The following is a 53,438-nucleotide window of genomic DNA, read 5'->3' as shown; positions in this document are numbered from 1 at the left end:
CCGCTCGTGCCGCCGGTGATGAGGGCGCGCTTGCCCGCAAGACGAGTCATGTTCATGGTTCCTTGCCGAGTAGTAAGGTAAGTCGTTGGACTCACGTCTCCGAAGGTAGCCCCCGGGCCACCCTCATGGCAAGTCGATCCACTTACCTTTCATTCCCGGAGTAGCCCGACACCGCCGGAGGGGATGTCAGCGAGCTATGGCGGTCTCCCGTTTGAGGGTCTTGCCGCTGGGGCCCTTGGGCGGTGCGTCCAGGCAGGAGGATCGCTGGATGGGGCAGTGATCAGGTCGTCAGGCAGGGGTTGGTCAACCTGGGCGAGTGCCGGCGTTCGGTTTCACAAGGCTGCCTGCAGGCACCCCGTATTGTTGGCGTGACCGGCAACGTGGATTTCCTGCAACTTGCGGGCCGGGGCGCCACTATCGCGGAAGAGGGCTTTCCGCTGGGCTTGGCTGAGAATCATCACCCAGAGCCGGGTCTCGACGACGGCTGAACGCGGTTCTGGATCACTTTCAGTGCCAGGGCCACGGAGGGTCACCGAAACCGCGGTCATGAACGGCCTCGCGCGCTGAGGAGGACCCGCTTGCGGAGCAGGTCGAAGTTGGCGCGGCCGAACATCTGCCGCTTCAGCATTTTGATCTTGTTGTTGTGGCCCTCGACGGCGCCTGAGCTGTAGCGGAGGCTGAGGCCGGCGACGACGGCGTCGAGGTCCTGGCCGAGGCCGGTGACGAAGGTGTGCAGGGCGGGGAGGTCGTCGCCTTGAACGCGCGTGATCCACTGGTCCAGGTTGCGGCCCTGACGGTTGTTCATGAGCCCAGCGAAAGCTCGCACATGATGGGCTGTGCGATCGAGTGCGGGGCAGCGGGCCAGGATCTCCTTGAGCCGCCCGGTCTGGTCGTCGGTGAGACGGTCGGGGTGGCGGGTGAGCCAGCCGGTCACGTCGCGCACGGACGGTGTCTTGCGGGGAGGACCGAGGGGAAAGGGCTTCACGGAGCCGGTGCACGTACTTCTTCACGACGCTTTCGCCGCCGGTGTACACGATGCTGGACGACGGTCTTCTCGACGGCCTCGGCGAGATTCGACCAGATGTGCCACCGATCCGCGACATGGACCGCCTCCGGGGCGCCGATTCGCCCGGCCTCGGCGTAGGCAGCGGAGCGGTCTCGGCGGATCACTTCGACGCCGGGGTGATCGGCGAGCCACCTGGCCACCGTCGATGTCGTGCGGTCCGGCAGCGGGTCGATGGGCTGGCGGGTCTCGATGTCGATCAGGATCGTGCCGTAGTTGTGCCCCTTGCGCAGCGCGAACTCGTCCACCCCCAGCACCCGGGGCCTAGGTGGTTTCGGGCTTCGGCAGTCGGCGGATCAGCCGCAGCAGCGTCGACCTGCTCACCCCGGCTGCCAGGGTTTGGGACAAACGGGAGCCGGCCCGACCGGCCAGCATCACCGCCAGGTGTTCAAGCACCGTTTGCAGACCGGTACTTCGCCGCCCGTGCCGGAAGGTAAGCCCGGCGACCTGCTCGGCGAAGGTTGCCTGCGGGCAGGCACGTTCACCGCAGCGGAACCGGCTCACCTGTAACTCGATCAGTACCCGACGGCCACCGACCGCGCTGTCAGCGAGCTGGCGCACGTACCGGCTGTGAACCCGGGACGACAGCGTCCCGCACGCCGGACACGCGGCATGCTCCGCACCGGTCCGAGCCCGAACGGTCACCAACTGGCCTTCGGACACGGCGTTTTCGACCTCGACACCCTCGACCTGGTGAAACCACAGGTCCTGGAGGAGCACCTCACCCACGGCCGTTCATGATCGTGGTTTCGGTGACCCTCCGTGGCCCTGGCACTGAAAGAAGTGATCCAGAACCGGAGTTCAGCCGACGCCGACACCGGGCAGGACGGCTGCCCCTGCCGCGGGTTCCGCAGCAGGGGCAGGACGCATCCGCCTCACTCGTCCGGATGGTCGCCTCGATCAAACGGCACTATCCGACTCGTCTCCCCAGTCGACACGATGCGCTCCGTCATAGCGTGTGCATCGAGCTCCCATGGGCGGATGTGGTCTCGTCGCGGCTCGTTTTCGCGGACATCGAAGCATTGACAAGACCGAGAAGCTGACAGGTTGGATCGCATGCACTCGGTCCCCTGCTGTGCGTCTTGATCAGATGACCGGCGCGGCTCAGCTTTTTCATGACGCGGGCGCCTTGCAGCGGTCCAGTCGCGTGGCGAATTCGCTCAGGTACTGCTGACGCCACTGGCTGACGTGCTTGGCGCCGACCCAGACACCCTCGGTGAAAGCGGGGTCCTGGTCGTCGGTCCACCAGTAGGGGTGCTGGTTCGACGACGTGCCGGCGCGTTCGGCGGACGGTGGGGCGGCCGTGACCGCACCGGACAGGCCGTCGAGGGCAGGGTGATCGCTTTGGATCACATACGGCCACACCTTGGTATCGCGGGGGGAGAAACGGAACCGCAGCACGTGCCCCTCGTTAACGGCAGTCGGGAACGGGCCGCCCGTCCGGTTGTCGATCACCATGCGCGCCGTATTACTCGTGCTGTAGCCCTCGGGGACCGGGAGTGCGAACTCGACGACACCGTAGACCTCTGAAGTGTCCTGCGCCGTGGTCAGACGGTTGAAGATCGTCTTTCTCTTGTCCCACAGGCGGACGTACTGGCCGCCCCAGCTTGGCTTTGCCGGGTCCTGTAAGCCGTTCAGGTACCAGAGTACGGAGGGGGTGTCCCCCATCTTCACCTGTGGGGATTGGGCGGCGAAGAAGTCACCGAGCGCGCCGTGCCCGGTGACGTGCTGCTCCACGAATGTCGTGTTGCCCCACTCGCCGCTCTGCTCGCCGCCGGTGAAGAAGCCGCGGTAGGTCGCGTTGGACTCGATGATCCGCAGATTTGGGTGGTGGGTCTCGATGTAGTTGTAGGCGTCCACGCCCCACAACTTGTTCGGCCCGCCGATGTAGTGGACGCGCAGTTTCGGCAGGATGTCAGGAGCGTCGTGCAGGGCTTGCGCGAGGTCGTCGATGCCTCCCCACACGAGGACGTTCAGCGGACGCTTGTCGTTCCTACGTGCGCACTTAACGATCCATCGGGAGCCTTCGGTCGGCTTGCTGAAGCCTGTACTCGGTGCCGTATCTATCGCGCCTTGCTTGCTGATCGCACGGAGGAGCCCCGGGGACGGGTAATGGGGCGAGTAGGTCTTGAGGTTGCGGTGGTCGTGTTCGTAGGCGTCGATGACGCGGAGGATGTCGGCCTTGGTGCCCGGGCCGAAGGGCGACGACACCAGCCCTTCGATGTCCAGTCGCTCGGCGTACAGCAGAAGATGGACCATCGACTGGAAGTCGTCGAAGTCCGTGCCGCCGATGTCCGACGAGATGAGCACACGTGGGTGGTGCCGGTCGCGGCCGGTATCTGCACGGGGTTCCGGCTCCGCCGCGGCGAACGCGTTTGATGCGGTTCCAACTCCGGTGCCCGAACCTATCAGGGCACCTGTTGCTGACCAAGCCGCTCGGTCGAGGAACTCTCGTCGCTTCATTTCCATGCCGACGCCCTCCCTGAAGGGGTCAATGTTGATGTGGATGTGGATTGGTGGCACGGCGGCATGCGGCAGGCAGGCGTCTGCCGCCCAGGCGTGGTCGCTCGGGCAGGTTTCGGCAGAGCGCAGCTGCCCTTCGCTGACTGTGAGTTAGGGCGCCAGGCCGCCCACCGTCACTTCGCGGACATGACGGCTTTTGGGTAGGAGGTGAGGGCGTGCGGTCCGTTCGCCTCACCTCTGGGACGAGGCGAACGGCCTGGCTGCGGCCGTGCTCAGGCTGGTGTAGCCACTTTGGTTCTGATGGCGCTCGGGGACTGGGTGGTGGCCAGACCGTTGCAGGTCCCCGCATCATGGTGCTGTCATCAGTGCGCGGTCAGCTGCCTGCCGTTGGGGGAGTGGCCCCGGCCGGTCAGATGGAAAGGATTCCGGGCCTGCGCCGAGACCGCTGTCCCCGGTGGTGATCCTTACGGTCGGCTCGTGCCCGGTGACCGCGCACGTGATTGTGGCGCCCCGCTGCAGGCGGCCGGTGAGGCCGAGCGGCGGCGTGACGCACCATCGGCTTCCGTCGGTTTGGTCTTGGGCGTGCCGTCGGTGCGGGTGTCCGAGGGGGCGGCGGGCGCAGTAGCCGCGATGAGGACGTCTGCAACGGTCATCAGCAGGTGAGCACTCAGTCGGGTGGCAGCCGGATGCAGTTGGGTGGACGGGGTCAGGGCACTGCTTGAAGCCGTCTGTCCAAGTGACACCTTTCTGAATGGAAGTTCACTAGCGCCCAGATGTGCTTTGTCGGTCGAAAGGTTTACTCCGTCGGGCGATGGCCGTCAACGGTTCGAGACCGGCCATCCGGCTCGAGGCCCTCGCGGGCGGGCGCCGCTGCTCCCTGAAGCAGGTCCTTGCAGATCAATCAAGTGCGCGCATATGCTCCTATTGGTCGGTGGTCGAGCCTGCCGCAGTCGATCGGAGGACTACTATGCCCGTCTTTGAGGTCCACGTTCCCGCCGGACGCTTCTCCGTCGAGAAGAAGCGCGCCCTGGCCGACGCTCTGAACCAGTCCCTTGTCCAAAGTCTGGGGATCCCCGCTGGGGACCGGTTCATCGCGATCACCGAGCACGGTGAAGGAGAGCTGTATCTGCATCCCTCTTTCATGGAGATGGAGCGGACGGCGGACGCGATGATCATCTCCGTGCTGATCGGGGCGCACCGTCCGCTCTCGGATAAGGAGAAGGTGGTGTCCGCGATCAACCGGCTCGTTGTGGACGCGCTGGGCGTATCACCCGACGACATCTTCGTGGCGCTCGTCCCTGTACCGAACGAGAACTTCTCCTTCGGCCGCGGAGAGCTGCAGCTTGCGATGGGGACACCACGGTGGTGACCAGATCATTTCGTCGGCCCAACGGGATCCGACACGGGGTGCGGAAGCACCCTTGCGGACTTGCACCCGTAGCGGTCCACCTCTGGCATGACGCCTTCAGTCACCAGGGCGCAGTCGTGACCTGGCGGTACGACGTCGAATTCCTGCGGAAGACGGCAGTTCGCCGGCCGCCTGACTCTACTTCCAGCGTGGCCGGGGCCACCAAATCCGGCGGTCACCATGGCCCACGGGTTCTCCGCGCTACGCGATCACGGACTGGATCGGTACGCCCGCATGTTCGCTGATGCCGGGTTCGCCGTTCTCGTCCATGACCATCGTGGCTTCGGTGGGAGTGGCGGCGTACTGCGGCATGACGTGGACCATTCAGAGCGTTCCGATGAGCCAGATTCGAGGAGACCTGATGACAGTACCCATTCCACCCCTTCCTGACCTTTCACTGACCGTCGCCAGCCGGTTCGTCGCGGCGTCTGGATTGGTTGTCGAGGAGGTTACGGATTCCCGTGTGCGCGGGCACGTCGACCTCAGTGAGGATCACCACAGTCCATGGGGTGTGGTTCACGGCGGCGTGTACACCAGCATTGTGGAAAGCGCTGGCAGCATTGGCGCCAGTTACGCGGTCGCCGAGCGGGCAGAGTTTGCCGTCGGGGTGCACAACGCGACCGACTTTCTCCGACCGGCCACCGCAGGGCGCGCGTTGGTGGAGGCCGTGGCCCTTCACCAAGGTCGTACGCAGCAACTGTGGCAGGTCGTGATCACCGACGAAGCGACGAGCAAGATCATTGCGCGTGGGCAGTTGCGGCTGCAGAACGTTGCGCTTCGTGGGGCTCAGCCTTCTTCTCCTGGTGGTGCTGACCGGAAGCGCGGGAACTGACATTGCCACCCCTCAAGTCAACGTCAGATGTGCAGTAGCGGGTGTCGAACGAACGCCGGCATTTCGACCCATAAAGATAAGGCAGGACATTATGCGTGCAGCCCGCTTCCATGAATACGGCGGAGCGGAGGGCCTGGTGATCGAGCAGGCCCCCGACCCACACCCCGGACTTGGTGAGATCCGTGTCCGCGTCGCGGCGGCCAGCGTCAATCCCATCGACTGGAAGCTGCGCGCCGGCATCCTGCACCAGCTGATTCCCTTGGAGCTACCCGCCATCCCCGGGCGCGACGCAGTTGGCGTGGTCGACGAGATCGGTGACGGAGTGCAGGGAGTGAGCATCGGCGACCGCGTCTTCGGGCTGGGTGGTGTCACCGGCGCGAGCGCCGAGCTGGTCATCCTCTCAGCTTGGGCCCAAGCCCCCGACACATGGAACGATGAGCAGGCTGCGGGCGCCGGCCTCGCGTCCGTGACCGCGATGCGTGGCCTGAACGCGCTCGGCTCCCTGGCGGGGCGCACTCTTCTCGTCGAGGGCGCAGCCGGAGGCGTGGGCGGCGCGGCAGTCGAGATCGCTGTGGCACAGGGTGCCACCGTGATAGGAACAGCCAGCGAACGCAACCACGAGTTCCTCACCTCTCTCGGCGCCGTTCCCGTCACCTACGGCCCCGGCCTCGCACAGCGCCTCTCCGCTGTCGCTCCGCATGGCGTCGACATCGCGCTCGACACCGCGGCCTCCGGATCCCTGGACGACCTCGTCGCTATCACGGGCGACCCGACACGTGTCGCGACGGTCGCCGACCACGCAGGCGGGCAGAGTCTGGGCACACATGTGGTCAACGCGGAGAACGACTCCACCCTCCTGTCCGCGGCCGCGGAACTGGGTCGGCAAGGCCGCTACACACCCCGTATCGAACAGACCTACCCCCTGGAGAAGATCGCCGACGCCCACGCGCACGCCGAGCGCGGACGCACACGCGGAAAGATCGTCATCTGCATCTGAAGCGGGGGCGCGGCGCAGATGCGCCAGTCCGCCAGGCGATGATCTTGGTCGGTCGGCACTGGCTGCTCGGCACTGGACGTCTGCTGCTGCCGGATGCACGCGGCCGAGAGAAGCGCGATACGGCGCATCGTCGCCGGGCTGGGCGAGGCCGACCTCCACCAGATAGGCGCCCAGCTTCGCCTCGACGTCCTCCCACGGCAGAAGTTGCTCGCTCCGGTCAGCGTCCTCTTCTGACCCGGCAACCGTGACGTCACCGGTGCGCAGTTCCTCGGAGAGCGCGGCGAAGACCATCGCTTCGAAGTTCCCGCGGATGAAGTCGCCGGGCCGCTTCGTGTCTCGAACGGCCTTCTGCCAGCTCAGCGTGGCGAAGGAGATGCCGACCAGGCGGCCGTCCTCGTGCCGCTCCGGGATGGGATGCAGTCGCGGATTCTTGTACCGGTGGGCGTGCGCGAGGCGTCCAGGACTCGGCTGTCCTCCGACGTGACCGTCTGCTCCAGGCGGCACTCCTGCTGCGGACGGCACAGGTCTCGACGACGGCCGAGTTCAGCCGACGCCGACAACAGGTTTGAAGACGGGCCCTAGCTCCAGCTTGTCTCGGCGATCAGATGAGCCTGCGCGGTGCAGGCAGTGGCATCTCCTGCGACGCCGGGAAGCATGACAAGCGTCGTTGGGCCCTCGTCCATGAGACGAGCGAGGGCCTTATCCCGCGAGGTGACCGACGGGGCATCTCCGATGGTGGGAGGTGAGTCTTCAGTTCTGTGCGGAGCGTGTTTGACAGTCAGCAAGCGTGGCCCGCGGGTACCGGCGCGGCTCCCGGCCTTCCAGCACGTCCCGGCCGCGCGCGGTGTCGGCGTAGAGCCGGCCGAAGATCACCTTTCCGTCTCGCACCTTGAAGAGGAAAAGGTGCTCGTTGCGCATCCGGATGCCGCGGATCGAAAGGGCGTCCGTGCGGACCGGGACGAGGATCGTGTCGCCAGCGTCGATGATCTCGTGGGCCTCGTACCGGAAGTACTGCCACTCCTTGGCGACCTCCTTCCAGAACGCCGCGAACTCGTCCGGGCCGACGTAGACCCCGCCGTACGGCAGCGAGTCCGACATCTCGAAGTGGAAATCGTCAGCCAACAACGCGTCCAAAGGCCCGCGATCGTTCGATTCATAATGAGCGAAGGCGGTCTTCAGCGCCGCCAGGATCCTGTCGTTCTGCATCTCGGTCTCCCGTAAGGGCATTGAGAGAAGGCGCGCACATGCTCGCACTGATGAAAAGGAGCATATACTCGTATTTATTCACCGCTAGCCTCTGAAGTCGCGGGGAAGCCTTTTTGTCCAGATCGCGTCTTTAAGGTTCTGTCTCCTTGAAAGGCTGTAGCCGCCGTTCCTGGTAGTAGGCGAAGTGCTCGGCGTACGGCTGCGAGCAGGCGCGGTACTTTCACGCGATGCCCTCCAAGGTTCGAGGTGACGGGCCCACCGCCGACTGCAGACCGGATCGGCCGGCGGTAGAGGCTCGATCCGGCCCCACACCGCAGAGCGCGCTCTAGCCTCCCCGTTTCGTTTGGGGTGGCTGAGCTGGGCTGATCACGGGGGGCCGCCATTTTGGTTGCTGGTCGAGGGGCGGCATGGCTGGGGCCCGACGCTGGGGTCGGGTGCTCCGGGGTTCCGCGGGTCGCGGATGGCCAGGGACAGTGCTGCGGGTCAGGTGGCTGGCCGGGGCAGGGTTGCGAGTCGGGTGAATGCGCTGGTCAGCTCGTGTCGCCAGGCCAGGTAGCGGAGATCCGGAGGCGGAGTCGGCGGCCTCCGCGGGTGGTGCGGGCGGCGGCGTGCAGCAGCCGGTAGCGGAGCTTCTTCGGCTCGGCGGTGGCCAACTCGCCGTCCAGCAGCAGCGCCTGGGTCCAGACGAGCAGGTCGATGCCGGTCAGAGCGAGTTCGAACTAGGCGGCGTTGATTTGGAAGTGACGGGAGGCGGAGCGGCCGAAGCCGGTGGACTTGCCGCAGCGGATGCGGTCCTCCATGCGGGTATGTGCGCGGTGGCGGACCTCCAGGCGTTGCGCGATCCTCCCACCCGTGACCGGGGTGTCGGCGAGAAGATGCCGGGCGGTGGGTGTGGCGGCGACCGGGCCGAACACTTTGCGCTGGTCGCGCAGGGCAGCGAGGTCAATGATGGTCTCGCCGCCGTCGGCGAGCATCAAGGCCAGGTCGACCGCCACCCGGCCGGGGCCGTGCCCCGCGCCGCGCGGCCGCAGCCGACGCAACGCGCTGGTGAAGGCGCTGGTCGGCCCGGTGACTTCGGCCAGATCGGCCAGCAGACGGGATCCTTCATGGCTGACCACCCCGCGACCGTCGGCCGAGACGACAAGTCGGGGACGGGACCCGGTAGTGTGCACGCAGAAAGTGCCTTCCCCCGCGAGACGACAGAAGCCCTAGACAAGCCCTGTCGTCCCAGGCCAGAAGGCACTTTCACTGTGCCGCTCATGCTCCGGCCGCGACCCCAAGTGAAACGCGCGGGCTAGGGCGTCTTTCCGTGCCCGTTGCCTCGCCTCCGGGCTCAGAACCCGGGGAAGACCCTGCGCAGGTCGTCGAGAGTGATGGTGCCGCCGGTGAGAGTCACGGAGGGCGGGGTGTGGGCAGGGGCGTGCCGGCCGGCGACGAGTCGCAGCCACCACTCGGCGGGGGCCGTCAGCACGGCGTCGGCGTTCTCGGGCTCGCCGGTGAGCGCGACCGTCTCGCCGACCGAGAGTCCGAAGGTGCGCTCGGGTGCCGTGGTGTGCACCGCGACGGCGACGGGGCGGTTCTCCAGGGCGTCCGCCTTGCCGAGGAAGCCCAGCATCACGCCGGCCTGGTCGAGGAGCGGCCCGGTCGCGGCGGACGCCAGGGCCGTCGACGGCTCGAAGGCCACCTCTACGTCCCACGAGTGGTGGGTGAACTCACTGAGCCGGAGCCCCGCCGCGGTCGCGACGTCCACCGGCGCGGGCAGGAAGCCGAGGTCGATCCGGAGGTCGCTGCGGGCCCCCGCGTCGAGGCCCTCGTAACGTTCGACCAGCGCCTGGTTGGCGGTGACGAAGCCTTCTGCGCGCTCGGCCGGGGTCATCGCGTCCCAGCGGGCCCACACCGACTTGTTGAAGTCGCCGTCGGGGGCACCCGTACCGCTCGTCGCGCCCTCCAGTACGGCCAGGCCTATTTCGGCGCCGCTGCCCAGATGGCTGAGCACCTGGGAGACGTCCCACTCTGACGCGCCGGACGGGCGGATGAGATCGGCGGCGGTGAGTTTGTGCACCACAGCAACAAGGTGGTCGTGCCCGCTGCGCAGGGCATCGATGATCCGGTCTGCGGTTTCGGTCATGTTCGTTTCCCCAATGAAGGTGATCTGATTCGGTGCTGTCATCACACGGCTGTCGGTGTCACACAGCGGTCTGGAACGAGCGCTTGGAGAAGCCGGGCGTGTACCCCTCGACTGTGGTCCGCACCGGGCGGTCGGGGTGCGCGGCGGCGCCCAGGGTGATGAACAGCGGGATGTAGTGGTCGACGGTCGGATGACCGTACGGCATACCGGGCGCCCTCGTCCGGAACGCGGCAAGTTCGTCCACCACACCGCGCGCGAGGGCGTCGGCAGCCCAGGCGTCGAAGTCGGCGGACCGGCCCAGGACTTGGCCTTCGAGCATCGACGCTTCAACCACAACCTAGACGGCCTTTACTTGAAGGGTCAAGCGATCACCTAGACATGCGCCCATGTGCGGCGGCCCCGACGAGACGGCGAGCGGGCCCCGCTGGCTGGACGCGGCCGAGCGGGAAGCCTGGCACGCCCTGGTCGGGGTGCCGCTGCGGCTGCCCGCCGCCCTGGACGGCCAGATGCAGCGCGACGCCGGGATCACGCACTTCGAGTACGTGGTCATGGTCGCCCTCTCCGAGTCCCCGCGCCGCACCCTGCGGATGAGCGATCTGGCCTGCCTGAGCACGGCGTCCCGGTCCCGGCTCCCGCGCGTCGTCAAGCGCCTGGAGGAACGCGGCTGGGTGCGCCGCGCCCCCTGCCCCGACAACGGCCGCTACGCCGAGGCCCGGCTCACCGACGAGGGCTACGCCAAGGTCGTAGCCTCCGCGCCCGGCCATGTGGAGACGGTTCGCAACCTGGTGATCGACGCGCTCAGCCCCGAACGGCTGACGCAGCTACGGGACATCGGGTAGACGGTACTGAACCGTATCGCGGCCCAGGGCGTGTCTCGAAAGTAGCCTTGTCTGTCCGAAAAGCGGGCCCCGGCGTCTGGTGCGTGCGATCGCGGCGTTGCCGGGCGTCGAGAGGCAGGCGGGACTTTCGATACACGCCTAGCCTCCCGGTTTCGGGTCGGCCGGCAGACGGGATCCGGCATGGCTGACCACCCCGCGACCGTCGGCCGAGACGACAAGTCGGGGACGGGACCCGGTAGTGTGCACGCAGAAAGTGCCTTCCCCCGCGAGACGACAGAAACCTTAGGCAAGCCCTATCGTCCCAGGTCAGAAGGCGCGTTCGCTTTGTCGCTAGTGATCCGGACACGACCCCAAACGCGCGGGCTAGGCGGCCCGGCGGAAGGGTGTCACTCGGCCCAGGGATCGAAGCCTGTCTCCAACACGGCCCGCAGTGCAGCTCGCAGTTCAGCCGCCTCGGCCGCACCGAACGTGCTCTCGAACTGGTCCTGAGCGGCCTTCCAGAGGGGCACTGCCTCTTCCAGACGGTCCAGGCCGACGTCCGTGATCTCGACTGCGCGAGCGCGCCGGTCCGTGTCCGAAGGCTGCACAATGAGCAAGCCGTCGCGCACCAGCGGCTTGAGGTTCGTCGCCAGGGTGGTGCGATCCATGGCAATCCGCTGAGCCAGTGCCGTGATCGTCGTGCGGCCTTCCAGTGCCAGCCGGTGAAGGATGTTGAACTGTGTCGTCCTCAGCCCCACCGGTGTCAGCGCCTTGTCGTAGGCGGCAGTCAGATATCGGGTCGCCCTCCGGCTGGCTGTGCAGTTGCACCGACCGTCCATCTCGGTGAGGGTCGCGGCGAACGGTGCCTTCGGCCGAGCCTGGCCATCACCGGCCTTCGGGACGGTGCCAGCTGTTGCAGACGCGGTGTCGGTCATGATGGTCCTTCCAGGTGCCACCCTCCAAGATAGGCGCATCTGCGCGAAACCATGAGAACAGCCGTCAACTCGCCGCCTACGCAGAGGCCGCAGTCGAGGTCAGACTGTCCTGCTCATCGCGTGGTCACCACCATCCCCGGGCTCCGCGTCGAGCTCCCGGACCCGAGCCCGGAACGCGTCCACAGCGGCCAGCTTGATGTCCTCGTAGCTGCGGATCATGTCCGGCAGCAACGCAAGTTCGACGCAGCGCGCGTACGTATCGCGGGGGAGCCAGCATGGCGCGCTCGGCCGATCAGGTGGTCCCGCCGAGACTGCGACAACCAGCGGCGGAGCAGAGCAGGTCCGGGGGCGTGAGCCAGCAGCCGTACCACACGGTTACGGTACATGTAGCTTCGGGCTCACCCAGATCGAAAGAAGGCCCCATGAGTTCCCCTCGCGTCGATGGACGCACGTTGCGGTTCCAACACCGGCGCCCAGAGCTCCTGGCAGCGGCAACCGAGTACATCCTCGAACACGGTGTGAACGGTCTTTCCCTTCGGCCGGTGGCCCAGGCCCTTGGCGTCACGCATGCCACACTGTTGCGGCATTTCTCGTCGAAGGACGAGCTGATCATGGCCGTCTTGGAGAAGATCCGGACAGGCCTGGCCGAACAGCTGGCCTCGGAGGCGGAGTTCCGCGAAGCGCGTTCGACGGCCGAACTCCTCAAGGCCTTGTGGCGCCGACTCTGCGAGCCGCGGCAGCAGCGGCAGTTCCTGCTCCTTTTCGAACTCGTCGGCCAGCACCGGTCGAAGCCCGACCGCGACAGGGACCTTACGCAGTCGCTCGTCGAGGACTGGATCGACCTCCTTGCCGACCGTCTCACTCAAGACGGATGGCCTCCCGAGGAAATTTCAGCCCTGGCCACCCTCCTGCTCGCTCAGGTGCGGGGCCTCCAACTCGATCTTCTGGTGTCCGGGGATCGGAAGCGGACCGACCGCGCGATCGACTTCACCATCCACCTCCTCGACCGCCCTGTCGAACCTGGCGCCGTGGACAACCGCGGATAAGGTCGCCCTTGGGATCTTGTCGAGCCGTAATCTCGACACGCGCTCCACCAGACGGGCCAGGCCGCGCTGTCGTCAGCCGCCGATTCCCCCGCGCTCGCATTGCTCAGAACGCGCGATCGCCCGAGGCAGGCCTGGTAGGGGTTGCATGGACGCCGTGGACTGAGCCCCGACCGAACGAATGAAATCGGGCAGGGCCGAAAATTGGCACCTGCCGTACATTGAGGTCATGGCGGCAGACGTCGACGCACTTCTTCGCGATCTCGCCAGAACCCTCAGGCGCCAGGCGGGCCAGCTGACCGACGACATGATACGGGCCTTCCGAAGTGAGCTTCCCGAGTTGTGGCAACACGAGGACCTCGCCGCCCAGGAGCCGGCGACGACGGCCGGACACGTCGCCTCGTTCCTGAACGTGCTGGAACAGGGACTCGATGTGAGCGAGGTCGAGGCACCCCCTGAGGCCATCGAGTCCGCTCGCCGAGTCGCCGGCCACGGGATGCCGATCAGTGATCTGCTGCGCGTCTACCGGCTTGCGCACGCCTCCCTGCTGCAGGTGCTCTACCAGCAGATATCCCGTCTCGCCAAGGACGCGGAGCTGATCCACGAGACGATGAGCGCGCTCATCCGGACGAGCTTCGCATATGTCGACAGTACGTCGGAACAGGTCGTCGCGGCTTACCAGGACGAGCGCGACCGGTGGCTCCAGCGACGGCTGATCATGATCAATGAGGCCGGCAAGCGAATCGGGACCACTCTCGACATCACGCGCACCGCCGAGGAACTGACGGAAGTCGGTACCGACTCGTTCGCAGATCTCGTCACCGTCGATCTGTTCCACTTCGCTCTGACGGGAGAGTCCGCGCGCCCGGAAGCCGGGCCGCCGAGACTGCGCCGGATCGCCCGGTGCTCGGTTCTGGACGGGTCTGTGGACTCAGCGGTGGGCACAGGCCGGACGCTCGTCTACCGCGAGGGGTCGGCGCCCGCTCGCGTCCTGGCCACTGGGCAACCTCTGCGACTTCACTTCACGGCCTCGGAGACCCCCGCATGGCTGATGGAGTCGGCGGAACACACCGACGCCCCGCGCGGCTGCGGTGACCACGACCTGCTGCTGGTGCCGCTCTACGCACGTGGCAGCTCCTTGGGGATCGCTCAATTCAGCCGTCACCGAAACCCGAACCTCTTCGACGACGACGATCTTCTCCTGGCCCAGGAGATCGCTTCCAGAGCGGCGGTGTCCATCGACAACGCCCGCCGTTACACCCAAGAGCGCTCCGTCGCGCTCGTCCTCCAGCGCAGTCTGTTGCCCCAGCAAGCCCCCGCACAGTCCGCGGTGGATACGGCCTCCCGCTATCTGCCCTCCGGGTCGCGCGCCGGCGTGGGCGGCGACTGGTACGACGTGATACCACTCTCCGGAGCCCGTGTAGCCCTCGTCGTGGGCGACGTGGTCGGCCACGGCATCCATGCCTCCGCCACCATGGGCCGACTAAGGACCGCTGTCCGCACTCTCGCGGACATCGACCTGCCCCCCGACGAACTGCTCACCCACCTCGATGACGTGGTCATACGCCTGCAGCGGGAGGAGGGGCAGTCGATGGACGAAATCAGCGCCACCTGCCTCTACGCGGTCTACGATCCCGTCTCTCGCCTGTGCACACTGGCCAGTGCCGGGCACATGCTTCCGGCCGTGGCCACTCCCACGGCCCCCAGCAACGGTGCACCGGGCTTCCGGACGCTCGGCCTTCCCGACCTGCCCATTGGTCCACCATTGGGCCTGGGTGGGTTCCCCTTCGAGGTAGCTCAGTTCGCAGTGCCGGAAGGCAGCCTTCTAGCCCTGTACACCGACGGCCTCGTCCAAAGTCGCGGTCGTGACGTGGACGCCTCACTCACCTTGCTGCACGACGTCCTGGCCACGCAGTCGGCGTCTTTGGAGGACACCTGCGACGCGCTGCTGTCCGCCCTGCTGCCCAGCCGCCCTTCCGACGACGTCGCCCTCCTGTTGGTGCGCACCCGGGCGCTCGACTCCGACCATGTAGCGACGTGGGACATCCCTTCAGACCCCGCATTCGTTTCCAGAGCACGTGCGTACGCATCCGACCAGTTGGCCTTGTGGGGCTTGGACGACCTGTCCTTCACGACCGAGCTCCTGGTCAGCGAGCTGGTGACGAACGCGATCCGCTACGGCGAGGCGCCCATCCGGCTGCGGATGATCCTCCAGTCCACCCTGACGTGCGAAGTTTCCGACGGGAGCAGCACCGCTCCGCACATGCGTCGTGCCCGTGCGTTCGATGAGGGCGGACGTGGCCTGCTGTTGGTGGCCCAGCTCGGCGAGGGGTGGGGCGCGCGGCACAACCGCGAGGGAAAGGTCATCTGGGCGGAACTGCCCCTGAGCGGCGACGAGACCTTCAGCGTGGTTCCCGACGCCGGCCTGCCGCTCTAACCCCGCTCGCGGCCAGGAAGGGCGCTTGCCCGGCACATGAACGTCAAATTACACGTACCAATCGGTTGTGCTAACCATTTGGTATTGATACTTTCGCGGCCATCGGCACTCGAAGCATCCGCATCGGTCAAGGCGCCGACCCCGTCCCGCCCCCTCGCCGGAAGGCCGACGATGACTGATCACAAGCCCAAGACCATGGCCGAGCTCGGACTGTTCAGCGGTGTGCCACAGTACGAGAACTTCTCCCGCATCAAGGACTTGCTGGCGACCCGGGCCATGGCCCCCTCGTCGAACCCCTTGACGTGGCCACAGGGTGGCGCCATCGCGCTGCCGGAGACCTACACGTTCGCCGGCGAGTCCCGATCAGCCGAGCAGTTCCTCAAAGAGACCGATACCGGAGCGCTGCTCGTACTCATCGACGGCGTGGTGCGCTACGAGCGCTATCTGCTGACCGGAGGACCCGAGGTTCAGTGGCTGTCCATGTCGGTGGCCAAGAGCTTCGTCTCCGCCCTCGTCGGCATCGCGGTCGACGAGGGCCACATCGCGAGCATCGACGACGCCATCAGCTCTTACGTGCCGGTACGGCCCGGTTCCGCGTACGACGGCGTGTCCATCCGGCGTGTCCTGCAGATGTCGTCCGGTGCACGGTGGAACGAGGACTACAGCGACCCGGAGTCCGACATCTGGCGGCTCGGCGCTGCCATGGCCGGCATCGGTACGCTCGACGACTTCGTCGCCACCGCCGTCGCAGAGAGCGAGCCAGGCACCGTCTGCCGCTACAACTCCGGGGACACCCAGGTTCTGGGCGCGCTGGTGGCCCGGGCGACGGGCCGTTCGCTCGGCGAGTACATGCAGGAGAAGCTGTGTGAGCCCCTCGGCATGGAATCCACCGGCTACTGGATCGTGGATTCCGCCAGCAGGGAGATGGCCTTCGCCGGACTCAACCTGACCGCACGCGATTTCGCCAGGATCGGCGAGCTGTACCGCAACGGCGGAGTGTGGCAGGGCAAGCAGGTCGTCCCGGCGCAGTGGGTAAGCGACTCTGTGACCGTCGCGGCCGAACACCTTCAGGCCGGCAGGCCGTGGGTCGGTGGGCACACCTTCGACCTCGGCTACGGCTACCAGTGGTGGCTGCCGGCCGGGGATCGCGGTGAGTTCAGCGCGATCGGCGTCTACAACCAGTTCGTCTATGTCGACCCGGCGAGCCGTACCACCATCGTGAAGCTGTCCGCGAACCCCAGGTACGGGACCTCGGAGGAGGAGGCCGACAACCGCGACCTGGAGACGGTCGCTTTCCTGCGAGCGATCGCGTGGGCGGACCACTGACGTACCGGCGTGTCCGGCAGAGCTGGACGGCGACCCACAGTCTGGTGACCGGTGCCGCGTGGCCACCCTCCCGGGTGAGGCTGAGCACACGCATCACGCCCGCGCCCATGGGCACGGTGGTGGCGGCACCGTCGTGCGCCTCGACATGGCCGGTACAACGGCCGAAAAAGCCCCTCGCGGTCAGGGACGCTCAGCCGACTGCAGGCACGAGCCGGAGATCGAGCGTGGGCGGGATACCGCACGCAAGAACCGATTCCACTCATGCGGCGACTCGGGACAGTGCGGGTCGCCCCTTACCAGGAGGTGTGGTCATGCCCAACTTGGCGCACAACGTCGTGCTCGCCGCCGGGCGGTACCCGCACCGCCCGGCCCTGCGGCTGGGCGACCGGATCTGGACGTACCAAGAGGTGGACGCGGTGTCCGCCCGGGTCGCGGCGGCGCTCATCGCCGACGGGCTGCGCCCCGGTGACCGGGTGGGCCTGATGCTGCCGAACGTGCCTTCCTTCGTTTTCCTCTACTACGGAATCCTGCGGGCCGGTGGTGTGGTCGTGCCGATCAACCCGCTGTACAAGGCCCGTGAGGTGGAGTACTACCTCGCCGACTCCGGCGCCGGTCGCCTCTTCGCGGTGGACCAGGCCATGGCGGAGGCGGAACCCGCCACGCGCGCCACGGGCACCCAGCTGCTCCGCGTGGACCCGACCGACGTCACCACGGTGGTGGGAGCGCATGCGCCGCTGCCCGCGGTGTGCGACCGGAGCGGTGACGCGACGGCGGCCATTTTCTACACGTCAGGCACCACCGGCCGACCCAAGGGTGCCGAACTCAGCCACGACAATCTCATCCGCAACATCGACGTCGTCACCCGTCTCCTCGACCTCACCGAGCGGGACGTGGTGCTGGGCTGCCTGCCGCTGTTTCACATCTTTGGCCAGGGCTGTGCGATGAACACCGCCCTCAAGCAGGGTGCGTGCCTCGTACTGATGCCCCGCTTCGAGGCGGCGGCCGTGCTGCGCGGCGTCGCCGAGCACGGGGTGACGGTCTTCGAAGGCGTCCCCGCCATGTACGCGGCCCTGCTGGCAGAGCCGGGCGAGGCGGACACCTCTTCCCTGCGGCTGTGTGTCTCCGGCGGAGCCTCGCTGCCCGTTCCGGTGCTGCATGGCTTCGAGAAGCGGTTCGAGTGCGCGATCCTGGAAGGGTTCGGCATGTCCGAGTGCTCTCCGGTCGTCTCTTTCAACCACCCCGGCCGGCCCCGTAAGGCCGGCTCGATCGGTACACCGGTCGAAGGTGTCGAGGTACGCGTCCTCGCCCCCGACGGCACTCCGGTGCCCCGCGGCGAGACCGGTGAACTCGCCGTACGCGGCCACAATGTGATGAAGGGGTACTGGAACCGCCCTGACGCCACGGCGGAGGCCGTCCCGGACGGCTGGCTGCGCACCGGCGACCTGGTACGCGAGGACGAGGACGGCTACCTCTTCGTCGTCGACCGCAAGAAAGACATGATCATCCGGGGCGGCTACAACGTCTACCCCCGCGAGATCGAGGAAGTCCTCTACGAACACCCGGATGTGCTGGAGGCGGCCGTCCTGGGCATCCCGCACGACACCTTGGGCGAGGACGTCGCCGCCGCCGTCGTGCTCCGGCCCGGCGCCGCGCAACAGCCCGACGAACTCCGCCGATTCGTCAAGGAGCGCGTGGCACCGTACAAGTACCCGCGCACCATCCTCTACCTGGACGCACTGCCCAAGAGCCCAAGCGGCAAGATCCTCAAGCGAGAGATCACCCTGCCCCACTCATGACTCCCGCTCCAGGATCTCCCCAGGGATGGTCATCGGTGATCCAAGGGGAGCCGAACGCTGGGGGGAATACTGAGGTGGTCGTCAGCACCGCCCTCTGAACGGATGGAGCCCTTATGCGCAGCTCGGACGGCGATTCGGTGATCGTCCGCCGGGACGGCCCGATCGGCCGGATCGTGCTCAACCGTCCGAAGGTGCTTAACGCCCTCACCCACACGATGGTCCGCCGCATCGCCGAGACGCTTGACATCTGGGAACACGACGAACGGGTCCGACTGGTCCTTCTCACCGGCGCCGGCGAGCGCGGGCTGTGTGCCGGCGGCGACATCCGGGACGTTCATCGCGATGCCACAGCGGCCGGCGGAGAGGCGACCCGTCGGTTCTGGCGGGACGAGTACCGGCTGAACGCCCGGATCTCCTCGTACCCCAAGCCGTACGTCGCTGTCATGGACGGCATCGTGATGGGTGGAGGGATCGGCCTCTCCGCTCACGGCGCCGTGCGGATCGTCACCGAGCGGACCACCGCGGCGATGCCCGAGACGACGATCGGCCTCGTCCCGGACGTCGGTGGCACCTACCTGCTGTCGCGCGCCCCGGGGGAACTCGGCACCCATCTCGCGCTCACCGCAGGCTTCGTCGGCGCAGGCGATGCGCACCTGTGCGGCCTCGCCGATCATTTCGTGCCGTCGGCCGATCTTGATGCGCTCATCGCTGAACTGGCCGAAGACGACCTCCACCAGGTTCTGGCCCGTCACGTGCTGCCCACACCGTCCGCCGAGCTGGCCGAGCATCAAGGGTGGATCGACGAATGCTATGCGGCCGGAACCGTTGAGGAGGTGGTGTTCCGCCTTGTGCACAGCGGTCATCCCGCCGCCGCGAAGGCCGCCGTTCAGATCAAGGCCAAGTGCCCGACCGCCGTGAAGGTCACCTTCGCCGCGCTGCGGCGGGCTCGCGAGCTCCCCTCCTTGGAGGCGGTACTCGACCAGGAATACCGCGTCTCCTGCCGGGCCCTGGCCACATCCGACCTGGTCGAGGGCATTCGCGCACAGGTCATCGACAAGGACCGCTCCCCGCGCTGGAACCCACCCACCTTGCAGGACGTGAGCGACGCAGCCGTGTCCCGGTTTTTCGCTCCCCTTGAAGATGAGGAACTCGGGCTTTCCGTCACCACCGCCCCAAAGCGAGCCTGACTCCAAGCCCGAACGACCGACGTCATACGTCGCTGGAGCTCGCGAACGCCTTGAGGATGCGTTCGGCGCCGAGCGTGGCCGTCAACTCGCCCTCCCTGACCTGCTGTTCGAGATCAGGGGCGAGCGCGCGTACCGCCGGGTCGGTGTGCAGCCGGTCCAGGAGCTCGTCGCGGACCATGCTCCAGGTCCAGTCGACCTGCTGGTCGCGGCGCTTGGCGGTGAGGCGGCCGGTGGAGTCCAGCAGGGTGCGGTGCTGCTCGATCCGCTCCCAGACGGTGTCCAGGCCGGTCGTCTCACGGGCGCTGCACGTCAGCACGGGCGGGGTCCAGAACGCGTCCTTGCCGTGCATCAGCCGCAGCGCGCCCGCCAACTCCCGTGCCGCCGCCTGCGCGTCCCGCTGGTGCGGGCCGTCCGCCTTGTTGACGGCGATCACGTCGGCGAGCTCCAGGACGCCCTTCTTGATGCCCTGGAGCTGGTCGCCGGTACGGGCGAGGGAGAGGAGCAGGAAGGAGTCGACCATGTTCGCCACGGCGGTCTCGGACTGCCCGACACCGACCGTCTCGACCAGGATCACGTCGTAGCCCGCCGCCTCCATCACGACCATGGACTCGCGGGTCGCCTTGGCGACCCCGCCGAGCGTGCCCGCGCTGGGGGAGGGGCGCACGAACGCCGCCGGGTCCACGGCCAGGCGTTCCATCCGGGTCTTGTCACCCAGGATCGAGCCGCCCGTCCGGGTCGACGACGGGTCGACGGCGAGGACCGCGACCCGGTGACCGAGGCCGGTGAGCAGGGTGCCGAACGCGTCGATGAACGTCGACTTGCCCACCCCGGGCACCCCGCTGACGCCGATCCGCCGGGCCCGGCCGCTGTGCGGGAGCAGCTCGGTGAGCAACTCCTGGGCCAGCGCCCGGTGCCGGGGCCGGGTCGACTCGACGAGCGTGATGGCGCGGGCGACGAGGGCACGCTTGCCGTCGAGCACACCCTTCACATACGCGTCGACATCGATCACAGGTCGTGCCCGAGGTCGTCCGACAGTCGCTTGACCAGGTCGTACGCCGCGTCCGGGATCACCGTCCCCGGCGGGAAGACGGCCGCCGCGCCCATCTCCAGGAGGGTGGGCACGTCCTGCGGCGGGATGACCCCGCCGACCACGATCATGATGTCCTCGCGCCCCTCCTCGGCCAGCTGCTCCTTGAGCGCCGGTACGAGGGTGAGGTGGCCGGCGGCCAGCGAGGAGACGCCGACGATGTGCACGTCCGCCTCGACGGCCTGGCGGGCGACCTCGGCCGGGGTCTGGAACAGGGGGCCGACGTCGACGTCGAAGCCGAGGTCGGCGAAGGCGGTGGCGATGACCTTCTGGCCGCGGTCATGGCCGTCCTGGCCCATCTTGGCGACCAGGATGCGCGGCCGGCGCCCCTCCTCCTCGGCGAAGTCGGACACCAGGGCGCGGGTGCGGTCCACGGACGGGGACTCGCCGGCTTCGTTGCGGTACACGCCGGAGATCGTACGGATCTGGCTCGCGTGCCGCCCGTACACCTTCTCCAGGGCGTCGGAGATCTCCCCGACGGTGGCCTTGGCGCGGGCCGCGTTCACGGCCAGCTCCAGCAGGTTGCCCTCGCCGCCCGCGGCCCGGGTGAGCGCGTCCAGCGAGTCCTGGCAGGCCCGCTCGTCGCGCTCCGCGCGCAGTCGACGCAGCTTCTCGATCTGCTGGGTGCGCACCGAGGAGTTGTCGACCTTGAGCACGTCGATCTGCTCGTCGGTCTCCACGCGGTACTTGTTGACGCCGATGACCGGCTGGCGCCCGGAGTCGATACGGGCCTGGGTGCGGGCCGCGGCCTCCTCGATGCGGAGCTTGGGGATGCCCGCGTCGATGGCCTTGGCCATACCACCCGCCGCCTCGACCTCCTGGATGTGCTGCCACGCCTTGCGGGCGAGGTCGTACGTCAGCTTCTCCACGTACGCGCTGCCGCCCCACGGGTCGATGACCCGGGTCGTGCCGGACTCCTGCTGGATGAGGAGCTGGGTGTTGCGGGCGATGCGCGCCGAGAAGTCGGTGGGCAACGCCAGTGCCTCGTCGAGGGCGTTGGTGTGCAGCGACTGGGTGTGGCCCTGGGTGGCCGCCATCGCCTCGACGCAGGTGCGGGTGACGTTGTTGAAGACGTCCTGCGCGGTCAGCGACCAGCCCGAGGTCTGCGAATGGGTGCGCAGGGAGAGGGACTTGGCGTTCTGCGGGTCGAACTGCTTCACCAGCTTCGCCCACAGCAGGCGGGCCGCGCGGAGCTTGGCGATCTCCATGAAGAAGTTCATGCCGATCGCCCAGAAGAAGGAGAGCCGGGGCGCGAAGGCGTCCACGTCCAGGCCGGCTTCGCGGCCCGCGCGGATGTACTCCACGCCGTCGGCGAGGGTGTACGCCAGCTCCAGGTCGGCTGTCGCGCCGGCCTCCTGGATGTGGTAGCCGGAGATGGAGATGGAGTTGTAGCGCGGCATCCGCTGCGAGGTGTACGCGAAGATGTCGGAGATGATCCGCATCGACGGGGACGGCGGATAGATGTAGGTGTTGCGGACCATGAACTCCTTGAGGATGTCGTTCTGGATGGTCCCGGCCAACTTCTCGGGCGGTACGCCCTGTTCCTCGGCCGCCACGATGTACAGCGCGAGCACCGGCAGCACGGCGCCGTTCATCGTCATCGACACGGTCATCTTGTCGAGGGGGATGCCGTCGAAGAGCTGCCGCATGTCGTAGATGGAGTCGATGGCCACGCCCGCCATGCCGACGTCACCGGTCACGCGCGGATGGTCGCTGTCGTAGCCGCGGTGGGTGGGCAGGTCGAAGGCGATCGACAGGCCCTTCTGACCGGCCGCGAGGTTGCGGCGGTAGAAGGCGTTGGACTCCTCGGCGGTGGAGAAGCCCGCGTACTGGCGGATCGTCCAGGGCTGGTTGACGTACATCGTCGGGTAGGGGCCGCGCAGATACGGGGCCGCGCCCGGGCGGGTGTCCAGGAAGTCCAGGCCCTCCAGGTCCCGCCCGGTGTAGAGCGGCTTGACCGGGATGCCCTCGGGGGTCTCCCACAGCAGGTCGTCGCCGCCGGCCGCCCTCTTGAGCGCGGCCTGCCACTCGTCTGTGGTGCCTGTGGCGGCCGAGGTTCCGAGATCGATCCCGGAGAAGTCGGGGACGGTCATCGGGAGACCCCCAAGCGGTCGAGAGCGTCGGACAGTACGGAGACGGCGTCGCATCCGGCGAAGACATAGGAATCCACGCCGGCATACTGACCACGGCCGGCGAGGAACACATGCCGGGCGCCAGCGGCTTTGAGAGCCTGCGCCTGCGGCTCGGCCCACTCCTCGTACAGCGCGTCGCTGGAGCACAGACAGGCCTCGCTCGCCCCGCTGTCCTCGAAGGTGCCCTCGGTGACGGGCTCGATGCCGCCCGCCTGGAAGAGGTTGGCCGCGAAGGTGAGCCGCGCGGTGTGGGCGGCGGCCGGACCCAGCGCGGCCAGGAAGATCCGGGGCCGGGCGCCGGTCGCGGCCAGATGGGCGTCGGAGCGGGCGCGCAGCGCCTCGTACGCCTCGTCACGCCGGACCCGCGGCAGACCGCCGGACGGCGAAACGGGCGCGGGCTCGCGGACGACCGGCTTCTCCGCCAGGTGCGGGAACTCGCTGACACCGGTGATCGGCTCGCGGCGCTGGGCGAGCTGAATGCTTCGCGCTTCCCAGGTGTCAGCAAGGTCCTCTCTCAGGCGACCCGACCTCAGAGCAGCCGCCTGACCGCCAATCAACTCGATCCATTGGAAGAACTCCCAGCCCGCGTGGGCGAGTTCGTCGGTGAGCCGCTCCACGTACCAGGAGCCGCCCGCCGGGTCGATGACCCGGGCCAGGTGCGACTCCTCGATGAGGATCGTCGAGGTGTTGCGGGCGATGCGGCGTGCGAACGCGTCCGGCAGCCCGAGCGCGTCGTCGAAGGGCAGCACGGTGACCGACTCGGCGCCGCCCGCGCCGGCGGCCAGCGTGGCGATGGTCGCGCGCAGCATGTTCACCCACGGGTCGCGGCGCGTCATCATCACCGGCGAGGTCACCGCGTGCTGGAGCTGTGCCCCCGCGCCCGGCGCCCCGCAGACCTCGGCGACCCGGGCCCACAGCCGGCGGGCGGCTCGCAGCTTGGCGATCGTCAGGAACTGGTCGGCGGTCGCTGCGTACCGGAACTCCAGCTGCCCACAGGCCTGTTCGACGCTCAGCCCGGCCTCGGTCAGCAGCCGCAGATACGCCACTCCGGTCGCCAGTGAGGCGCCCAGCTCCTGCCCGGCCGAGCCGCCCGCCTCGTGGTACGGCAGCGCGTCCACGGTCAGCGCGCGCAGGCAGGGGTACTCCTCGGCGCACAGCTGGGCGAGCCCGGCGACGGGCGTGAAGTCGTACGTCTGCCCGGTACAGGCCTCGTGCCCGAGCGGGTCGGCGCCCAGGTTGCCTCGCGCCGCGTCCCTGGCGACGCCCCGCTCCTCGTACAGCCGCAGCAGCTCCCGCGCGGCGGGCTCCACGTCCCGTCCCGCGTCGAGCGTGACCGGCGCCAAGTCGAGGTAGACGCCGTCGAGAACCCCGGCGAGCGATGCCACCGGGATGCCGCCCTCGCCGACGCCCAGCCACAGCGAGGTGACGCCGTTCTCCAGGTCCGTGAGGACCGCCGGGTTGTCGGCCGCGGTGTGGCGCTGCCGTACGTCCCAGCCGCCGACCGTGTTCCCCTCGGCGCGGCCCGCGCGTACGAAGGGGGCGAAACCGGGGAGACCGGAGGCGGGCGCGGCGTCGAGCGCGGTGTACAGAGGCCGGGTGCGCAACCCGTCCTCCAGCGCGGTGGACAGGGCTTTCTCGGCCTGAGCTCCTTCGACGTCCTTGCCTGTCTTGCGCAGTACGCCCGCGACCAGGAGCTGCCACTGCTCGTGGGTGGGTGCTGGGAAGTCGGCGGCCAGAGAGAGCCTGTCGGGGCCGTGGACCGGATCACCGGCGGACAGCCTGGTGTGACCTGAGTGCGGGGGTCGTTCCATGTCACGTGTCTCTCGTCGCCCGTGTGGCTGTCCCGGCTCGCGGGCTGAAATGTGGCTTCTCCTTGGCGAGGAAGGCCCGGACTCCCTCCCGGAAGTCTGCGCTGCCGTACGCCTCCTCGATGAGTGCGTCGTCGTCCGAAGGGACCGCGTCGAGCGTGTCCGCCCGGTACAGGAGCTGGCGTTTGGTCGTCCGGAGGGTGAGTGGTGCGGCACGAAGCAGCCCCGCCACCACGTCGTCCACCTCTCTGTCCAACCGGTCTCTGGCCACGACGGACATCACGGCTCCCACCGCGTGCGCGCGTGAGGCGTCCACCAACCTCGACGTCAGGAGCATCTCGCGCGTCATCGGTTCACCGAAGACTGCGGCGCAGCGGGACACCAAAGAGGCGGAGAGCACGTTGCCGAGGGTCCGGGCGATGGGGTATCCGAAGCGGGAGTCCCGGGTGGCGATGCGCAGGTCGCAGTGGGTCGCGATGCCGAGCCCCGCGCCGACGCAGACACCGTCGACCGCGGCGATGGTGACCTGCGGCAGTTCGGCGATCGAACGGAGCACCCAGCGGACGCCTGCCTCGTGAAAGACCCCGGCCGCACCGTCCTGCATGGCGGTGAATTGTGCGATGTCGTTGCCTGCGGTGAAGGCTTTGCCTCCCGCACCCCGGATGACCAGGGCGCGCACCGTGGTGTCGCCCCGAAGTTCGGCACAGGTTTCCAGGAGTGCCTCATACATCCGGACGGTCAGGGCGTTGTGCCGCTCGGGGCGGTTGAGTACGAGTTCGACGACTCCTTCCGCCCGCCGTCGCAGCAGGGTGCCGTCGGCCAGCGCCTCGGTCTCCGTGTCATGCATCGTGGCCGTCCAGCCAGACTCGTACGCTGTCGTTGTGCTCGCCCAGCCGCGGCGGGGGGTTGTGCTTGCTGCGGCCGCCCTCGTCGAAGCGGACGGCGGGGCCGGGGAGTTCGATCTGACCGAGCGAGGAGTGGTTCACCTCGATCACGAGTCCCTGCGAGCGAGTCTGTGGGGAGTTGTAGACCTGGTCGAGGGTGCGGACCTCACCTGCCGGTACCCCGGCCGCGTGCAGGCGTTCCAGCCAGTACTCGGGCGGTCGCTGCAGCAGCTGCTTCTCGATCTTCTCGACGAGGTCGTCTCGATGTGCCGTGCGCTGGATGTTGGTAGCGAACCGCGGGTCGTCGGCGTCCAGCCCGACGATCTCGGCGAACTTTGCCCACAGGATGTCGTTGGCGACCGCTGCCTGGATCGCGCCCCCCGCGCAGCGGTAGAGGCCGTACGGGGCGATGGCCGCGTGGTGGTTGCCGGTTGCACGGCCCACTTCGCCTGCCACCGTGTAGCGGGTGCCCTGGAAGGCGTGCACCCCCACGATCGAGGCGAGCAGCGAGGTGCGCACTACCTTGCCGCGGCCGGTCCGCTCCCGTTCGTACAGCGCGGACAGCACACCATACGCACCCCACATTCCGGCCAGCAGGTCTCCGATCGGCACTCCGACCTTTGTCGGAGTGTCCGGATCCGGCCCGGTCAGGCTCATCAGGCCGGCTTCACCCTGGGCGATCTGGTCGTATCCGGGTCGTCCGCCCTGCGGGCCGTCGTGGCCGAACCCGCTGATCGAGAGGATTACCAGGCGGGGGTTGATCTCGTGGAGCCGTTCGTTGGAGAAGCCGAGTCGGTCCATGACACCGGGGCGGAAGTTCTCGACGAGGACGTCGCCGCGCCGCACCAGCCTGGTCAGCAGGTCGGTGCCCTCCGGGGACTTCAGATCCGCGGTGACGGACTCCTTGTTGCGGTTGCAGGACAGGAAGTACGTCGACTCCCGGGCGTCCTCCGGGCCGACAAACGGTGGCCCCCAGCCGCGGGACTCGTCGCCCTTGCCGGGCGCCTCGACCTTGATGACCCGTGCACCCATGTCGCCGAGCATCATCGTGGCGTGGGGGCCGGCCAGTGCGCGGCTGAGATCGACGACGACGAGTCCCTCCAGCGGACCTCGCGTGCCGGGTTCCTGGTGTGCGGTGCTCTGTGTCATGAGTCAGCGCCCCAGATTGACTGAGACGTGCTTGCGCTGTGTGTAGCTGTCCAGCATGCCTTCGAGGGAGAACTCCCGGCCGATGCCGCTCTGCTTGAAGCCGCCGTAGGACTGTCCCAGCACCTGCCCGCCGCCCTGGTTGACCTGCACCCAGCCCGCCTCCAGGGAGTGGGCGGTACGCAGGGCCGCTCCGAGGTCGTGGGTCCACACGAATCCGGCGAGGCCGTAGGAGGTGTCGTTGGCCATGCGAACGACCTCGTCCTCGTCCTTCCACGGGATCGCGCACACGACCGGGCCGAATATCTCCTCGGAGGCGATCCGCCAGTCGTTGGACACGCCCCCGAACACGGTGGGCTGGAAGTAGTAGCCCCGCGTGAGCGGGCCCTCCAGCGGCGGGATCCCGCCCAGGGCGACCTCCACACCCGGTTGCGCGATGCCATCGGACACGTAGTCGCTGACCCGCTCGAACTGCTTGCGGTTGACGATGGTGCCCATGTCGCTGGCCTCGTCGAGGGGGTCGCCGACCTTCAACGCCGCGAGCCTGTCGACCAGCTTGCCGAGGAAGGACTCGTAGATCGACTCGTGCAGGAACAGCCGGGATCCGGCGGTGCACGACTGGCCCTGCCGGAAGAACCGCATCCCGGCGATGGTGCCCTCGACGACCCAGTCCTCGTCGGCGTCGGAGAAGACGATCTGCGGGCTCTTCCCGCCGAGTTCGAGGGAAACCGGCACGATGCGCTCCGAGCCCTTCTCCATCACGCGGCGGCCCACCGCCGTGGAACCGGTGAAGGACAGCTTGGCGATACCCGGGTGCGAGGTCAGCGCCTCGCCCACCTCGGTGCCGTATCCGGTGACGACGTTGAGGACGCCCTCGGGAAGGAACTGCTGGCAGATCCTGGCGACGGCGAGAACAGCGAGCGGCGCGTCCTCCGCGACCTTCAGAACAAGGGTGTTGCCGGTCACCAGCGCGGGTGCGATCTTCAGCGCCGAGAGCATCAGCGGCGCGTTCCACGGCACGATGGCGCCCACGACGCCGTGGGGCTCCCGCCGTGAGTAGTCGAGGATCGTGGCGTTGAGCGGGATGCTCTCGCCCTTGGCTTCGCCCGCCACGCCGCTGAAGTAGCGGAAGGCGTCGACGACGAACTGCATTTCGCCGCGGGACTGGGTCCGCAGGGCGTTGCCGTTCTCCAGCGACAGCAGCCGCGCGATGCGCTCCTGCTCGGGCTCCAGGGCGTCGGCGATCTTCCGGAAGAGGTCACCGCGGTCACGGGGACGGAGGTCGCGCCAGGCGGGGAAGGCACGCCGGGCCGCGGTCACCGCCTTGTCGACGTCCTCGGCCCGGCCGCGCGGGACGCGGCCGATGATCGACCTGTCGCGGGGGCTTTCGACGTCGATCCACTCGCCGTCGCAGGCCGCGGTCCACTCGCCGGCGATCAGCATCTGCTCGTCGCCCACGAAGTACTCGGCTTCTGTCGTGGTCTGTTGCTGCGGGTTCACGGCTCAAGTCCAATCTTTCCGTCTGAGGGTGTGCCGGGTACGGACGTCAGGTCAGGGGACGGAGTCCGGTGCGGCCGGTGAGGCCGGGGCATGAACTCCCGGCAGTGGTGCGGCAGGTGGGCGATCAGGGGTACAGCCCACGCTGCAGATGGGCCTGGGCCACGCGTTCCACGGCGAGAGCGGTCGCCGCGGTGCGCAGTGGTACACCGAGGTGACGGGCGTGCTCGAGAACCTGGTGCCAGGCCTGGAGCATCCGCTCCTCGAGACGCGCCTCCACGTCGTCGGTGCTCCACCAGTAGGCCTGGTTGGCTTGCACCCATTCGAAGTAGGACACGATCACCCCGCCCGCGTTGGCGAGGATGTCGGGGACGACGAGGGTTCCCTGTGCTTCGAGGATCCGGTCGGCTTCGCGTGTGGTCGGTCCGTTGGCGCCCTCCACGACGACCCGCGCTCGCACCTGGTGGGCGTTGCCGGCGTGGATAGTGCCCTCGACGGCCGCGGGCACCAGCAGATCGGCGGGCAGCCCGATGACGGCGTCGCGGTCGAGCTCCGCACCACCGGGGAAGCCGACGACCGTGCCGTGCTCGTCGACATGCGTTTCAAGGGCGGCGATGTCCAGTCCGGACTCGGCGGCGACCGCACCGTACTGGTCGCTGACCGCGAGCACGCGCAGCCCGGCTTCGGCGAGGAAGCGCGCGGCGTGTCGGCCGACCTTTCCGAATCCCTGTACGACGGCGGTGGCCCGAGCCGGGTCGATTCCGCACTCGGCCAGTGCCGCGAGTGCCACGTGCACGACGCCCCGTGATGTGGCGGTCGCCCGGCCACGTGAACCGCCAAGGCTGAGCGGCTTGCCGGTGGTCACACCGAGAACCGTGTGGCCGTGCTGGACAGAGTAGGTGTCCATCAGCCAGGCCATGGTGCGCTCGTCGGTGCCGACGTCCGGTGCGGGGATGTCCCTCTCGGGGCCGATGAGAGGGCTGATCTCACTGGTGTAGCGGCGGGTCACCCGCTCCAGCTCGGCCTGGGAGTAGAGCTTGGGATCGATGCGCACGCCGCCCTTGGCACCGCCGTACGGAACGTCGAGCAGTGCGCACTTCCAGGTCATCCACATCGCCAGCGCGCGCACTTCGTCGAGGGACACATCAGGGCTGTAACGCAGGCCGCCCTTGGCCGGCCCGCGGGAGAGGTTGTGCTGCACCCGGTGGCCGACGAGCACCTCGATCCGGCCGTCGTCGCGACGCAGGGGCACGGCGACGGTCACTTCCCGGCGCGGTTTGGCGAGGAGGTCGAACATCCCGTCGTCGTAGCCGAGAAGTCTGATGGCGGAGGCCAGTTGCGCATGCGCGTCGGCCAGTGGGTTGGCCGTAGCGTCTGTGACAGGTTGCGCGAGCGTGGTCACGGTGTTCCTCCCTCAGGCCGTGACATGGCGGTCGGCGATGTCCAGCGCGGCGTCGATGAGGCGGAGTCCCTCGGCCGCGTCGGCGTCGGGGATGTTGAGGGGAGGCACGACGTGAATGCGGTTGAAGTTGGTGAACGGCAGCATGCCTTCGCCCTTGAGGAAGGCGGTCATTTCCGCCATGGCGGGGCTGGTGCCGCCGTAGGGCGCGAGGGGCTCGCGGGTGGCGGGGTCCCTGACCAGTTCCAGGGCCCACATGGCTCCCGTGCCCCGGACCTCGCCAACGCTCGGGTGGCGGTCGGCTATGACGCGCAGTCCCGGGCCGAAGACCTCCTCTCCCAAGCGTGCGGCGTTCTGCACGATCCCCTCGTCCTCCATCGTGTTGATGGTCGCGACAGCGGACGCCGTGGCGAGGGGGTGTCCCGAGTAGGTGAGACCGCCGGGGTAGGGCCGCTTGCCGAAGTAGGCGGCGATCGCGCGGCTGATCACCACGCCCCCGAGCGGCACGTATCCGGAGTTCACACCCTTGGCGAATGTCAGCAGGTCGGGTACGACTCCTGCCTCGCCGATGGCGAACCAGGCTCCGGTGCGTCCGAAGCCGGTCATCACCTCGTCGGCGATCATCATGATGCCGAACCGGTCGCACAGTTCACGCACGCCGCTCATGTAGCCGGGCGGCGGCACCATGACGCCGGCCGTGCCCGGGATGGACTCCAGGACGACCGCCGCGACGGTGTCCGGCCCCTCGAAGGTGATGACCTGCTCCAGGTGTCGCAGGGCGCGCTCGCACTCCTGTTCCTGGGTCTCGGAGTGGAACGCCGAGCGGTACAGGAACGGCCCCCAGAAGTGCAGCGTTCCGGTGGTGCCGTGGTCGTTGGCCCACCGCCGGGGGTCGCCGGTCATGTTCACCGCGGTCGTGGTGCCGCCGTGGTAGGAGCGGTACGTCGTCAGTACCTTGTGCCGCCCGGTAACCAGTCGAGCCATGCGCACGGCGTGTTCGTTGGCATCGGCGCCGCCGTTGGTGAAGAAGACCCTGTCGAGGTCACCGGGGGCGCGCTCGGCGATGAGCCGCGCCGCCTCACTGCGCGCGTCGTTCGCGTACTGGGGAGCGATGGTGCACAGACGGGCGGCCTGGTCCTGGATCGCGGCGATCACCCGAGGGTGCTGGTGGCCGATGTTGGTGTTGACCAGCTGGCTGCTGAAGTCCAGGTACTTCTTGCCGTCACCGTCCCAGACGTAGGAGCCCTCGGCCTTGGTGATCACCATGGGGTCCAAGGTGTCCTGAGCGGACCAGGAGTGGAACACGTGCTCACGGTCGAGGCGGTAGGCCCGCTGCACCTCGGATTCCGTTGCGACCTGCTGGGCTTCTGAAACGCTCATGGGATGTCCTCACCGGTGAGTCGGGGAACGGAAGGGACTGCTCAGCCCGTCCATGTCGCCGACTCTGCCGGTTGGGCCACCGCCGGAGGACCGACATGGTGTCCGTTCCTGGCGCCCTCTCCTACACGGCGTCGGGCCGGTGCCGCGGACGGCGCGTTTCGCAGATTCACTCGCCGTGCGAGCGATGCGTCTCCTCGTCGGCAAGCGACCAGGCGAGCACGGCGACGTGCAGGGACGTACGGATGTGCGGGTCTTCGAGGTCGACTTCGAGAATCGACTCGATCCTGGCCAACCGCTCGTAGAGCACCGGCCTCGAGAGCAGCAGACGTTTGGCCGCGGCCGCCTTGCCGCCCGGTTCCTCCAGGAAAACTCTCAGAAGAGTCATCAACGACGTTCCGCGATCGGCGTCGTAGGCCTGGAGCGGTCCGAGCTCCCGGCGGACGTACAGGCGGATCCGTTCGTCGTCGCGGAGCAGGTGGACCAGGCCGCGCAGATGGACGTCGGCGAGGGTGATCCAGGGGCGTGGGTCGTCGGCCTCGGCCGCGTCGAGGATGTGCCTGGCGTCGATCAACGTGCGGAAGGTGTCCTCCAGCCGGTCGACGACCTCACTGCGAGCAATCGTCACGCTCGCGGTCTTGCGCACCTCCTGCGCGAGAGCGGCCGTCATCGCGTCCGGCGACATGGTCACGGGCATGCTGGTGAGGGCGATGACGTGATCGGTGTCGAGGCCGACGAGCATGGGCGTCCCCAGGCTTCGAGACGCCTTCACGACGACGGTGGCCAGGTCGGTCAGCGACCACTGCCTCTCGTCCTGCGCGGTCAGCCGTCCTCGCAGGGCGATGGCGACGAACCTTCTGGTCCGCACGGGAAGGTGAGCCGCCTCGCAGCGCACGACCAGTTCGTTCGTAATCCGGCCGGCCCGGAGTTCGCCGAGCAGCGCGGTGTGGGTGTTGCGCTCGGCGCCGTCGCGGGCCCGTGAGCGCATCTGGTGCAGCGCCAGGGCCGCCGCCGCGCGCTCGATCAGGACGTAGTCGCGGCGGTTCGGCAGCGTGTCGGTGAGAAGGACGAGCCGGCCCCAGTCGTCGCCGCGCGACCCGACCACCGTCATCAGCCAGCCGGTGCGGCGGTCGTAACCGGTCCGCCCGGAGGGCACGATCCCACGTGAACGCCGTCCCCAGTCCCCGAGTACCGAGGCGGTGGACCTTCCCGCGGTGTCGTAACCGACCACCTGATGCCGTGACGACTCCAGGACCACGGGGACAGAGGCGATCCGCACGACGGCGGCGAGGATCTCCTCTGGTCGCGCGCCGTCGACGTCCAACCGCGTGAACGTCTCGTGGATGTACTCGCTGGCGCGGAGTTCCTCGATCTCGGTGTCGAGAATCCGTGCTCCGACCTCTTCCACGATCGACGCGAAACGGACCTCGCGGTGCAGCGCGATGAGCACCAGGTCTTCACGTCGGCACGCCGAGATCAGTGCCTCGGGAAGGGACGACCATTTCCGTCCCAGCTCCACGACGACACCGGCTGCGCCGGCGACCGCGAGCGAGCGGACATAGTCGCGGATGCGCTGGGCGTCGTCGCCGAGGATGACACCCGTCATCAGGACGATCTCGTCGCCGCGCAGCAGGTGCGCGATGTCGGCCACCTCGGCCGGGTGCAGCCATCGGACGGGGCGGTCGAGCTGGTCCTGGCCTGCGAGCACCTCGGGATCCGCCGTGGCGAGCACGGGCATGGCCAGGATCTGACGGACGGTGGGGAGCACACTGCCTCCAGGGTTCAGCCGAAGGACGGTGCCGGGCCGTACTTCCTTGCGTGGCGGGCTGGAATCAGAAGATGACGAGGTCCCGCACCGCACGGCCGGCTTCCATGGCGTCGAACGCGTCGTCGATGCCGTCGAGGCCGATCCGTGAGCTCACCATCTCCTCCAGCAGCAGCTGCCCGGACAGGAACAACTCCACATGGCGGGGCATGGCGACGCGGAAGTTCTGCGCTCCCATGTACGCGCCCTGCAGCCGCCGGTCGTCGAGCAGGAGCCTGCCCTGCACGGGGAAGGTCTTGCCCGAGGGCATCAGGCCCACGATGGTCGCGGTGCCACCGACGGCGAGCGACTCCAGCGCCGCCGTCGCGGTGGCGGGCGCGCCCACCGCCTCGATGCAGTGGTCGACACCGCCGCCGGTCAGCTCCCGGATGGCCTCGGCGGCGTCGTACCGAGAGGCGTCCACGACGTCGGTGGCTCCCACTTTGGTCGCCACGTCGAACTTGTCCGGCTGCCGGTCGACGGCGATGATCCGTCCGGCGCCGGAGATCCGCGCTGCCTGGATGGCGCTGAGACCGATGCCGCCGCAGCCGATCACCGCCACCGTCTCACCGGGGCGCACCTGTGCCTTGTTGAAGACGGCGCCGAGCCCGGTGGTGACCCCGCACCCGATGAGGGCGGCCAGGTCGAGGGGCATGTCCTTGGTGATCCGCACCGCGGCGGACTCATGGACGAGGAGCTGCTCGGCAAAGCTGGACACGTTGAGGAACTGGTGAATCTCGGCATCGTCCTGGTGCAGGCGGGGCCTGGCGCCCGGGGCCCGCTGGCTGTGCGTGCCGGCGCAGAGGTAGGAGCGGCCGCTCAGACACCGTTCGCAGCGACCGCAGAACGTCGCCAAGCAGGTGATGACGTGGTCGCCCACGGCAAAGCCCTCGACCTCGCTGCCGACTTCGAGCACGACTCCCGCCGACTCGTGACCGAGGATCGTCGGGCGGGGAATGTCGAACACGCCACGTAGGTGGTAGAGGTCGCTGTGGCACAGGCCGGCGGCCGCGGTCTGGATCAGGAGCTCGTGCGCCCCCACCCCGTCGACCGCGACCTCTTCGACGCTGAACCTTTCCTGGTCGTCCCGCAGAACTGCGGCTTTCATGGCTTTCTCCAGTCTTTGGATGGCGTCCCCCGAACAGGCGGCACGCGCATGCCGTTGCGTTCGACGGACGAGGACGAGGGGGGAGCGACTAGAGCGTCGAGATGAAGACGTTCTTCTTCTCGGTGAACTCAAGGGCCGCGTCGGGGCCGAGTTCGCGGCCGATGCCGGACTGCTTGAACCCGCCGAACGGGGTCTGCAGACGGACCGCGCTGTTGTTGTTGACCGAGAGGTTGCCGGCCTCCACGCCACGTGCCGTGCGCAGCGCTCGGCCGATGTCCCGGGTCCAGATCGAGCCGGCGAGCCCGTAGTCGGTCGAGTTGGCGATGCGGATCGCGTCGTCCTCGTCGTCGAAGGGGATCATCGTCACCACCGGCCCGAAGATCTCCTCCGCCGCGCTCCGGGCCTTCCCGTCCAGCGAGGTGAGCACCGTCGGGGCGAAGAAGAAACCAGGGCCCTGCGGTGCCTGGCCGCGCACGAGGATCTCCTCCTCGTCCGTGACGAACGCGGCGACACGGTCACGGTGACCGGCGCTGATGAGGGGGCCGACCTGGGTGGCCTCCTTCGTCGGGTCGCCCACGGCCACCGCCTGGACGGCCGGCTTGAGGAGCTCGGCGAACTCGTCGAAGACACTGCGCTGGACGAGCAGCCGCGACCTGGCGCAGCAGTCCTGGCCGGAGTTGTAGAAGACCCCCATGGGAGCGGCCGCGGCGGCGGCCTCCAGGTCGGCATCGGCGTAGACGATGTTCGCGCTCTTGCCGCCGAGTTCCAGGGTCACCCGCTTGAGGTGGGGCGCGGCGCTTGCCATGACCCGCCGGCCGACGTCCGTGGAGCCGGTGAAGACGACCTTGGCCACCTTCGGATGGTCCAGCAGGGCCTGTCCGACCACACTGCCCGCCCCGGTGACCACCTGGACCACGTCCTCCGGCAGACCTGCCTCGACCGCCAGCTCACCCAGCCGCATCGTCGTCATGGGTGTCAGCTCGGAGGGCTTGATGACGACCGTGTTCCCAGCGGCCAGGGCGGGCGCCAGGCCCCAGACCGCGATCATGAGCGGGAAGTTCCACGGGGCGATCACGGCGACCACGCCCATGGGCTCGTGGAAGGTGATGTCGACCCCGCCGTCGACCGGGATCTGCTGGCCGATGAGACGCTCGGGCGCGGCCGCGTAGTAGTCGAACACATCACGCACGCGGGCCACCGTGCCGCGCGAGTCGGAGATGGGGTGCCCGCAGTTCTCCGTCTCGAGCTTCGCCAGGTTCTCCAGGTCCGCTTCGACCACGGCCGCGAACCGGCGCAGCAGTCGGGCCCGGTCGGGGGCCGACACCTTGCGCCACTTCTCGAACGCGCGCGCCGAGCGCAGAACGGCCTCGTTGGTGCGCTGCTCGTCCATCTGCTCGATGGTGGCGATCACGCTCTCGGTCGCCGGGTTGATGACCTTGAAACCCATCACTTACATCCTTTCCAGGTTGGCCTGATGCGGGACCGCACCGGCGTGGCTCCGCTCGACGTCCTGCGTGGCGCAGCAGCCGACGAAGTAGCGGAAGATCTCGTCCGAGTCGCCGACCTCGGGGTGCCACTGGACACCGAGAATCCGACCGGCGGAGTCCTCGACGGCCTCGACCGTGCCGTCCTCGGCCCACGCCGCCGCTGTCAGGTCCGGTGCGAGGACCTCAACGGCCTGGTGGTGGTAGGTCGGTACGTCGGCCACGGCACCGACGATCCGGCGCAGCGGGCTGTCCGGTGCCGTGGTGATGCGGTGCAGCGCGAACTCGCCCTTCGTGGGGTTGTGCACGTCGCTGCCGACCTGGTCTGGCAGGTGCTGGGTCAGGGTGCCACCGAGGACGACGTTCAGCAGTTGCATGCCGCGGCAGATGCCGAACACCGGAAGACCCGCCTCGAGAGCGGCTCGCAGCAGGGCGATCTCCCAGCCGTCACGCTCCGGGTCGAACGGGCCAGCCGCCTCGTGCGGGAGCTGACCGTAGAGCCCGGGGTCGACATCGGAGCCTCCGGCGATCATGAGGCCGTCCAGGGAGGCCGCGAGCCGATGCGCCTCATCATCCGACCCGCCTACCGGAAGCAGGACCGGCACCGCGCCCGCCTGCCGCACCCGGTCGGCGTACGAGGTCCCGAGCAAGTGGGCCCTGCCGGCCCAGACACGCCAGCTGGCGTCTTCGACCGGGACCGGGATCCCGATCAGTGATCGCCGGCTCCGATCGTCGGCCACCGGATGCGCAGGGGGTGCCGTGCAGTCACGCATCAGAGATTTGGTCATACCGAAAGCTAATCTGAAGGCCATTGAGGGCGCAATGGTGTGAACAAATAATCTGGGTCACCTAGACTGACGGCAGAACGGGACGGGGAGGGCGTACGTGACTCAGACCAGCGGCGACGAGAGGTCGCTCATGCCGGATTCCGCATCCGAGGCCCCCTCGGACCGGAACCCCTTCGAGGAGGCACTCGCCGGTCTTGTCGCCCAGATCCGCGCCGGGGCTCTGCCTCACGGCACGCGCTTGCCTCCCGAGCGCGACCTGAGTGAGCAGCTCGGCATCAGCAGAACCACCATGCGGGCGGTGATCCGAGCGCTGCAGCAAGTCGGCTATGTCCGTACTCAACGGGGACGGGCGGGCGGCAGCTTCGTCATCTGGGAGCCCTCCGCGAACGCGGACCGGCACGACCGGCTGAGCGAGCAGATGAAGGACCGGCTGAGGGACATGGTCACCTTCCGCTCGGTTCTGGAACCGGGGGCGGCTGCCCTCGCCGCAGAAGCCGATCTGAGCGAGGAACAACGAGGGGAGTTGCGGGAACGCCTGGCAGCGGCCTCGCTGGCGGGCCCGGCGTTCCGGCTCGCGGACGCCGAACTGCACGGGTGCATCGCCCAGTTGTCCGGCTGTCGCGCCCTCGTCGACTCGATCGCGAACGTTCAGCTCATCCTGAACGAGACCCTCCTGCAGGTGGTCCCCGTGATAGGGCCGGCGCTCGAGCACTCCCACGAACAGCATGGAGCGATCGTCGACGCCATCCTGGCGGGAGACCCCGAGCGGGCCCGCGAGGTGATGCGCACCCACGTCGACGCGACCGCCGAACTGGTGCGCAGCTTCCTCAGCTGAGAGGTGGCGCGGCGCGCCCCTGATCCAACTGCCGTGCGCGGCGCCCGCCAACAGCGGCTCGTACCGGGCCGGGTGGCTCGCCGCGCAGGCACCAAGGAACGTTGTCATGCGTTCCAGGAGGGGTCGAGGCGCTGCCCGGCGGCCAGCCGGGCACGCCAGCGGCCATGCTCCTGGGACACCGTGAGCGGCAGCCCGAAGCAGCTGCTCAGGTGGTCCGAGGTGAGAGTGCGCGCGGCCGTGCCGCATGCCACGGTGGCGCCCTTGCGCAACAGCAGGGCATGGCCGAACGACGCCGGAAGTTCCTCCAGGTGGTGGGTGACCAGCACGGTGGCCAGCCGCGGGTACTCCGCGGCCAGGGTGTCCAGCGCGTCGATGAGCCGCTCACGGGAGGGCAGGTCCAGCGCGGCAGCGGGCTCGTCCAGCAGCAACAGACGGGGCTGAGGCACCAGGGCACGGGCGATTCGGGCCCTGCTCTGTTCACCCTGGGAGCAGAGCCGCATCTCCTGGTCGGCCAGCGTCCCAAGACCCATCAGCTCCAGCGCCTCCAGGGCCCGCTTGCGTTCGGAATCGCCGTACTGGCCTGGCAGGGGCTGCACCGTACCGGTGATTCCGGTGAGCACGTAGTCGCGGACCGTCAGCCGGGTGGGGATGGCGGTCGCCGCAGACACATGCCCCACCTCGGTGCGCAGCTCCCGCAGGTCGGCGCGGCCCAGGCGGCGGCCCAGGACCTCCACCGTGCCGTCACTCGGGTGCCGCACCGCGCCGGCCAGCGACAGAAGGGTGCTCTTGCCCGCGCCGTTGTGCCCCAGCAACGCCCACCGCTCGCCGCGCCGGACCTCCCAGCGGATGCCGGACAGCAGGACATGGCGGCCGTGCGGGGTGTGGCGCCACAGATGGACGTCGTCGAACCGCAGAACGGTATCGGAGGCGGCGTGGGTCGCTTCGGTCGCTTCCACAGACGGAATCTCTCTGATCTCGGAGTGGGGGGACGCCGGTGTCGACCGGCGCAGTGATGGGAGTCGGGTGCTTCGGCAGCAGGGCGGGGACCGCCGGAGCCTTGTCGGTGCCAGTGCGGCAGGGCGCGACGTCTTCCTCGGGTCACGACCGGCGCGTCGGGCCGCAGCGAGTCGACTTCGAGGCTTCGGGTAGCGCCCTGCCGCACGGACGGCCTCAGTCGGTCAGGTTCCCGCGTCGTACCAGCGCCACGACTGCTCCCGCGACGAAGAACGCTGCGAGCAACGCCTCGATCGCGATCGCCAGCCCGCTGGAACCCGCGATCAGCAGCTGGAAGTTCATGACGGTGAGGATCAGGCAGACGAGCAGCCCCGCAAGCCCCAGTAGCGGAGCGATCACAGTCGCCCACATGCTTCGGTCGGCCCGGGTGCGGCGGAAGAACACGACCACGGCCAGGCAGGCCAGGCACATCAGCACCAGCACCCCCAACGTGGCGATCCCGACGAGCCACGAGAAGATCTGGGTGACCGGGTCCATGCCGAGGGCCGCGAAGATCCCGAGCATGACCAGTGCGAGGCCGCTCGTCGCCAGTGAGGCGATGTGCGGCGAGCCGTGACGAGCATGGCTGCGGCCGCCACCTGTCGGAAGCGCACCGGTGTTGCTGAGGGAGAACACATACCGGGCAGCCACGTTGTGGAAGGACAGGATGGCCGCGAAAATGCTGCTGACCAGCAGGAGTTGCACAACGTCCGAACCTGCGGAGCCGAGGTAGCGCTCCACCGTCGCGATCAGCATGTTGCCCGGATCGGCGTTTGCCTCCGCCACTGCGGCCCGGTCGCCCCAGGCCGACACCAGCGCCCACGACGACAGCGCGTAGAAGCCGCCGACGAGCAGCAGTGCCAAGTAGGTGGCGCGTGGCACCGTCCGGTCCGGGTCACGCGCCTCGTCCCGGTACACGGCGGTCGCCTCGAATCCGAGGAAGCTGGCGATCGCGAACATGAGCGCGATCCCCGGTGAGCCTGAGGTGATCTGGGAAGGCTGCAGGAACGCGGTCGACAGACCTGACTCCCCGCCTTGACCGATCACCACGACATCGAGCAGGACCACGATGCCGATCTCACACATCAGCAGCACACCGAGCACCTTGCCGGACAGTTCGACGTGCCGGTACCCGAGCACGGCGACAATCAGCAACACGCCCGCGGAGTAGAGCCACCAAGGCAGGTTCGCTCCGGCGTACTGGAGCACCAGCCCCTGCGTCACCGCGCCGATGTAGCCGTACACACCGAGCATCACGGCGCTGTAGGTGGCCAGCGCGAGGTACGCCGAGCCAAGGCCCATGGGCCGGCCCAGACTTGAACGAATGTATGTGTAGAAGCCCCCGGCGTTGGGCACGTAGGGGGTCATTCTCGTGAACCCCACGGCGAACAACAGCAGGCTCACACAACAGACCACGAACATGAGCGGAAATGCGGCCCCGTTACCGATGCCTATCCCCAGAGGGACCACTCCGGCGACGACCGTGAGGGGGGCCGCGGCCGCCACCACCATGAACACGATCGACCACACACCGAGGTGACCGCTCAGACTGTTCGCCCGGCCCACCCCAGTCGCTTCGGTCGGCAACTGGTGCCGACCTCCCTGATTTATGACGCTCTCGGACTGGTCACTGGTCACCGGCGGACCTCCTTCAATTTCACTCCGCCGAAATCGCGCTTCGAATTCGATGCACGAAAAGAAGGGCAACAGACGGGTACAGGCGAAGAAATTGGGTGCATCCGGGCCGGGGCCAAAATTCGGCCTTCTTTGGGGGCGCTCCCAATGTTTTTCGAGATGCTAGGCGGCAGCCTGCGGCGCGTCTGTGTGCAACCTGCACATGCCTCACGAGTACAGAGGGCGCCTTGCACCTGATCGTCGGCCACAGGGGTCAGGCACGGAAGGTGTAGAGAGAGGAGGCCCGGCGGAGCCACGCCTCAGGTCGGGGTCTGCCGCAGGCCCGGGTGAGCGGGTCTCAGCCCGTCCCGTCAGTCAGCTCGGGCTGTGTGGCCAGGGCCAGTCGTGCGGCCAGCGCGACCACCGCCCAGTTGCCCAGCTCGTCCACCGGGCGCCCGAGCAGCTCTTCGATACGTCCGAGTCGTTGTCTCAGGGTGTTGCGGTGGATGAACAGTTCGTTCGCCGTGTCGGTCGCCGAGCAGTGACTGGCCAGGTAGCTCTCCAGGGTCACGGAGAGGGCCGTGCCGTGCCGAAGGTCGTAGCGGATGACCTCGGACACCCGGGCCAGGACCTCACGCAGTTCCTCGCCGATGTCCATGGCGACCTTGGGGAGGAGCTGGAGGTGGGCGACGTCCTGATAGTGGATCACCGAGGCGCTCTCGCCCAGCAGTTCGGCCCACGCCAGGCTCCACTCCGCCTTGTCCAGGGCTGCCGTTAGGTCACGGACGTTGCTCGCGAGCGGCCCGATCCCCACCGCCACTCCGCCCACGGCCTCGGCTCGGAACTGCTTGACGGTATTGCGGAGTGACTGCTCGAAGCCCTTCCATTGCTCCGGCCGGCAGCGGATCAGAAGGGACACCAGAGGAGCCGAGGGAACGAGCAGGGCAGCGTCCACTCCGGTACACGTCTCCCTCAAGGAGTCCGCAAGTCGGTCGAACGCGGACGGGGTGCCGTAGGCCACTGACCGGAGCCTGACGAGGACCGGATGGGTCGGTCCGGAGTGCCAGCCGAGGTCACGCAGGATACGTTCGGCGCTTCCGGGCGTGGGGGCCGCCGCCAGACGCCCGGCCAATGGTGTGGTCATGGCCGGGTTGCTCAGCGAGGCAACCAGAGCGGCGGCCTGGGCCCCCAGGGCTTCCAGCAGGCTGGAGTCGGCCTCGGTGAACGGCCGGCGCCGGTAGCAGGTGATCGTGCCGAGGGGGAACAGCGCGCCGAACGAGGTAGTGAACTTCTGAAGCTTCACGCCGAGCTTCTCCACCAGGGCAGGGAGGTCTGCCCTGGACTGCACCGACCGCGAGGCCACGACGATCGACTTTTCCACATCGTCGGCGAAGGCGAGGCTGGGTCTGACATGCCCTCCCATCGAGCTGCGGTCGGCAAGTTCAATGGTGCACAGCACGGCGTCCACCTGGTCACGGATCGACTCGGCGAGGACGTCGGCACACCGCTGGCGAGAGGTCGTGGCATCGGCGGGCACGGTCATCAGGAAGCGGGCCGCAGCGGACTGACGGCGGAGGTCGCGCAAGGTCTCGGCGTGGACGAGGCCACTGGCCAGCAGGCTTCCCACCTCGGTGGCGAGGTCGACGTGGTGTGTGTCGAATGCAGCGGGCTGCTCGGAGTAGAGGCTGAACACGCCCAGGAGATCTCCGCCGGGTACGGCGATGGGCACGGCGACCATCGACCGGAACGCTTCCTCCTCGATACCCGGGAAACCGACGAATCTCGGGTCGAGGGGGATGTTGTCGTGGAGGACCACGGTCTGTCGCATCAGCGCGGACCACCCCGTGATGCCTTCCCCCAGGCGGAGCTGGATCCGGTCGACATGGGCGGCGACGCGTCCCGTGGTCGCGACCCGCATCACCAGTCGCTCACTCTCGGGATCCCACAGATACACGTAGGTTCCGTAGGCCCCGGTCGCTCGCATAACGAGGTCCACGGCCCGCTGTGCCAGGGCCAGGGGGTCCCTGCCCTGGGACAGCAGCCGGTTCAGCTCGGCCAGCGTCTTGGCTCGGCGCTCCACCGCGACGAGTTGCTCGGTCATCTCGTCGAAGTGCGCCTTGAAGGCTTCCGGGTCGGCGGCGGGGTTGCTCATGGGGACCCTTTCAGCCGACGGCCTGGACCGACTTCCTCATGGCCATGGCGAACTCCTTGGGAGTGTTGACGGCGATCCAGGCCACGGTCCCGCCGTCATGCTCAAGGGTATAGAACCCCGCCTTCCGGTCGGGTACGTCGACGTGCTGTACGAGGGTCGCATCGCGCTCGGGCCTGCCGAGCAGCTGGATCCTCCTGCCGAACTGGTGGCTCCAGAAGTAGCGTGGCGACCTGCCCACGGGCTCCGCCGGTTCCAGGCCGAGCAGACGGCGCGCCAGGTGGCGTCCCTGGCGCTGGGCGGTGGTCCAGTCCTCCTGGCGTCGCGGTCCGGTGCCGTCGGTGTCCCATGCGGACACGTCGCCTATGGCGTGCACGTTGGGGACAGGCTTGGACGAGGTGTCCAGTGCCGTTCCATCGCCGTCGCACCGGATGCCGTCGGTGAGGTCGAGGCGCGATCCCGCGAGCCAGCGGACCGCAGGGCGGGTGCCCACCGCGCAGACCACCAGATCACCCGTGAGCGGGCCGGAGTCGGTCGACACCCACCAGCCGGAACCCTCCCGCCCGATGTCCTTCACCCGTGAACGGAGGAGCAACCGCACACCGGCGTCGCGGACCCACCCCTCCGCCTCGGCGCCCAGGTGGCCGCCCAGGAACCGGTCCAGGGGCCGGTCGGCCTGGTCGACGACGGTGACGGCGCAGCCGGCGTCGTTGAGGCTGGAGGCGAGTTCCGTCCCGACGGTGCCGGCGCCCAGGATGATCACATGCCGGCCGGGCCTGGCCAACTCCCTGATGCGGCGCGCGTCCGCGGCCGTTCGTAGTTCGGCCACGCCGTCCGGTTGCCCTGGCAGCCGGACGGGAGCCGATCCGGTGGCGACCACGATGTGGTCGGCGCCGAGGGTGGCTCGGCCGCCCCCATCGGCCAAGGTGATCTCCACTGTGGAGGACTCGACGTCCATCCCGGTGGCCCACCCCCGGACCAGCTCGCATTGTCCGTCCCACCATGGTGCCTGCGGGCGGAGTCCGCTCTCGGTGAGGAAGTCCTTGGACAGGGGCGGCCGATCGTACGGCGCGTCCGGGTCCCCGTCGACGACGGCGATCCGGCCGGTGTAGCCGTCCGCACGAAGCTGCGCGACCAGCGCTCCCGAGGCCACAGAGGCACCGATCACGAGGAGGCGGGTAGCGGCGTTCATGCCTGGTGGTCCTCCGCTTTCGACTCCGCCGTGATCAGGATCGCCCGCTCCGGACAGTTGGCCACGGCCTGCCGGAGGTCCGAAGTGACCTCGGCGACATTGCTGTGCTCGTCCGGAACGAACGCGTAACCCTCGTCATCCATGTCGAAGACGTCCGGGGCGAAGGCGAAGCAGCGCGCGTGGCCCTGGCAGCGGGTCGTGTCGACGGATACGTGCTGCATGGCGCTCACCGTCCGATCCGGAGCGTCAGCGGGCCGACGCCGTGCCACGGCTCGCTCGGGTCGGCCAGCGAGAAGTCGCCTACCGTACGCAGGAACTCCTCCAGCGCGATGATCAGTTCCCGCCGTCCCAAGTTGGATCCGAGGCAGCGGTGGATGCCGCCGCCGAACGAGAGGTGACGGTTGTCCTCGCGGTCCAGGTCGATCTCCTCGGGGTTGTCGAAGACCTCCGGATCCCGGTTGCCCGCTCCGAACACGAGCACCACGCGCTCACCGGCCTTGATCTGCTGTCCGCCCACCTCGGTGTCCCGCTTGCAAGTACGGGCCATGGCCTGGACCGGCGACATGGTCCGAAGGAACTCTTCGGCCGCTGTCGGGATCAGATCGGGGTTCTCACGCAGCCGCGCCTGGGCCTTGGGGTTCTGGGCCAGATACCAGAGGCTGGCGCGGATGGCCCACGCCGTGGTGTCGAGCCCCGCGAGGAACAGCAGGTAGAAGAAGGACCGCAGCTCATCCTGGGTGAGCTTGCGCCCCTGCATCTCGACGTTGAGGAGGTGGCTCATGAGGTCGTCGGACTTCTCGTCCCCGGCGCGCGACGTCAGCAGCGCGCCGAAGTAATCCATCACCTCCTGGCTGGCGCGCTGGGCACGGGCAGGGTCGTCCACCCGCTCGTAGATGACCTCGTCGACCCAGTGGTCGAACTTCGGCCAGTCCTCCTCCGGGAAACCGGCCAGTCTGCTGAACACGATGGTGGGCATCGGCCGGGCGAAGGCGGCCGAGACATCGGCTACCTCCTGCGAGGCGATCTGCGTGGCGAGCTCGCGCGCGGTGCGGTACATGCCCTCGTCGAGCTGCGCGATGGCCTTGGGCGTGAACAGCGGCAGAAGAAGCCGGCGGTAGTCGGTGTGCTCCGGCGGATCGACGTCGATCGGGATCATCGGCAGGTCGTTGCCGAATTCGGGCAGGAGCATGCTCGGGGTGACCGAGAAGGTCTCGGGATCCTGCTCGGCGGCCAGGATGTCCTCGCTCTTGGTGAGGAACCAGAAGCCGCCGTGTTGCTCGCTGCGCCCCACCGGGCACTGCTCTCGCAGCTCCCGATAGGTGTCGAAGATGCCGTCGAGTGCGGCCCCGTGGTATGTGAAGTTCCGAGCCGTGGTCTGGGCGTCAGACATGAATCGTTTCTCCATTCAATGGTGTGCAGGACGGACCGTGCGCGGCTTGTCCACGGTCGGCCGAAGAGAGCGCGGGCCGTTCCCGCCCTCGTTCGCCGACGGAGCCAGTCGCCTCGTCCGTGAGGTCGTGTCCCTGGGAACAGGAAGGGCGGAGGTGGGGCGCCGAGGTGTCCGTCCTGGAAATACGTGCAAGCGGCCCGGTCCGGCGGCGCGGTGGTCAGATGTGCTCGAGGTACCGAGCGATCTCCCACTCGGTGACGGCCGAGGCGAACTTCTTGACCTCCCAGCGGCGAAGATCCGCGTAGTGGTCCACGAAGCGGTCCCCGAAGGCCTTGCGGGCGAAGATGCTCGCTTCGAACTGGTCGATCGCGCTCGACAGCGTCGTCGGGAGAAGGCTGCTCCGGGTGGGAGGCAGGGAGTAGCCGTCGCCCTCCACCGCCGGCGGCAGTGAAATACCCTGTTCGATCCCGTCGAGCCCCGCCGCCAGGCTGGCCGCGATCACCAGGTACGGGTTCGCGTCGGCGCCCGCGAGCCGGTTCTCGATGCGGGCCGACGATCCGCTGCCCGGGATGGACCGGATGGCGACCGTACGGTTGTCGAGACCCCAGCTGACGGTGCTGGGGGCCCAGTCTCCCGCCATGGTGCGCTTGTAGGAGTTGATGTTCGGCAGGAAGATCGCCGTCAGGTCCGCCGCGTGCTCGACGAGGCCTGCGAGGTAGCCGTTGCCCACATCGCTCAGACGGCCCGGGTCGGACGGGTTCGCGAAGGCCGGGGTCCCGTCGGCGCGCAGCAGGCTCTGATGCATGTGGCCGGAGGATCCGGCCCAGGACGGATTCAGTTTCGCCATGAACGAGGCCGTGAGGCCGTGCCGGGCGGCGAGCTCCTTCACCGTGTGCTTGAACAGCATCGCGTTGTCGGCGGCCTTCAGGGCATTCGAGTAGTGGATGTTGACTTCGAACTGACCTGGACCGTGCTCGCTGTTGCTGGCCTCGATACTGACGCCGTATTCAGCGAGCCGTTGGCGCACCTCGCCAATGATGAATTCGCTGCCGGTATCCCGGTACACGCTGTACGTGTGGTTCCCCTCGGACAGCGCCTCCAGGTCGCGCCAGCCGCGGCCCGCCAGTTCGCGCGCAGTCCCCTGGAAGAGGTAGAACTCGAATTCGTAGGCGGCGAGGGGTTCGTATCCCAGGGCCTTGAAGCGCTCGACGTTCGCTTTCAGAACGTTCCGCGGGGACAGGTCGAGCGACTGACCGTCACGCTCGAAGACGTCACAGATGACGGATGCGGTACCCGGTTCCCAGGGGACCACGGCGAGCGTCGACAGGTCGGGCCGCATGTTGATGTCCGGGTAACCCGTGTGGGCTCCCGTGTAGGCGAGGTCCGGGATGGGCTCGTCCTGGAGGTCCCAGCCGAAAAGGATGTTGCAGAGGAAAGTGCCGTTACGCCAGACACCGTTCAGGAAGTATTCGCTGGAGATCCTCTTGCCGCGCCACAGTCCGTCCAGGTCCACGGCTCCGATCTTGAACGTGTGGATCCCGTTCTTCTTGATGAAATCGCTGATCAATTCCTGGTCGGCGGATTCCTCGCCCACTGCCATGTTCCCCAGCTCCAATCCGAATGGATGGTATTCCCGACTCTAGGCCGGGCAAGTTCGGTGGGTTGACTTTAGGCAGGCGGCTTCGGCACGTCTGTGTGCAGATTGCACATGCTTCATGGCCCGGGAGGGCGCTCCGCACGTTGTCCGGTCGAGGGCCCTGACTCAGCATGGAACCACAGATCACATGCTGAGGACTCGCGCACTCTGCCGCACGGGGACGATCACCTCGCCGTGACACAGGGCGAGACATGTGCGTCGTGTACACCGTGGCCAACCTGGTTGTGGTCGGGCGTCCGTCCCTTTCCGGTGACTCTCGCCAGCCTCACCGGTTGGTTCCGGCCGTACTTCCTCGCATCTGCGTGAACAGCCCCGTGTCCCAGCGCTTTGAACGGAATTCCGGTGGGCTGTGAGCGCACCGCCGGGTCGGATGACGCGATCACCGCAAGAGCGGTGGGCGCGAGTGGAGGTACCGCATGACCTACGTGGTCACCCAGAACTGCTGCAACGACGCCACCTGCGTTTCGGTGTGCCCGGTCAACTGCATCCACCCGACGCCGGACGAGCCGGGCTACGGCACGGCGGAGATGCTTTACATCGATCCGAAGAGCTGCATCGACTGCGGCGCGTGCGCCGACGCCTGCCCGGTGGACGCGATCGTCACGGAGTTCGACCTCACCGCCTCCACCGAGCGATATCTGGAGATCAACGCACAGTACTTCGCGGACCCGGCGCACAGGACTTACTCCCCGGAACCATACGAGGCGCGTAAGCCGAAGGTCGAAGTGTTGTCGGAGCCGGGGCCGCTGCGGGTGGCGATCGTCGGTTCGGGCCCGGCGGCCAGTTACGCCGCCGAACACCTGCTCACACGCAAGGGTGTCGGCGTTGAGGTGCATCTGTTCGAGCGCCTGCCCACGCCATGGGGGCTCGTGCGGTTCGGCGTGGCACCCGACCATCAGGCCACCAAGTCGGTCACCAAACTGTTCACCCGCACCGCTGGGCGCAAGGGCCTCGACTTCCATCTCAATGTCGAGGTGGGCAAGCACATCAGCCACGAGGAACTGCTGGCTCACCACCACGCGGTGATCTACGCCGTGGGCGCTCCGGGCGACCGGGAGCTCGGCGTGCCGGGTGAGGGTCTGCCGGGGAGCCACTCCGCCACTGACTTCGTCGCCTGGTACAACGGACACCCGGACTTCGCCGAGCACAGCTTCGACCTCTCCGGTGAACGCGCCGTGATCGTCGGCAACGGCAACGTGGCGCTGGATGTGGCCCGTATTCTCGCGAGTGACGTGGACCGTCTGAAGCGCACCGACATCAGCGACCATGCGCTGGAGGCACTCGCCACCAGCCGGATCACCGAGGTGGTCGTACTTGGCAGGCGTGGTCCCGCCCAGGCCGCCTTCACCACGCCCGAGCTGCTTGGCTTGGCCGGAACCCGAGGATTCCAGGTCCACGTCGACCCCGACGAGGCCACGATCGACCCGCTGACCGCAGCCACCCTGGACGCCGCTCCTTACACGCCTGCGGCACAGAAGGCCAAAATCCTCGGCGAACTTGCCGGCCAGCCACGTGGCGGAGCGGGCAGGCGTGTCTCTCTGCGTTTCCTCGGCTCGCCCGTCGAGATCCTCGGGGAGGATCGCGTGCACGGGATCCGAGTGGCTCGCAACGAGATTGTTGGCTCCGGCGCGCGGCTGGAGGCCCGCGCGACCGGTGTGACCGAGGACATCCCATGCGGCCTCGTCCTGCGGTCGATCGGATACAAGGGAGTTCCTCTGTCCGGGCTGCCGTTCGACCATTCCAGTGGCAGGCTGCCCAACGATCATGGCCGCGTGGTCGATCCCACGACCGGGACCCGGGTGGCCGGCGTCTACACCGCCGGCTGGATCAAGCGCGGTCCGTCGGGCGTCATCGGCACCAACAAGAAGTGTGCCGAGGAAACCGTGCAGGCGCTGTTCGACGATTTCGCCGCCGGCCGCCTGCTCGCGCCGGCACAGGGCGGTGACGCCCTGCGCGCACTGATCGCCGAGCGGCAGCCGGACGCCCTCGATCACGCGGCCTGGCAGGCGATCGACCGCCACGAGCGGGCCGTCGCAAGGGAGCACAAGCGGCCGCGCGTCAAGCTGACCTCCGTCAACGAGATGCTGCGGGTCGCACGGGGGAGCCGTGAGACGACACCATGACAATACGGCGCACCGCCGTCTCAATTCTCCGTGATGCCATGTCACCTCGGCCGAAGAAACGGCGATCCGCCGCTCTGCGGTACAGCTACCCGCCAGGGGAACGCACGGGCGGGAGGCAGAGGGCTGATCGGGGCCGCCGACATCGCGGTTGCTTCCGCCGACACGAGCCTCTCCTTCTCCGAGGTAAGCCTCGGCCTCACCTCCGTGATCATCTCCCTCGTCGTGCTGCCCCGCCTCGACGAACGAGCGGCGGCGCGCTACTTCCTGACCGGTGAGACCTTCGACGGTGCCACGGCGGCCGACATCGGTCTGCTGACCGAAGCCCCGGACGGCGCGCAGGCAACGGACGAGCGCGTCGCGGAACTTCTCGTGGCCCTGCGCCTGTGCTCGCGACAGGGCCTGACCGAGTCCAAGAAGGTGACCGCGGCGCGCACGCGCCGGACGATCGAGGAGCGGGGAGCCGAGATGGTGAGGCTTTCCGCCGACCTGTTCGCCTACGGGGACGCCGCGGAAGGAATGCGCGCGTTCCGTGTTCGGCGCCCAGTGGGCGCCGAACAACTGATCCGTCCGTCCGTCAGCTGTCGGAGGCCGCCAGCGCGGACACCTCGTGCTTCAGGGCGCGGGGCTGGACTTCGGCGGGGCGCCCAGCGGCTGCCCGCCCGATCCGTCGGCGAAGGTCAGCCATGGCAGCGAGGGCTGCTGGGCCACGCCGGGCTTGCTGTAGTCGCACACCCCCTCGGGGAAGGTGTTCCGCAGCCGGTCCCACTGGGCGTTGGTGAAGTCGGAGGTGTAGTCGCCCCGGTTGAGTGGTTTGAGCCGGCACTTGAGGATGTTGTTGGCCACCGGGCCTCCGGCGGCGGTCCGGGGCAGACCGAAGTAGGGGTAGGCGGCCCGGCAGACGGACATGTCGGTGATCTCGTGGCCGCCGATCCAGCACGCGTCGACCGCGGCGGCCGGCTTGTCGCGCACCACCTTGGTCTCCAGCGGGTCGGTGGACGTGTCGGCCTCGATGCGGGCCAGCCAGCTGTCCATGAGCACGAACGCCTTCTCACTGGCGTCGTCGTCACTGGCGACGGCGGGCACGCCCGTCCAGATGATCTGGTTGTCGTGGTCGCCGTTGGCTTGGTCGAGCCGGGCGCGCATCTCGTAACTGTGGAAGTCGGTGTGGATCTCCAGGTTGCCGGTGGCGGTGCGGAGGTCGATGACGGGGACCTTGGCCGCCTCGCGGGGGTAGGTCACCTGACCGGAGCGGTAGGCGGTTTCCAGCGCCGCGGGGTCGGCCTCGCTGCGTCCCGGCTGCCAGTTCCAGTCGATGTCCAGCCCGCCGACGTTCTCGTTGAGGTCGACGAACTGCTCGGGGGTGACCAGGCCGGATTCAAGGGCCTTCAGGCCGTACTGGATACCGGTGTTGTCGTACGGCCGGTTGGCGAAACCGCGGTGGATGCGTTCTTCGACCGGGCCCCAGGAACTCTCGGGCCTTCGGCCCCAGACCGCGACGGCGTAGTCCTGCAGTGTGCACCGCTCGCCCCCGGGGTTCGTCTCGGCGTCGTACACCCACGGGGGGTTGGGCTCCAGGGTGGTGTGGCCGGCGGTGAGACCGCCGAGGCAGCCGGTCCCGTTGTCCGGGTCCAGCCAGGTCTTGGCGTACTGCGCATTGCCGGTCGGGTTGTCCCAGAGCGACCGGCACACCGTCTCGGCCGCGTGGCCGGTCACCGCGGTGCGCTGGGCGGTCACCGTCCACAGCGGGGACCTGTCGAAGTGCCGGTCGAGCAGGTGGCAGTCCTCGGCCTCCTGCACCGTGGACCAGACGTCGGGGAAACTGCAGGAGGGCAGGATGCCGTTCAGCAGTCCGGGGTAGTTGGAGGTGATCCAGTGCTGCTGCATGGATCCGCCGGAGCAGCCCCGGCCGATGGTGTAGCGGACCGGGCCGTAGGTCTCGACGAAGTGCTCCTTGAGCATCACCAGCGCTTCGGCGGAGACCACGCCATTGCAGTTCTGCCCCAGCATGTTCAGATTGGACGTCGCGACGCCGAATCCACGCGACAGCGCCGCGTCGTCGAGAACGCTCTCCGCGGGCGCGCCCTGCGAGTGCCGCGGTGTGCAGTCGCCGCCGAATGGCACCACGAGCTTGCCGTTGAAGCCGCTTTGCGGCGCCCACGGCTTCCAGGTCTTGGCGGGGTCGTACAACACCGCGATGTCGTAGATCCCCCGGTCCATGACGCCGCGTTCCCGGCGCACGACGTAGGCCACTCGCTTTCCCTGGTCTGTCGTCGTGTACGCGAGGTCCAGAGGGGGATTCGTAGGGTCGTAAGCCGTGAACTGGCCGGTCAGCGACGACTTGTAGAACAGGGTGTACTTCGCCGGGGTGTTGCAGGCGGCGTCCTGCGGTGCCCCGAGGCCGTTCTCCTCGGTGACACACTCCCACGGCTGCACCTGGGGCCCGGCGAACACGGGTCCGCCGACGGGATGGTTGGTGACGGTCAGGCGCGCCGCGCCCGCCTGCCCCTGGGCCGTCACCTTGTTCTCGCCGACCCGAAGGCCGGTGACCATACCCAGGAAGCGACCGTCCGGCCGGAGCGCGAAAGCGGACGTCACGTCCCGCCCGTCCACGTCCACGCGCACGTTCTGCGGTGTCGCCCCGGACGGCAGCACCACCTCGACGAGAGCGTCACCCCCGGACACCAGATCCGCGCGATTCGACAGCACCCTGATCTGGATTGATCCCCCTGAGTCGGCGTGCGCGATCGCGGTCAGTGTGAGAGCCAAGGCCACCACGAGGACGGTCAGCCATCTGGCCTTTGCCCCCAGTGTGAGATTCCCACCGGGCCTGTCTACGGCGTGAGCCATCGTGCTTCTCCCAGTTCGTCAGAGCGGTGCCCGGGTGAGAGGACGTCGGGCGGATCCCTGCTTCAGGCTGTTTGCGCGTTGGCCCTGTCTTCCCGGCGCCATTCCGGATAGCGGTGGCATGCCACGACCCGCCCGTCGGTGAGCGTTCGAGGCTCGGGGCGTTCCTGTCGGCACTGGTCCGTAGCGAAGGGGCAGCGTGGGGCGAACGGGCAGCCGTTCGACACCTCAGCCGTGGACCCTGACGTGCGTCCGTACGCAGCGGTCGCGGCACGCCGTTGCCGCTGTGCCTGCGGGTCGGCCACCGGGGCGGCGAGCAGGAGGGCGCGGGTGTAGGGGTGGGCGGGTTCGCGGGTCACCAGGCGGGTGGGCCCGGCTTCCATGACCTGTCCTCGGTACAGGACGGTGACGTCGTGGCAGATGTGCCGTACGACGGACATGTCGTGCGAGATGAACAGGTAGCCGACCCCGTGCTCGTCCTGGAGGTCCGCCAGGAGATTGAGGATCTGGGCCTTGACCGACAGGTCGAGCGCGCTGACCGACTCGTCGCACACGACCAGTTGGGGTTCGGTCATCAGGGCGCGGGCGATGGAGATGCGCTGGCGTTGCCCTCCAGAGAAGTCGCGCGGGTACTTGGCGGCGGCCGCCGGGTCCAGTCCCACGTCTTCGAGCATCCGCGCCGTACGGCGGGCGAGGAGCTCCCGGGAACGGACGCCCTGCGCCAGCATCGGCTCCGCCAGACTGCGTCCGACGGTGCAGGAGGGGTTGAGGGAGCTGTTGGGATCCTGGAAGACGGCTTGCAGAGAGCTGCCGAGCTTCCTTCTTTCCGCGGGTCTCAGGTGGGTGGTGTCCTGTCCGAGCAGATGCACGCTGCCGGACCGGGTGGGCACGAGGCCCAGTACCGCCTTGGCGAGCGTGGACTTGCCCGATCCCGACTCCCCGACCAGCCCCATGGTCGTACCGCGCGGGACGGTCAGGCTGACGTCGTCCAGTGCCCGGAACAGCGGTTCCCGGCGTCGGCGCCTGAAGTCGACGCTGATGTTGCGTACGTCCAGGACGGGAGACTGCTCCTGGGTCATAGCGGTAGTGCTCCTTCCCGGACGAGGTCCTCGGTGCGGATGCAGCGGGCGGCCGCGTCCGGGCCGACCGGCAGGAGAGGGACGGGCCCGCTGGTGCACTCCTCGCGCGCGTGGACGCATCGGCCGGCGAACCGGCATCCGGTGGGCCAGGCCCCGGGCGGCGGCACCCGGCCCGGCAGCGTGGGCAGCCGCGTCCCCTCCTGAGCGGTGCTCGGATCGGCGGCCAGCAGCGCCGCGGTGTAGGGGAAGCGGGGTGCGTGGAACAGGCTCTGGACATCGGCCTGTTCGACGACCTCACCGGCGTACATGACGACGGCCCGGTCGGCGACGTCCGCGACGACGCCCCAGTCATGGGTGATCAGCAGGATCGCCATGCCGGTGCTCTGCTGCAACTCGCGCAGCAGGGCGAGGATCTCCGCCTGCACGGTGACATCCAGCGCGGTCGTGGGCTCGTCGGCGATCACGAGTTTCGGCCGGCCCGCGAGGGCGAGGGCGATGTTGACGCGCTGCGCCATGCCGCCGGAGATCTCGTGCGGGTACGAGGCGAGGACCCGCTCTACGTTGTGCAGCTTGACCTGATGGAGCAGTTCGGCGGCCCGTGCCCGCGTCGCGGGTCCGGAGAGCGGTTCGTGACGGCGGATGACCTCCTTGAGGTGGCTGCCGACCGTGTGGGTGGGGTCCAGGCTGCCGAGGGCGTCCTGGGCGACGTAGGCGATACCGGAGCCGCGTACGGCACGGTAGGCCTTGGGTCCTCCGTCCACGAGGTCCGTACCGCGGTAGACGACCTCACCTCCGGTGACGTCGACACCGTCCGGCAGCAGTCCCAGCAGTGCGAGGGCGGTGATGCTCTTGCCGCAGCCGGATTCGCCGACGACGGCGACCGTCTCTCCGGCGCCGATGCCGAAGCTCACGTCGCTGACCAGGGTGGTGTCCCGGCCGGACGTACTCGCTGTCACGGTGAGTCCCCGCACGAGGAGCAGGGCGCCATCCGGATCGGCCGGCGGTGTCGTCACCACCGCCGACTGTGCTGGGTTCGTCCTGCGGCCGCGCCGTGCGATTGTCCTGCGATCGACCGCCGTCTGCTCGCCGATGGCGTCGCCGAGCACACCGAAGGCCAGCACGGTGAGGGCGATCGTCACACCGGGGGGAACGAGCAGCCAGCCGTCGGAGGTGACGACGGTGGAGGCCTGGCTGATCATCTCGCCCCAGCTCGGCCGGTCTCCCGCGGACATGACGCCGAGGAAGGCGAGCGCGGCCTGGAAGCCGAGGCCGACTCCCGCGAACACCGACGCCTGGGCCAGGATCGGGCCGAGTACCCGGCGCAGTACATGGCCGCTCATGATCCGCCAAGGGCGTACTCCGGAGACCCGGGCGGCGGTGACGAACAGTTCCTCGCGGACCACGAGCGT

At 68.3% G+C, this 53,438-nt stretch carries 42 protein-coding genes and 3 pseudogenes; 13 read left to right on the top strand and 32 right to left on the bottom strand.

Features of this window, described 5'->3' with window-relative positions; all coding sequences use genetic code 11:
- Window positions 1-544: 544 nt before the first annotated feature.
- From ABZ855_RS44250 to ABZ855_RS44235, 4 genes are all read right to left on the bottom strand, one after another.
- The gene (locus ABZ855_RS44250) at window positions 545-943 is read right to left on the bottom strand and encodes a transposase (protein WP_360818338.1); all 399 of its coding nucleotides are present in this window, start codon (window positions 941-943) and stop codon (window positions 545-547) included.
- A 38-nt stretch (window positions 944-981) separates the two neighbouring features.
- Window positions 982-1,311, bottom strand: a complete 330-nt coding sequence (locus ABZ855_RS44245) for a transposase (protein ID WP_360818335.1) — start codon at window positions 1,309-1,311, stop codon at window positions 982-984.
- Between the two features lie 16 nt (window positions 1,312-1,327).
- Window positions 1,328-1,792, bottom strand: coding sequence for a transposase family protein (locus ABZ855_RS44240; RefSeq protein ID WP_360818332.1), 465 nt, complete (start codon window positions 1,790-1,792; stop codon window positions 1,328-1,330).
- Between the two features lie 384 nt (window positions 1,793-2,176).
- A complete protein-coding gene (locus tag ABZ855_RS44235; RefSeq protein ID WP_360818329.1) occupies window positions 2,177-3,373 on the bottom strand; it encodes a DUF1593 domain-containing protein in 1,197 nt (398 codons plus the stop codon).
- Between the two features lie 1,084 nt (window positions 3,374-4,457).
- On the opposite strand from ABZ855_RS44235, the gene ABZ855_RS44230 reads away from it, so the two are divergent.
- From ABZ855_RS44230 to ABZ855_RS44215, 4 genes are all read left to right on the top strand, one after another.
- Window positions 4,458-4,895: a tautomerase family protein gene (locus ABZ855_RS44230; RefSeq protein WP_360818326.1), complete on the top strand. Its 438-nt coding sequence runs from the start codon at window positions 4,458-4,460 to the stop codon at window positions 4,893-4,895.
- Between the two features lie 400 nt (window positions 4,896-5,295).
- Window positions 5,296-5,766 (top strand): PaaI family thioesterase, encoded by a 471-nt coding sequence (locus tag ABZ855_RS44225; protein WP_360818323.1) that lies wholly within the window; start codon window positions 5,296-5,298, stop codon window positions 5,764-5,766.
- Between the two features lie 91 nt (window positions 5,767-5,857).
- Complete coding sequence (locus tag ABZ855_RS44220; RefSeq protein ID WP_360818320.1) at window positions 5,858-6,763, top strand: NADP-dependent oxidoreductase; 906 nt, start codon at window positions 5,858-5,860, stop codon at window positions 6,761-6,763.
- 93 nt (window positions 6,764-6,856) lie between these two features.
- On the top strand, window positions 6,857-6,997 hold the full coding sequence (locus ABZ855_RS44215; RefSeq protein ID WP_360818317.1) for a hypothetical protein: 141 nt from the start codon (window positions 6,857-6,859) through the stop codon (window positions 6,995-6,997).
- 516 nt (window positions 6,998-7,513) lie between these two features.
- Here ABZ855_RS44215 and ABZ855_RS44210 read toward each other — a convergent pair.
- The 5 genes and pseudogenes from ABZ855_RS44210 to ABZ855_RS44190 form a co-directional block, all read right to left on the bottom strand.
- On the bottom strand, window positions 7,514-7,969 hold the full coding sequence (locus ABZ855_RS44210; protein ID WP_360818314.1) for a nuclear transport factor 2 family protein: 456 nt from the start codon (window positions 7,967-7,969) through the stop codon (window positions 7,514-7,516).
- A 223-nt stretch (window positions 7,970-8,192) separates the two neighbouring features.
- Window positions 8,193-8,281: pseudogene (locus tag ABZ855_RS44205) on the bottom strand (IS5/IS1182 family transposase); the annotation flags it as partial.
- Window positions 8,282-8,452: 171 nt separating this feature from the next.
- Window positions 8,453-9,141 (bottom strand): annotated as a pseudogene (locus ABZ855_RS44200) (transposase).
- A gap of 161 nt (window positions 9,142-9,302) precedes the next feature.
- On the bottom strand, window positions 9,303-10,097 hold the full coding sequence (locus ABZ855_RS44195; protein WP_360818311.1) for a maleylpyruvate isomerase family mycothiol-dependent enzyme: 795 nt from the start codon (window positions 10,095-10,097) through the stop codon (window positions 9,303-9,305).
- A gap of 58 nt (window positions 10,098-10,155) precedes the next feature.
- Window positions 10,156-10,416, bottom strand: coding sequence for a hypothetical protein (locus ABZ855_RS44190; protein ID WP_360818308.1), 261 nt, complete (start codon window positions 10,414-10,416; stop codon window positions 10,156-10,158).
- 67 nt (window positions 10,417-10,483) lie between these two features.
- Here ABZ855_RS44190 and ABZ855_RS44185 point away from each other — a divergent pair, with 67 nt between their 5' ends.
- The gene (locus ABZ855_RS44185) at window positions 10,484-10,936 is read left to right on the top strand and encodes a MarR family transcriptional regulator (RefSeq protein WP_360818305.1); all 453 of its coding nucleotides are present in this window, start codon (window positions 10,484-10,486) and stop codon (window positions 10,934-10,936) included.
- 386 nt (window positions 10,937-11,322) lie between these two features.
- Here ABZ855_RS44185 and ABZ855_RS44180 read toward each other — a convergent pair whose 3' ends face one another.
- Window positions 11,323-11,850: a MarR family winged helix-turn-helix transcriptional regulator gene (locus ABZ855_RS44180; protein ID WP_360818303.1), complete on the bottom strand. Its 528-nt coding sequence runs from the start codon at window positions 11,848-11,850 to the stop codon at window positions 11,323-11,325.
- A gap of 422 nt (window positions 11,851-12,272) precedes the next feature.
- Here ABZ855_RS44180 and ABZ855_RS44175 point away from each other — a divergent pair, with 422 nt between their 5' ends.
- The 5 genes from ABZ855_RS44175 (at window position 12,273) to ABZ855_RS44155 (ending at window position 19,639) form a co-directional block, all read left to right on the top strand.
- Window positions 12,273-12,896: a TetR/AcrR family transcriptional regulator gene (locus ABZ855_RS44175; RefSeq protein ID WP_360818342.1), complete on the top strand. Its 624-nt coding sequence runs from the start codon at window positions 12,273-12,275 to the stop codon at window positions 12,894-12,896.
- Window positions 12,897-13,122: 226 nt separating this feature from the next.
- The gene (locus tag ABZ855_RS44170) at window positions 13,123-15,330 is read left to right on the top strand and encodes an ATP-binding SpoIIE family protein phosphatase (RefSeq protein ID WP_360818300.1); all 2,208 of its coding nucleotides are present in this window, start codon (window positions 13,123-13,125) and stop codon (window positions 15,328-15,330) included.
- Between the two features lie 171 nt (window positions 15,331-15,501).
- Window positions 15,502-16,656: a serine hydrolase gene (locus ABZ855_RS44165; RefSeq protein WP_360818297.1), complete on the top strand. Its 1,155-nt coding sequence runs from the start codon at window positions 15,502-15,504 to the stop codon at window positions 16,654-16,656.
- A gap of 311 nt (window positions 16,657-16,967) precedes the next feature.
- The gene (locus ABZ855_RS44160) at window positions 16,968-18,452 is read left to right on the top strand and encodes a long-chain fatty acid--CoA ligase (RefSeq protein WP_360818294.1); all 1,485 of its coding nucleotides are present in this window, start codon (window positions 16,968-16,970) and stop codon (window positions 18,450-18,452) included.
- 113 nt (window positions 18,453-18,565) lie between these two features.
- Window positions 18,566-19,639 (top strand): enoyl-CoA hydratase/isomerase family protein, encoded by a 1,074-nt coding sequence (locus ABZ855_RS44155; RefSeq protein WP_360818291.1) that lies wholly within the window; start codon window positions 18,566-18,568, stop codon window positions 19,637-19,639.
- Window positions 19,640-19,661: 22 nt separating this feature from the next.
- Here ABZ855_RS44155 and meaB read toward each other — a convergent pair whose 3' ends face one another.
- From meaB to ABZ855_RS44095, 12 genes are all read right to left on the bottom strand, one after another.
- Window positions 19,662-20,648, bottom strand: coding sequence for a methylmalonyl Co-A mutase-associated GTPase MeaB (gene meaB / locus ABZ855_RS44150; protein WP_360818288.1), 987 nt, complete (start codon window positions 20,646-20,648; stop codon window positions 19,662-19,664).
- The gene (scpA, locus tag ABZ855_RS44145; protein WP_360818285.1) at window positions 20,645-22,819 is read right to left on the bottom strand and encodes a methylmalonyl-CoA mutase; all 2,175 of its coding nucleotides are present in this window, start codon (window positions 22,817-22,819) and stop codon (window positions 20,645-20,647) included. The genes meaB and scpA overlap by 4 nt, the downstream gene beginning before the upstream one ends.
- Window positions 22,816-24,669 (bottom strand): methylmalonyl-CoA mutase family protein, encoded by a 1,854-nt coding sequence (locus ABZ855_RS44140; RefSeq protein ID WP_360818282.1) that lies wholly within the window; start codon window positions 24,667-24,669, stop codon window positions 22,816-22,818. Before ABZ855_RS44140 ends, scpA begins: the two co-directional genes overlap by 4 nt.
- 1 nt (window position 24,670) lies before the next feature.
- Entirely contained in the window at window positions 24,671-25,513 is an 843-nt protein-coding gene (locus ABZ855_RS44135) for an enoyl-CoA hydratase (RefSeq protein WP_360818279.1), read from the bottom strand.
- Entirely contained in the window at window positions 25,506-26,699 is a 1,194-nt protein-coding gene (locus ABZ855_RS44130; protein ID WP_360818276.1) for a CoA transferase, read from the bottom strand. Before ABZ855_RS44130 ends, ABZ855_RS44135 begins: the two co-directional genes overlap by 8 nt.
- A 3-nt stretch (window positions 26,700-26,702) precedes the next feature.
- On the bottom strand, window positions 26,703-28,196 hold the full coding sequence (locus ABZ855_RS44125) for an aldehyde dehydrogenase family protein (RefSeq protein WP_360818273.1): 1,494 nt from the start codon (window positions 28,194-28,196) through the stop codon (window positions 26,703-26,705).
- 124 nt (window positions 28,197-28,320) lie between these two features.
- A complete protein-coding gene (locus tag ABZ855_RS44120; RefSeq protein WP_360818270.1) occupies window positions 28,321-29,595 on the bottom strand; it encodes a Glu/Leu/Phe/Val dehydrogenase in 1,275 nt (424 codons plus the stop codon).
- A 12-nt stretch (window positions 29,596-29,607) separates the two neighbouring features.
- Complete coding sequence (locus ABZ855_RS44115; RefSeq protein ID WP_360818267.1) at window positions 29,608-30,972, bottom strand: aspartate aminotransferase family protein; 1,365 nt, start codon at window positions 30,970-30,972, stop codon at window positions 29,608-29,610.
- A 166-nt stretch (window positions 30,973-31,138) separates the two neighbouring features.
- A complete protein-coding gene (locus ABZ855_RS44110) occupies window positions 31,139-32,737 on the bottom strand; it encodes a PucR family transcriptional regulator ligand-binding domain-containing protein (protein ID WP_360818264.1) in 1,599 nt (532 codons plus the stop codon).
- A 64-nt stretch (window positions 32,738-32,801) separates the two neighbouring features.
- Window positions 32,802-33,881 carry a Zn-dependent alcohol dehydrogenase gene (locus ABZ855_RS44105; RefSeq protein WP_360818262.1) on the bottom strand — a complete coding sequence of 360 codons (1,080 nt, stop codon included), beginning with the start codon at window positions 33,879-33,881 and terminating at the stop codon, window positions 32,802-32,804.
- 88 nt (window positions 33,882-33,969) lie between these two features.
- The gene (locus ABZ855_RS44100; RefSeq protein ID WP_360818259.1) at window positions 33,970-35,331 is read right to left on the bottom strand and encodes an aldehyde dehydrogenase family protein; all 1,362 of its coding nucleotides are present in this window, start codon (window positions 35,329-35,331) and stop codon (window positions 33,970-33,972) included.
- Window positions 35,332-36,153, bottom strand: coding sequence for a gamma-glutamyl-gamma-aminobutyrate hydrolase family protein (locus tag ABZ855_RS44095; RefSeq protein WP_360818256.1), 822 nt, complete (start codon window positions 36,151-36,153; stop codon window positions 35,332-35,334). It lies immediately after the preceding gene.
- Window positions 36,154-36,250: 97 nt separating this feature from the next.
- On the opposite strand from ABZ855_RS44095, the gene ABZ855_RS44090 reads away from it, so the two are divergent.
- Complete coding sequence (locus ABZ855_RS44090) at window positions 36,251-36,988, top strand: FCD domain-containing protein (RefSeq protein WP_360818253.1); 738 nt, start codon at window positions 36,251-36,253, stop codon at window positions 36,986-36,988.
- Window positions 36,989-37,092: 104 nt separating this feature from the next.
- On the opposite strand, the gene ABZ855_RS44085 is transcribed toward ABZ855_RS44090, so the two are convergent.
- The 7 genes from ABZ855_RS44085 to ABZ855_RS44055 all read right to left on the bottom strand — a co-directional run bounded on the left by ABZ855_RS44085 (window position 37,093) and on the right by ABZ855_RS44055 (window position 45,926).
- Entirely contained in the window at window positions 37,093-37,944 is an 852-nt protein-coding gene (locus tag ABZ855_RS44085; protein ID WP_360818250.1) for an ATP-binding cassette domain-containing protein, read from the bottom strand.
- Between the two features lie 214 nt (window positions 37,945-38,158).
- Window positions 38,159-39,619: an APC family permease gene (locus tag ABZ855_RS44080; protein ID WP_360818247.1), complete on the bottom strand. Its 1,461-nt coding sequence runs from the start codon at window positions 39,617-39,619 to the stop codon at window positions 38,159-38,161.
- A 334-nt stretch (window positions 39,620-39,953) separates the two neighbouring features.
- Window positions 39,954-41,747, bottom strand: a complete 1,794-nt coding sequence (locus tag ABZ855_RS44075; RefSeq protein ID WP_360818244.1) for a GAF domain-containing protein — start codon at window positions 41,745-41,747, stop codon at window positions 39,954-39,956.
- Window positions 41,748-41,757: 10 nt separating this feature from the next.
- On the bottom strand, window positions 41,758-42,936 hold the full coding sequence (locus ABZ855_RS44070; protein ID WP_360818241.1) for an FAD-dependent oxidoreductase: 1,179 nt from the start codon (window positions 42,934-42,936) through the stop codon (window positions 41,758-41,760).
- A complete protein-coding gene (locus ABZ855_RS44065; protein WP_360818238.1) occupies window positions 42,933-43,157 on the bottom strand; it encodes a ferredoxin in 225 nt (74 codons plus the stop codon). Before ABZ855_RS44065 ends, ABZ855_RS44070 begins: the two co-directional genes overlap by 4 nt.
- 5 nt (window positions 43,158-43,162) lie before the next feature.
- Window positions 43,163-44,326: a cytochrome P450 gene (locus ABZ855_RS44060; RefSeq protein WP_360818235.1), complete on the bottom strand. Its 1,164-nt coding sequence runs from the start codon at window positions 44,324-44,326 to the stop codon at window positions 43,163-43,165.
- Window positions 44,327-44,543: 217 nt separating this feature from the next.
- Window positions 44,544-45,926: a glutamine synthetase family protein gene (locus tag ABZ855_RS44055; RefSeq protein WP_360818232.1), complete on the bottom strand. Its 1,383-nt coding sequence runs from the start codon at window positions 45,924-45,926 to the stop codon at window positions 44,544-44,546.
- A gap of 473 nt (window positions 45,927-46,399) precedes the next feature.
- Between ABZ855_RS44055 and ABZ855_RS44050 the strand changes: the two genes are divergently transcribed.
- Window positions 46,400-48,106 (top strand): FAD-dependent oxidoreductase, encoded by a 1,707-nt coding sequence (locus tag ABZ855_RS44050; protein WP_360818229.1) that lies wholly within the window; start codon window positions 46,400-46,402, stop codon window positions 48,104-48,106.
- A gap of 33 nt (window positions 48,107-48,139) precedes the next feature.
- Window positions 48,140-48,637: pseudogene (locus ABZ855_RS44045) on the top strand (enoyl-CoA hydratase-related protein); the annotation flags it as partial.
- A gap of 81 nt (window positions 48,638-48,718) precedes the next feature.
- Here the strand turns inward: ABZ855_RS44045 and ABZ855_RS44040 are convergent.
- The 3 genes from ABZ855_RS44040 to ABZ855_RS44030 all read right to left on the bottom strand — a co-directional run.
- Complete coding sequence (locus tag ABZ855_RS44040) at window positions 48,719-50,953, bottom strand: DUF6351 family protein (protein WP_360818226.1); 2,235 nt, start codon at window positions 50,951-50,953, stop codon at window positions 48,719-48,721.
- A gap of 62 nt (window positions 50,954-51,015) precedes the next feature.
- Window positions 51,016-52,029 carry an ABC transporter ATP-binding protein gene (locus ABZ855_RS44035; RefSeq protein WP_360818223.1) on the bottom strand — a complete coding sequence of 338 codons (1,014 nt, stop codon included), beginning with the start codon at window positions 52,027-52,029 and terminating at the stop codon, window positions 51,016-51,018.
- Window positions 52,026-53,438 (bottom strand): oligopeptide/dipeptide ABC transporter ATP-binding protein (locus ABZ855_RS44030; RefSeq protein WP_360818220.1); only part of this gene is annotated, 1,413 nt, incomplete at its 5' end. The genes ABZ855_RS44035 and ABZ855_RS44030, both read right to left, overlap by 4 nt.

It is taken from the genome of Streptomyces sp. NPDC047042 (genome assembly GCF_040644035.1).
Taxonomy (GTDB): Bacteria; Actinomycetota; Actinomycetes; order Streptomycetales; family Streptomycetaceae; genus Streptomyces.
This window is presented reverse-complemented; position numbering and strand designations above follow the sequence as displayed.

What these genes read in the sequence shown, in the direction of transcription:
- ABZ855_RS44225 (WP_360818323.1), top strand. Translation starts at nt 5,296, where the DNA reads ATGACAGTACCCATTCCACCCCTTCCTGACCTTTCACTGACCGTCGCC.
- ABZ855_RS44220 (WP_360818320.1), top strand. Translation starts at nt 5,858, where the DNA reads ATGCGTGCAGCCCGCTTCCATGAATACGGCGGAGCGGAGGGCCTGGTG.
- ABZ855_RS44215 (WP_360818317.1), top strand. Translation starts at nt 6,857, where the DNA reads ATGCACGCGGCCGAGAGAAGCGCGATACGGCGCATCGTCGCCGGGCTG.
- ABZ855_RS44210 (WP_360818314.1), bottom strand. Translation starts at nt 7,969, where the DNA reads ATGCAGAACGACAGGATCCTGGCGGCGCTGAAGACCGCCTTCGCTCAT.
- ABZ855_RS44195 (WP_360818311.1), bottom strand. Translation starts at nt 10,097, where the DNA reads ATGACCGAAACCGCAGACCGGATCATCGATGCCCTGCGCAGCGGGCAC.
- ABZ855_RS44190 (WP_360818308.1), bottom strand. Translation starts at nt 10,416, where the DNA reads ATGCTCGAAGGCCAAGTCCTGGGCCGGTCCGCCGACTTCGACGCCTGG.
- ABZ855_RS44185 (WP_360818305.1), top strand. Translation starts at nt 10,484, where the DNA reads ATGTGCGGCGGCCCCGACGAGACGGCGAGCGGGCCCCGCTGGCTGGAC.
- ABZ855_RS44180 (WP_360818303.1), bottom strand. Translation starts at nt 11,850, where the DNA reads ATGACCGACACCGCGTCTGCAACAGCTGGCACCGTCCCGAAGGCCGGT.
- ABZ855_RS44175 (WP_360818342.1), top strand. Translation starts at nt 12,273, where the DNA reads ATGAGTTCCCCTCGCGTCGATGGACGCACGTTGCGGTTCCAACACCGG.
- ABZ855_RS44170 (WP_360818300.1), top strand. Translation starts at nt 13,123, where the DNA reads ATGGCGGCAGACGTCGACGCACTTCTTCGCGATCTCGCCAGAACCCTC.
- ABZ855_RS44165 (WP_360818297.1), top strand. Translation starts at nt 15,502, where the DNA reads ATGACTGATCACAAGCCCAAGACCATGGCCGAGCTCGGACTGTTCAGC.
- ABZ855_RS44160 (WP_360818294.1), top strand. Translation starts at nt 16,968, where the DNA reads ATGCCCAACTTGGCGCACAACGTCGTGCTCGCCGCCGGGCGGTACCCG.
- ABZ855_RS44155 (WP_360818291.1), top strand. Translation starts at nt 18,566, where the DNA reads ATGCGCAGCTCGGACGGCGATTCGGTGATCGTCCGCCGGGACGGCCCG.
- scpA (WP_360818285.1), bottom strand. Translation starts at nt 22,819, where the DNA reads ATGACCGTCCCCGACTTCTCCGGGATCGATCTCGGAACCTCGGCCGCC.
- ABZ855_RS44140 (WP_360818282.1), bottom strand. Translation starts at nt 24,669, where the DNA reads ATGGAACGACCCCCGCACTCAGGTCACACCAGGCTGTCCGCCGGTGAT.
- ABZ855_RS44135 (WP_360818279.1), bottom strand. Translation starts at nt 25,513, where the DNA reads ATGCATGACACGGAGACCGAGGCGCTGGCCGACGGCACCCTGCTGCGA.
- ABZ855_RS44130 (WP_360818276.1), bottom strand. Translation starts at nt 26,699, where the DNA reads ATGACACAGAGCACCGCACACCAGGAACCCGGCACGCGAGGTCCGCTG.
- ABZ855_RS44115 (WP_360818267.1), bottom strand. Translation starts at nt 30,972, where the DNA reads ATGAGCGTTTCAGAAGCCCAGCAGGTCGCAACGGAATCCGAGGTGCAG.
- ABZ855_RS44105 (WP_360818262.1), bottom strand. Translation starts at nt 33,881, where the DNA reads ATGAAAGCCGCAGTTCTGCGGGACGACCAGGAAAGGTTCAGCGTCGAA.
- ABZ855_RS44095 (WP_360818256.1), bottom strand. Translation starts at nt 36,153, where the DNA reads ATGACCAAATCTCTGATGCGTGACTGCACGGCACCCCCTGCGCATCCG.
- ABZ855_RS44075 (WP_360818244.1), bottom strand. Translation starts at nt 41,747, where the DNA reads ATGAGCAACCCCGCCGCCGACCCGGAAGCCTTCAAGGCGCACTTCGAC.
- ABZ855_RS44070 (WP_360818241.1), bottom strand. Translation starts at nt 42,936, where the DNA reads ATGAACGCCGCTACCCGCCTCCTCGTGATCGGTGCCTCTGTGGCCTCG.
- ABZ855_RS44065 (WP_360818238.1), bottom strand. Translation starts at nt 43,157, where the DNA reads ATGCAGCACGTATCCGTCGACACGACCCGCTGCCAGGGCCACGCGCGC.
- ABZ855_RS44060 (WP_360818235.1), bottom strand. Translation starts at nt 44,326, where the DNA reads ATGTCTGACGCCCAGACCACGGCTCGGAACTTCACATACCACGGGGCC.
- ABZ855_RS44055 (WP_360818232.1), bottom strand. Translation starts at nt 45,926, where the DNA reads ATGGCAGTGGGCGAGGAATCCGCCGACCAGGAATTGATCAGCGATTTC.
- ABZ855_RS44050 (WP_360818229.1), top strand. Translation starts at nt 46,400, where the DNA reads ATGACCTACGTGGTCACCCAGAACTGCTGCAACGACGCCACCTGCGTT.
- ABZ855_RS44040 (WP_360818226.1), bottom strand. Translation starts at nt 50,953, where the DNA reads ATGGCTCACGCCGTAGACAGGCCCGGTGGGAATCTCACACTGGGGGCA.
- ABZ855_RS44035 (WP_360818223.1), bottom strand. Translation starts at nt 52,029, where the DNA reads ATGACCCAGGAGCAGTCTCCCGTCCTGGACGTACGCAACATCAGCGTC.